Origin of the sequence: Xenorhabdus bovienii (assembly GCF_024721015.1) — a bacterium.
In the GTDB taxonomy this organism is placed as follows: Bacteria; Pseudomonadota; Gammaproteobacteria; order Enterobacterales; family Enterobacteriaceae; genus Xenorhabdus; species Xenorhabdus bovienii.
In genome coordinates, this window is the sequence record NZ_JANAIF010000021.1 from 1 (window position 1) to 57,671 (window position 57,671).

A 57,671-nucleotide genomic window follows, 5' to 3' on the forward strand; every position below is an offset into this window, starting at 1 on the left:
TTTTCCGGATACCAAAACATTCCGTGAAACGCTGCGTCACTTTTTTCATGTCACATTGCCAGAAAAAGCGAAAGAGCTCACCACTCGGTTGACTGATAACTTCCAGATTTTAAAACCCGCCTCTTCAAGTTAATTGCGTATAGTTGTAAGTCCAAAACCTTTTTCTACTTTATTCACTATTGGTTTTTTCATTGCTGCAATAAATAAGATGGTCGAGCACACTGCCATAGGAAGAAATACATAACTTGGGTTCCCGGATATATCCCATGACAACCCACTAATCACGGGTGTGATAACTGCGCAGGTATAACCCACTGTCAGCATCAATGATGTCGTTCGATGTACTTCATGTGGTTCACTGATCATGCTGGGTAATCCCAGCATCAGTATTAAAACGATTGAAGAGAAAAATCCGATAAATGCTGATAAAACAACTATATACTCAGTGCCAAAATACATAATGCCACTTAAAGAAGCAACCAAACCTATTCCTGATAGTAAGTATGGGTATCGTGCTTTCGCGACTGTCGTTCCTGCCATCATAAGAATAATAGAGGCTGGGATCTGACCTAAATTCAACGCGATTAACGAAGAAGAGGTGAGATCTTCAAAATTAGTCTCATGCAGGTAGCGTGGAATAAAAAAGTTGGTTGCAAAATACGTTGCATTTACACACCCCATCATTAGACCCAACTTCCATAAAAGAGGATTATTCCAGTCAGGCATCCATTTGGCACTTTTGTTGATCAATGGGGCTATTTTGTTTTTAGTTTGAGGCGCTGCGATATACACAAGAATTGCGATGATGATTGACACCACAGCCCAAAACACATACGTCAGACGCCAAGAGCCCAACATAGGCAGCAAAATTGACTTTGTCACAGAGACCGGGATAACTTCGCCCCCAAGGAGAAGACCATTGATGTAGATAGCCGTTGCAAACACAACGTGTTTTGGAAACCAATCCTTCACGATAGAAGGTAGGGCTGGCTGCATAAAAGCAACGCCCAATCCTGTTAGAATGGTTGTCGCGTACATCGCAATCACATCATCTGCTGCGCCGCGAAGTGCAGATCCTAAACCGGTAATCAGCAAGCCAATGATAAGTGTTTTCACTGCACCCGTTCGTGCAATTAGTAATGCTCCCAGAATTGCAGCCCCAGCAAACAAAACTGCGGGTAACCCAGAAATAACACCAACCTGAGTTTCCGTTAACTCTAGTTCCTTATGTATGTCAGAAATGATTGGAGGGGTGGCTAGGATGGTCAAACGCATCCCAGCTCCTGCTAACCATAGTAAAAAGAGGTTCACAAGAGTTCTGGCTGACCAAAATCCTTGTGCTTCTGTGTGCTTTGCATACATTGTCTTACCATTACGTTATGAGTTAATAGAAGCGGCTTTTTCTCACTGTTTTTAGATCACTTGCATCTCACGAAATGACGCAATTTCGTCGTCATTAAAACCAAGGTAATTTTTTAATAGATTACCTGTGTGTTGGCCGTGTTCGGGAGCTGGAGTGCGAACAGCATCAAAGTCAGGGAAAGCACTTAAGTGCATGGGTTGACCTACCAATGTCAAATTACCTAAGTATGGGTGATTAATAGGACACTTCATGTTCAAGTAGTTCATTTGTGGATCGGACATCGCTTGTGCAATGTCATAAACATAACCGCTTGGTATTCCACCCGCATTTAACATTTGTATCAGTTGCTTACTCTCATACTTGATCGTCGCGGCTTCAATTTCGCTCATGAGCTGTTTTCTGTGTATTGAGCGACTGTGGATATCTGAGTATTGAGAATTTGAATAAATAATCGGTATATCAATAAGATGGCATAGTATTTTAAACTTATCATCTTCTGCGGCTGCGATATTTATCTCACCATCTTTAGTTTTTACGATCCCAGTAGGCATTAACGTAGGGTGGTCGTTTCCCATCAATTCAGGTGTTTTTCCATCCGCAAGCCAGCGAGCGACTTGAAAGTCCATAATCGCCAATGTTGATTCAAGAAGAAATGTGTATACCCACTGCCCTTCACCTATTTTTTCTCGGTGATAGAGTGCGAGTAGTACTGCTTGTGCGAGGTTCATTCCAGCACGACATCCGCTTTGCGAACCAAACGCTGGAGAATCTGCTGACCTTGCTCTGTTTTCAGATTGACTGATAAGCTTTTTTTATTTCGGTGAAGGTTTTGATAGTCAAATCCTTCACGGGAACCTCCCATACTGTCACCTTGATCGGTAGGTGCCTCAATTTTGATAATTTCAGCTCCCCAGTTACCCAGTAATCGGGATGTCACTGGACCCGCTCGATGCCATGTTAAATCAATAACAACAATGCCCGACAAGGGTAAAAAATCCATCTTAGTCCTCACTTGATTGTATGGGCCTGATATTTAAATTGGATATACAATTGAGTCAGTAATGATGTCTGGTGTACAAATACAGAGACGTTCCTTAAATAAGGCAACATTATCTTGGTATTCGATGATGTCCTGCGTAGTACCACTGACCAATAACTTATTGTCCTGACCGCAAATATTTTCATGAATGGCAAATATTGTCATTACGTGGGCGAGTATCTTGTTCCCACCACGCTCAACTTTCGTCAGCAATATGTTAGAAACTATTCGCTGCTGTACTCTGTCTCTAAAATAAATAGAACCCGATAAAGCGGATGCCCGGTCTTTTGCCATATTTTTACCTTCACAATAAACAAAACAGAGATCCCATCCGTTAATCTCTCTTCACTAATGTCACATTAGATAATTTCTTCATTTTTTTATTCTCAATAAATACATTTGTGTGTAGTACCGTTTTGCAAGATAGATGACTTTAGATGCATTGTTAATTATTTAATTGTCATTATTATTTTTTTTCTTGGTGTGGTTCACATATTTCACATTAATACGGAATTGACTATTTTGTTTTTCTAATGTAATGAAATTTAATCAATTGATTTATTTTTTATTCTGACATTTTTTATATATTTGTGGGTATATGTCGCGAATTTATTTATTAACATTAAGTAATGGTTTTTATATGTAACTTAATTGATGAGATATTGGTATTGTTTTATATAAAAATAGTTTAATTTGTTTATTTATTTTGATTCATGGAGAGTAAACTTACAGATATAATTAAATAAAATTGGAATTATTGGTCTAATCCAGTAAATGTTATTAATTATAGCGTCTATGGCTATTATAAAAAATAAAATAATATAGAGTTTCTTTGACGATAATGGGAATATTGGTATTTATATATTTATATATTTATATATTTATTATTAATTAGTTAATAATGCAGAGTATACCTATATCCTGGAACAGCTCTATACGTGTAATCTTGGCTTTTATAGAGACATTATGCTGGGTCAGCAGAAGCTGAAGAGGAGAATAGCATATGCAAAAAGTCACCATCATTACGGGTGGCTCCCGTGGTATCGGTAAGGCAACGGCGCTTTGTCTGGCACAACAGGGGCACCATGTCTGTATTGGTTATCGCAGCCGCGAAGATGAGGCTGATGAAGTCGTGGATATTCTGCGTGGCTTCGGTCAGTCGGCTATGGCAGTGCGGGTGGATGTGACTGATGAAAAGCAGATCATGGCGCTGTTCCAACGGACGGAAAAAGAATTGGGTTATATTTCCGGGTTAGTGAACAATGCTGGGGTCTTAAAACCTCAGGCGACCATCGAACAGTTAACGGCAGAACGGTTAAATACAATTTTCGCGACCAATGTAACAGGCTATTTTCTCTGTGCCCGTGAAGCGGTAAAAAGAATGGCTTTTCGTCATGGTGGGCGAGGGGGAACGATTGTGAATGTTTCATCGGCGGCTGCAAGATTGGGTTCTCCTCATGAATATATAGATTATGCGGCATCGAAAGGGGCTGTTGATACGTTGACAATTGGGTTGGCTCAAGAAGTCGCAGCACAAGGAATTAGGGTGAATGCAGTTCGTCCTGGGTTCATCTATACCGGCATGCATGCAGATGGAGGGGAACCTGATCGGATTGAGCGAATCAAAGATTCTTTGCCCATGAAACGGGGCGGACAGCCGGAAGAAGTCGCGCAAGCTATTGCGTGGCTGCTGAGGCATCGTACGTGACGGGAAATTTCATCGATCTGGCGGGTGGAAAGTAGATTGCCTGAATGATTTTGAATGGTGCTAAAGAGCTGTGAGTATGAATAGCCGGAAAGAATATTAAGGATATTTCCGGCTTATTAATGGACATGGGTTCTTAATCTAACGATTCCGTCAATTTGGGTTTAAGAATAATCTTGCCAGGTGCCACTTCAATATTGATGGGCTGCTCCACTAACTGACTGCTCGTCAGCCAATCACCAGCAATATAAAGCTCACCGTTTTCACGAATGTTGTCGATACCTTGATCTGCATGATCTTCCACTTCATGGATCAAACTGACAAGATCAACATCAGGATCAACGAGAGAGATAATTATCTCATTGGAAAATTGTGAGATATGAAATAACGCATCCGCACTAAATCCAGCATCGCTGAGTGTGCTGCCATTAAGCATTAATTCGGGAATATCAGTATGGCGAAATGAAACATGGAGGCTCATTTGTACGTTCCTTGTGTTATTTAGGCATATTGCGATACTTTATCAGTACTTCGCCGATACTGCACTGCGAATTCATACGTGTTTTCAAATTCATGCGTGTTTGATTTGTACCGCATTTGTTGATTAATTCAATATCTACACACTAGCGCTTAGATGAACGATATGCTATCGATAATGTTGGTCTTTGCGAAGCAACTCGCAAAAAATCACTGGATATTTATCCATGCCGACATACTTGGCTGAGTTAAAAAATAAAAATAGAGGAAAAAGCTATTAAAGACCCAATAGGCTGAAATTACCTAGATAATGTCTCAGTGAAATAAAAATAAATAAAATGAATTTTTTCATTAGTTCAATTTTTTATTCTTTTTATTGTGAATTGGTATTTTTTAAATTTTTTAGAAAAATGTATTTTTTCATTGTGATTGAATGTGATGATGGCGTTTTTATTTATTATTTTTTATAAAAGGTATAATTATTATTAATACTATATTTTAAAAACAGGTTTATTTTTATTCAAAATAATTCTTATATGTCATTGTTTTTAAGAGCATTATAGACAGGGGAATGTCATTGTTGTATAAGTACATGTTGTATAGATTAATTAGTTTTAGGTTAATATATGAGTTGTCAGTTGGTGTTATTTAGAAGGTCTTTTCAAGCTTATTCTAATATTCATTATCATATTTTAAATCCTTTTCCTATCTAATCAATTCTCTCTTTTTTTATAGAGATTTTCTTTAAACATTGCACTTTGATGTAACAAGGTTTCTGTAATATTTCTCCGGAAATTGTCAGGACATTGTTCACATTATGCAATATGGCCAACTATTGTCTTATTTTCGAGTAGGAAAATTAAAATGAAAAGAATTCCTGAACCCTTCCGTATTAAAATGGTAGAAAATATCCGCATGACAACCGCAGCCGAACGTGAAGCGGCATTGGAGGAGGCTGGGTATAATCCATTCCTGCTGCCTTCAGATATGGTTTACATTGATCTGCTGACTGATTCTGGTACGGGTTCGATGAGTGATCGCCAGTGGGCAGGTATGATGATGGGGGATGAAGCTTATGCGGGTTCCCGCAACTATTATCATCTGGAGAGTAAAGTCAAGGAGTTGATTGGCTACGAATATACGATCCCCACTCATCAGGGACGCGGGGCTGAGCAGATTTTATTTCCCGCTCTGATCGCCAACAAAAAAGCCAAAGGCGGTGCTGAAAAGCCGATGTTTATTTCTAATTTCCATTTTGATACGACAGCAGCACATGTGGAATTAAATGGTGCATGTGCTATCAATATTGTTACCCCGAAAGCGTTTGATACAACAACCTATTATGACTGGAAAGGTAATTTTGATCTTGATGCGCTCAAGAATACCATCAAGGAACATGGGGCGGATAATATTGTCGCTATCATTACTACTGTCACTTGTAATAGCACGGGAGGGCAGCCAGTTTCTCTCGCTAACATGAAGGCCGTATATGATATTGCGAAACAGCATGATATCCCTGTCGTAATTGATTCAGCTCGTTTTTGTGAGAACGCCTGGTTTATTAAACAGAGGGAGAAAGGTTACGAAAATAAATCCATCAAAGAAATCGTCAAGGAAATGTATCAATATGGCGATATGCTCACTATGTCAGCGAAAAAAGATCCTATGGTAAATATTGGGGGTCTTTGTTGTTTCCGTGATGATGAAGCGTTGTTTAACGAAGTACGTATTCGCTGTGTTCCTATGGAAGGGTTTGTAACTTATGGCGGGCTTGCTGGCCGTGATATGGCGGCGCTGGCGATTGGGCTTGAGGAAGGAATGGATGAAGATTTCCTATCTTACCGTATTAATCAAGTAAAGTATTTGGGCGAAAAATTACGGGAAGCTGGTATTCCTGTACAGTACCCTATTGGTGGTCATGCCGTCTTTGTTGATGCCAAATTGCTCCTGCCTCATATTCCCAGCGATCAATTCCCCGCTCACGCACTGAATAATGAATTATATCTGGAAGCAGGGATCAGAAGCGTGGAAATTGGTTCTCTATTATTGGGTCGAGATCCACAAACCGGGCAACAAAAACCCTCACCGATGGAACTCATGAGACTGGCTATTCCCCGTCGTGTTTATACCAATGATCATATGGATTATATTGTGGAAGCTTTTATCGCCTTAAAACAGCGTGCCACACAAATCAAGGGATTAACGTTTACTTATGAGCCGCCTGTATTGCGTCATTTCGTATCGAGATTAAAACCGATTGATAACGATAAATAATCAGAAAACGATAGCTTTATTTCCCGTACCGGAGAGCCGTTATCGCGTCAGCAATGCTATAAAATTATTAGGAACACAAGTATTAAAGCAGAAATTGCGATTTGCGCGAATCCGCACATGTTGCGTCATTCGTGTGGTTATGCGTTAGCGGATAATGGCGTCGATACACGATTGATTCAGGACTATTTAGGTCATCGCAATATTCGCCATACAGTCAGATATACCGCGAGTAACGCAGGTCGTTTTGATGGAATTTGGAGAGCAAGAGGGAAGAGAAAAGGGGTTACATTTAGTCCCAAACTGTTAACTGCCGATGAATTTTCTGGTTCAGAGCTGTCCTGAAAATTGTCTTTGAATAATCATGTCTATCAGCCATAACTTGATAAAAAGCCCTGCCGATATTACCAAGCAGGGTTTTTTCATCATGGTGTAACTATATTAAATTGTTATACCGTGCTGGATAGCAAGGGCAGACAAGCCACCGGCAAAACCCTGACCTACGGCTTTGAATTTCCATTCTGTATTGTGGCGATACAGTTCACCGAAAATCATAGCTGTTTCTGTTGACGCATCTTCAGACAGGTCGAAACGGGCAATTTCCTGATCGTTGTCGTTGTTGACTACGCGGATAAAGCTGTTGCTTACCATCCCGAAATTCTGTTTATTGTTGTCTGCGTCATAAATAGTGACTGCAAACACCACTTTTTTCACGTCAGCAGGCACTTTTGCCAGATCGATTTTAATCTGCTCGTCATCGCCGGCGCCTTCACCCGTACGGTTATCCCCTTGATGGCTGACTGAGCCACAAGGGCTGACTTTATTGTTGAAGAAGACAAAGTGGCCGTCTGACAGAACTTTGCCATCTTCCCCAACCATGAAAACTGAGGCATCAAGATCGAATGCCGCTCCGTCAGTGGCACGCATATCCCAGCCAAGACCCACCAGCGCAATATTCATCGCAGGGGCTTCTTTTGTCAGTGATACATTGCCGCCTTTAACCAGAGATACACCCATTTTTATTCTCCAAATAGTATTTTAAGGTATCGGGCAGGCGCGCCTGCCCAATCATGAATTAAGTGATGGCTGAATGATCAGGAAGCGTTAATGCCATACTGAGCACAAACAGATGCCAGACCACCCGCATAACCTTGACCAACAGCACGGAATTTCCACTCTGTATTGTGGCGATACAGCTCACCAAACAGCATGGCTGTTTCCGTTGAAGCATCTTCAGTCAGGTCGTAGCGGGCAACTTCAACCTGAGTATCATCGTTAACCAATCGGATGAAGGCACCGGAAACTTGCCCGAAGCTCTGATGACGGGTTTGTGCGTCATGGATAGTCACAACAAACACAACTTTTTCCACATCGGCCGGTACCTGATCCAGTTTGATTTTCAGTGATTCATCATCGCCATCTCCCTCACCGGTACGGTTGTCGCCAGTGTGCATGATGGAACCATCAGCAGATTTCAGGTTGTTGTAGAAAATGAAATCGGCATCACCGCGTACTTTGCCGTTTGCTGACAGCAGAAATGCAGAAGCATCAAGGTCAAAATCTTGTCCATCGGTGGCACGGGCATCCCAGCCAAGACCGATCAGAACATTTTTCATCGTTGGCGCTTCCTTGCTCAGAGAAACGTTACCGCCTTTAGAAAGAGATACACCCATTATTATTTCCTCACTTATTAAGTCGCATACCCTTCATCTTTTAAGTTGCTGCTTTGTGGGCTGCAACTTGAAATCTATTGGGTATATTGATTAATCGTATTAATTTTACTTACCGGATTTAACTTTCATTTTCTTCTTTTTGGGGAAACAGCAGGCTGGTAATAATGCCGACAGTCAGTACCCCAATCACCACGAACAAGCTGGTTGTCGCCGAAATTGAATAACCGTGGTGGAACATATGTTCAGATGCGTTCAGGCCGAGTTTGATGGCAATAAAGAACAGCAGGACGATAACCGCTTTTTCCAAGTGAACCAGATACTTTTTCAGTGCTTCAAGCACGAAGTAAAGCGTACGCAGGCCTAAGATAGCAAACATCATGGCACTGTAAACGATTAAAGGCTCCCGGCTGACAGCAATAACCGCAGGTACAGAGTCAAAGGCAAACATCACATCTGACAGCTCCACCACCGCCAGACATAGCATCAGTGGTGTGGCATAAAGCGCTGCTTTGCCCGTACGACCCACTTTCACATCTGCGTTTTCCGGTTTGGCAAGTTCGGCATTCACTTCCTTTTGATTCAACATGAAAGCGTGGCCGAGCAGTTTTGGCCAAATAGGGAAAAAGCGCTTCACCAGACGGTAGGCAAGGTGCTGTGAATAATCCTCGATTCCATCGCTATCATCACCGCTTTTCAGCATCATGACCGCAGTCCAGCCCACGATGATGGCAAAAACCATTTCGACCCAAGGGCCGAGCATCAGCAGGCTCGTTCCGATGGCGACAAAGATGCCACGGAAGACGATTGCACCGATAATGCCCCAGTAAAGGACACGATGGCGGTAGCGATCAGGAACGGCGAACCAGGAGAAAATCGCCATGATGACAAACAGGTTATCGACAGACAGCACTTTTTCCAGTGCATAACCGGTAACAAACAGGCTCGCGGTTTCAGCCCCGTGATGAACAAACAGGAATCCGGCGAAAACAAAGGCAATAGCGATCCAGAAGACGGACCAGAGAGCAGCGCTGCGCAGCGAAATCGGCTTATCATGACGATGCATAAAGAGGTCGAGAAAGAGCGCACCAACCGACAGAATAATGAATACAGCAACGGTTTCCATCGGAAAACCTATGTGCGTGGATACCATGAAGTGAGCCTCTTAAAGTTATCTGCGATTACAGTTCGAAATCTGCGGGTGTAAAGCCCAGAGTTGTACAAATTTCACGGGCAGCCGTTTTTTCGTCGTTATCAAAATCGCCATCACTTTTGGCGACGGCAATACCTACGCGCAAGGCAAGCTGTGCCGCTTCCGGCTGCGGTTTCAGCACCATGATGAATTTCATGGCTTCACCTTTGCCAATGTCAGCATCAAATTCATAGCTGCTGACCAGCTTGTTGAAGAATTCGATAATTTCAGTGGTATCGAAGACTTTCAGTTCAGGGGAGTTTTTGATGAACCCCACCATTTTCTGTTTTTCTTCTGAGCTGACGCCGTTGCTTGCCATCGCAATGTGCGCACACACGGCTACGGTGCCTTCCATGAACTTGCGATTCTTGAAGCGGCCGACTTGATTGGTCAGCTCTTCACGGCCCGCGCTGAAAGCCGTCTTGATTTTGTTTAAAAAGGACATAGTTCTCTCCGATTGTCTAAAATGTGAAGGGTTATTTACTGCCTGCGACCCAGCGAAAGCCCCAACCGAATGCTCGGTCCATCTCCTTATGCCCGCTGAAATACTGATTGATGCGTTCTACTTTGATTGCACCGTTTTCATTGACAAGGCGACCGACCGCACACATACGTTTCTGGTTGTTGCCTTCTGTCATGCGGGTTTCGATAGGGGCTTGGCCACTGATATGGATTGTGACCACGCCGTCTGTATTGTCCCAACTGGGAACGCCTTCGTAGATCAAGGCATAAACCAACACTTCATTGATGTTTTTCCATTCGAGGCCATTAATGTGGAGCCATTCACCATCACGGACGGCACCGGTTCGATCATCACCCTGCAATTTTACGTAGGGTTCCCGATGATAATCCCCAAAGCTTTTGCCTATCGCCTGAACGACATAACGTTCTCCGTCATGCAGCCGAATGAATGCGCCGAGATCCAGATCCACGCCTTTGTTGGCGCTGAATATACCCTGCAATACCCCTTTTTTTGCCGGGGACGCTGCCTGATTCCAGTTCAGATTGACGCGAATTTCACCGAAATTGTCACGTTTGCTCAGGCTAATCGCCGGTTTTTCTTTGGTGAGAGAAACCTTGCTTAAATTAACGCTATTTGGTGCGGGAGCTGGAGCAGGAACTGGAGGTGGCGCAGGCGTTTTGGCTGGCGCATCATCAACGATATTCACACCAAAATGTTCCGCCAGTGGTTTAAGGCCACCATTAAAACCCTGGGCAATAAAGCGGAATTTCCATTCACTGTTGCGGCGATACAATTCACCGAGGATCAGAGCGGATTCTGTCCGACCCTGAACGTCAACACTGCCCTGTAGAACTGTGCTTCCGTTTAGTTCTACCTGAATAGAAAGAGTCCGCAGGCTGGAAATGGTCTGGTTGCCGTCGCAGGTCGCCGTAAACGCCACTTTTTGGACATCTTGACGCAGGGCTGGCAAGTTAACAAAGAACGAAGTATTAACGTTGCCCCCTGCCAGACGGATGGTGTTGTCATCATTGACCGGCTGGCCGTAAAACACCATGTCGGGATCGCCCTGAACTTTGCCATCGGCATACAGGCAGAAGGCGGATACATCTACTGCCGTGCCTGAAAGGACTCTCACAGTGAGAGTCTGGTTGGATACGGGGGCATTTCCCCCCGGTGTCAGGTTCATTAGCGCACCACCGTTTCAACGATTTGAGGATACATATCCTCAATGGTACGCCCACGGCAAGCGGCACCATGTGCCGTGAAATCCCATTGACCCTTATTGCGGCGCAGGGAAGAGATGATAACGCCGGTATGGGCACCCTGCTCGTTTAGCTGGTAGCGAGCCAGCTCTTTGCCGCTTTGGTCAACGACACGGCAGAAGGCATTTTCAACATCATTGAAGGTTTGGCCGCGGAAACTGTTAACGGTAAAAACCAAGTATTCGATATTGGCAGGAAGATTGACGAGATCGACGCTGATGACTTCATCATCCCCGTCACCTTCACCCGTCCTGTTATCGCCACTGTGTGCCACGGAACCACATAGTGAGTCCAGTTGGCCGAACCACACCGTGTCGATAGTCTTGCCAGCGTTATCGAGCAGTATGCAGCTTGCATCCAGATCAATTTCGTCACTGCCACCGCCGAACATACGAGCCATAAAGCCTTTGTTCTTGGAAACTGGATCCCACCCTAGGCCAAAATCAACTTTAGCCAGTGAAGAGCTCTGCTTGGCGAGCGAAACTGACTGATTTTTGTTTAACGAAACCATTAATAACACCTCTTTTTTTGTCGGTGAATCGTGGTAATTCCACTTATGGAAAAAATCATAATATGACAGAAATGTGGCGAAATCCTGTCATATTATGATTCCTATAAACAGCATGTCTTGTGGTTAAGTCCATGATAGAAAACAATCTGATTTCTTTTTTTATGATTTCTTTTCCAAGCCCAAAAGTCAAACAAATTTTGTGCTAAAAAATCATATTATGATTGACACGTACTTGCCCCCGGTTCTAGACTGCGGCGCATATTTCGCCTGAGCTGGAAAGGATGTTGAAAGTGACCATTTTGACTAGCGGCAATTTAGCAATGGTTTCCGCGTGAATGATAAAATTTGGTTTATGAACGGATTGTTATCGTCTTCCATCAGTCATCCCAGGCTGGTTGAAATTTTTTAAAAGGCTCCCTATGACAGCATTTAATGATACTCAGAGTTATCAAGGCCAGGTTTCCAAATGGAAGTTGAACAGCGGGACGTTGACTGTAACGGCAGCCCGTGGCACAGCGTCTCTGGAAACTCTGTTTGATATTGCTGAGCGCCGTAACCCCAAAAGGGCATTTTTATTTGTCAGCAAGGTATTGGGACGCCACATTCCGGTCAGCCCATCGATCATGCGCTCGGTTTACCGGCAGTTATCTGAACAGTTTCCGACCCATCTTCCCGGCCCTGTGCTGTATATCGGTATGGCTGAAACGGCAGTTGGGCTGGCAGCAGGGGTTTTTCAAGAAACCCGGGAAAAGGTTGAAGCTCCGGTATTTCTGACGTCGACACGCCACCCCGTTGAGGGGGACTTGCTGTGTGAATTTAAGGAAAATCACAGTCATGCCACGGATCACCTGATTTACTGGCCGGAAGAAAACAGATTGCGCCAACGGGTGGTTGATGCCCGTACCCTTGTTTTGATCGATGATGAAGCGACCACGGGAAATACTTTCCTCAATCTACTCAATGCACTGAGTCAGGCCGGCCTTAATCAGATTGAACATATCGTTACTGTGACGTTAACGGATTGGAGTGGTAAATCTGTTATAGAACGTTGTCCGCTGCCAGTCTCTACGGTGTCTTTGATCGAGGGAAACTGGCATTGGGATGCGGATATTTCCGCCCCGATCCCCGTCATGCCGCAAGTCAATGTCACGGCGCGGGGAGATGTCAGCATTATTGGTAAGCAGAGTTGGGGACGGCTCGGATTGGATGACATTCAGTGTGATATCGGCACGGAAATTCATGCTATAGCGGGTGAAAAAGTGCTGGTGCTGGGTTCCAGTGAGTTTGTCTGGCAGCCATTCTTGCTGGCTGAACGGTTGGAGCAGGAAGGTGCACAGGTGAAATTTGGTTCCACAACCCGCTCCCCCATTTCCTGCGGTCATGCTATTCAGTCAGTGATGTCTTTTACGGATAATTACGGATTGGGCATCCCGAATTTTCTCTACAATGTGGCGCACCAGCAATTTGATCGCATACTGCTCTGCCTTGAAACGCCTAAAACCGCCGTCGATCCGGCACTGATGACGCAACTTGCCCGTGTTTCCCCGATTGTCGAGATTGTCTCCTATGATTAAGCCCGTTTTTTTGACTGATCTTGATGACACGTTATTTCAAACGCGTCGGAAGATAAAGAAAGCACCGGGTATTGAGTCTTGTCGTGTGGGCGCATTGGATCGAGAATATTCTCCTTGCAGCTACATGACCGAAGAGCAGTCAATGTTGATTGACTGGTTGCTGGCTTATGCGGAGGTTATCCCTGTGACGGCCAGAAATACAGAGCAACTTAGCCGGGTGAAAATCCCTTTTAATTCATGGCGGATTGCGACACATGGCGCAGTGATCTTGACACCAGAAAGCACGGTGGATCAGGAATGGCAGGCACATATTCTGGCAGCACTGACGCCTTACCGTGATCAGTTTCGGGAACTGGAGCACTTGAGTCATCGCTTGATCGCTGCTCATGGTATGGAAGCATGGGCGCGTATTGATTATGAATATGGCGATGTTCCCGTCTATCTGGTTATTAAGCACAGAGACTGTAATCGGCTGGAAGAGCTTGATGTGCTTGCTGAAAATATTACCCAAGAAATGGCTGATATTTTTGATTCTGGTGGTTTTTATCTTCATCAAAATAATAACAACCTGACTTTGTTGCCAAAGTGCGTTGACAAGGGATTGGCAACCCGTCACCTTTTGACAAAGCTTCGTACTGAGAGAGGCGTTTTTCCTATTATTGGTCTGGGGGATAGCCTGAGTGACCACCGTTTCATGAAACTGTGCAATTGGTTCGGTATGCCCCAGCACAGCCAGTTTGCTAACACCTTGATGACCTCTTTATTCGGAACTGTAAATAATGAATAGCTTTCCCCTTTTTTCTGGTTCATATGATCCCGATGATGTCCAGTTTCTGCTAAAACCCGTTCAGATTGAGATGACACCCGTTGATATCAAAGAGCAGCTTATTCAGTCTGGCGTTCGTCACTATTCAGAGATGTTGAGTCAAGAGCCAGAGCCAACGCCTTATCATCTTGATTTATTTGACAGGGCGCTTGAACAGGGCGCAGTTCGCTTGGCGACTGAAGTGGTGATGCTCGCTAATGCGTTGATATCACGCTTTGGTGATACGCCGGTAGTGTTGGTGAGCCTGGTCAGGGCAGGGGTTCCTCTGGGGGTGATGTTGCACCAGACACTCAGAAAAATGGGTAAGCAATCTTATCACTATGGCATCAGCATCATACGGGATCGCGGTATCGACAGTACGGCGCTGTCGTATATTGAGCAGCAACATGGTACGGATGGGCTGGTGTTTGTGGATGGCTGGACAGGTAAAGGCGCAATTACGGCTGAGTTATCCCGTTCTCTGGCGGGTCGGTCTGGCTATTCAGGCATTCCCCGTCTGGTGGTGCTGGCTGATCCTTGTGGATGTTCATGGCTGGCGGCCAGTGACGATGATTGGCTCATTCCCTTTGGCATCATGGGCGCACCGGTATCGGGTCTGATATCACGTTCGATCTGGCGTGAAGAAGGGATGCACGGCTGTGTGCAATGTGATCACCTGAGTGAGTTTGAATGCAGTCGTCTGCTGGTGGATACCGTTGCTGATTGTCGCGATCGCTTGGAGCTGAATGCGATACCGGTGGTGGATTGGCAGCCGCAGGAAAAAATATCCTTGCTGGAATTGAGCAAAACTGTGATCTCAACCCTTGCCGAAACGTACCAGATCGACAGTATTAATCGCATCAAGCCGGGCATTGCAGAAGCAACCCGTGCGGTATTGCGGCGCGTTCCAGAACATGTACTGGTTCGATCTCAAGATGATCCTGATGTTGCTCTGCTGGTTCATCTGGCACGTCAGAAAAACGTCGTTATTACTGAAGTCGGCGATCTGATAGGACAATATCGCGCCGTGACTATCATTAAGAAGGTAGCTTGATGAAACCGATCCCTTCCCCGCATCAACTTGGTGCAACGCTGTACATCCCGGCCACTCGTCAAGGTATTGCAGAAATTGTGCTGCATAATAAAATTCCCGGTCTGCGTTCTCTGGTGATCTGCCTGGAGGATGCCGTCAGTGATCAGGATATTCCCGACGCTATTGAAAATCTTGGTTGTGTACTGCAAGCACTGGCGGGAGCTGATATCTCTTCTTCCCATACAGAGCGTCATTACCCCCTGATTTTTATCCGCCCCCGCAATGAAGAGATGGGGCGTTATCTGGTAGACAACGTTAACCTCAGCGCCGTTGATGGGCTGGTTCTACCGAAATTTACCTGTGCTTCACTGGCTGGCTGGTGGGATATTGTGGGTTCGACCCATCTCAGCATGATGCCAACACTGGAGACCGAAGAGGTCTTTGATGCCCGGCAGATGAATCAGCTTGCGGACAGTCTTAAAACCCATCCTTGTTATGAGCGTATTATCGCCCTGCGCATTGGCGGTAATGATCTGATGAATGTGATATCCCTGCGGCGTTCGCGTGACTTCACCTTATATGAGGGGCCGATGGGATATGTGATAAAAATGCTGGTGACTGTGTTTGCTGCGCGGGGTTTCTCCCTGACGGCACCTGTTTGCGAGCATATCGATGATTTGCGGCTGCTTGAGAAAGAACTGGTATTGGATATTGCACATGGCCTTGTGGGGAAAACGGCCATCCACCCGGGGCAGATTGAATATATTCAGCGGGCGTTGATGGTCAATGGGCATGATTATGCGGATGCTCTGCGTATCCTCAATTCCAGTCAGGCTGTATTCAAGTCTCAGGGGACGATGTGTGAGCCTGCTACGCATCGACGTTGGGCTGTGAATATCCTCGACCGGGCGAAATACTATGGCATTGCGCCTGAATTCAATGAAGAAACCTGTAAAACTTTTAATTTGTTTTGATATTGATTTACTTGTGGTAGGAGCTATGCTGGACGCTATGCCTATGATTAACATTAGGGATTTTTTGTTTAGTTATCCCTGACTTGGTAATTTAAACGATGTTACTTAGCCCCAAGCAATTTAGAAATTTCAGGTTGACCTTATTACTGTCGCATGAGAAACCCGTTAGCAAAGTGAGAATGATTCGAGAGCTGAATTGTTCAGAACCGACACTGACCCGCGCATTGAGGGAACTACGCGATCTCTATTGTGCTGATATCCGGTTCAGCAAAATGGGGAATACCTATCAATTGGTCGATAAAGGCACACTGACTAAAAAGGATGTACGTAGAATTGAAGAATTGCTCATCCAAAATAATAGTCTCAAGGCCGAAGAAGCTATCAGCCATGTTTTCCTTGATAAGGAGAAGAAGAAGCCTGTTTCTCTCTCCTTGAGGATGTCCGTCATTCGAAAAATTGACGGGCTGGCCAATCGGCTTGAGACAACCCGAAGTGATGTGGTCGAAATGGTGGTGGACAGGTTTATGGAGACGCTACAGAAAGAGGCCATGGACGTGGGTTCGCAGAAGAGATGAATCATCGTTATGCCAGTTGACTGTGATCAACTGGCATCAGGGGAATAAGATGAGGTATCTGATTGAAGGGGCGTTTAGTGCTTGTGGCGGGTAAGCTTATCGAGATAGCCCATCACAAATGCGGACATCACAAAAGTCAGATGGATAATGACATACCACATCAGTTTATTGTCCGGAATATTTTTGGCATCCATAAAGATACGCAGCAAGTGAATGGATGAGATAGCAACAATTGAGGCCGCTACTTTATTTTTGAGAGAAGTGGCATCCATTTTCCCCAGCCAGCTCAATTTCTCTTTGTGTTCGTAGATATCCAGAGTTGAAACAAAGTTTTCATAACCAGAAAACATGACCATCACCAGCAGCCCGCCAACCAACGCCATATCAATCAGAGAAAGTAGTGTCAGGATCAGGTCGGATTCAGCAATGGAAAAGATATGCGGCAGGATATGAATAATTTCCTGAAAGAACTTAACGGCAAGGGCAAGCAGTGCCAGTGACAAACCAAAATAAACGGGGGCAAGTAGCCAGCGAGAGGCATACATTATGTTTTCGAGAAAGCGTTCCATGGTGTTTTTGTCTGTTAAAAAAGGGGCGATAGTATAGATCAAGAATATGACAGCTACGAAATACATATCGCGGTTATCTGGATTCCACCTGTTGTACAGGTGGTTTTTTTATTATTTAACTAGTTATGAAGAGAGTACTTTACCGCGAAGAAGGAACAGATGGCATTAGCAACCCGCAGTTACGTTACTGTTATGACCATATCCCAGGCAGTAGGGCGCTGGAAACGGTTTAGACTTTATCTGGCAATCTTCTGTTTTTTCGACCTCGCAGGGGGCGTTTTGGGGAGGTGTTTATCCAGACCCAGTTTTGTCAAATCAATATCACCGATTTTTTCACTGGTAAGCAGCCCGTTTTGCCAGAAGCGCTCAAATACTCCCGTTGCCAGCCATTCCTGAAAACGACGATGGGCACTACTTGAAGAACAGAGACCTGTCACATTCAGGGCATTCCACGGACATCCCGTTCGTAACACATGAAAGATGGCATTCATGGCTGCCCAGTTATCCACTCGATGGCGGTGACATCCTAAGGGATGGTGGGTTTTAGGCACGGGTAGTAAGGGTTCCATTTTTTGCCACAGTTCATCAGAAATGAGCCATTGTGTTGTTGTCTTCTTGTTCATTAATTTATCACCATCATAAAAGCATAGACCTTAATATTTATTAATAAAACCTATCGAGATAGGTTTAAATATCAACTCATTTTTAGTAAACGTTGACAGTTTTTTTACCTAATACGCAAATCATAAAAGCCATTGATATTAAAATTGTTTTTATGAAACTAGCGTGATAAAAAACGCAGTATTATTAACCTTGAGAAGCTTATAGTTTCGCCAATTATTAACTTATTTATGATTTGGAATGCATTCTTATAGGCCGTTAGAGCTAACAAAAGCAAGTACAGCATGGAGCTAGATCAGGTATTAAGGCCCTTACTTAAGGGCGGTAGCGTTTTTAGAGGAAAAGTTTAGGAGATTGAACAGACATCCAGAAAAGGGTTGAGTGTGGGTTCGAACGTTAACAATCTCGTTCTCTAACATAAAGCGATAGAACAAAATCTGCTCATTGATCTAGCGATTACTACTGTTTTGATGGTGAAGAAAGTACCCCACTTTCTTTTACACGTATTAAGAGGCTTCATCCATTCCATCCTTCATCTGATGTACATTCTGCTTCGTTACCCTAATGACTCCGGTATTAACAAGCGAACTAAAACCGTTAATATAGCGATTAAAACACTTACTTTTTCCCCAATCAAAAAACTTAGCCATTGGTGCTCCTCCCCGTAGTCGCGTGACGTGATGGGAAAAGAGGTATTTTCGTCATTTATCTATGGCTTGACTGAAGTTGTCAGATTCGAATGAATATTGGAAGAAGCAGTTAGGATACTTAATAATTTAATTTTTTCTAAATCCTGATTTAAATAATTTTAAAAGGAGATATAAATTGAAAATATCAATTATTGGCGCAGGCGTGATGGGATTAGATACTGCGATGGTATGCGCAGCCTATGATCATGATGTATTACTGATAGATAAAGATCCTCATGTATTAGAAAACATTGCATCGCGAATTTCTAGTGAATTCCGTTTATACCGTATGCTCGAACCTACATTAAAATCTGTTGACATCTCAAAGCTAAAGGAACGAATTCGCATTACTCAGTGCTATGAAGAGATAGAAGGCAGTGATTGGGTCATCGAGAATGTTAAAGAGGACTGGTCTGCTAAGAAAAGCGTTTATGAAAAATTAACCCCTTATTTAAACGCAAACACTTATGTGGCAGCGAACACTAGCTGTATATCAATTACTAAAATCGCTGCAAGTCTTCCATTTCCTCAACAAGTTATTGGTTTGCATTTCATGAACCCAGTGCTGATAAAGAAATGTGTAGAAGTCATCAAAGGCTTCCACACATCTGAACAGACACTCGATTCTGCAAAACAGTTTTTAGCTAGCCTCAAAAAGAATGCTGTGGTGGTTGAGGATTTCCCTGGGTTTGTCTCCAACCGGCTATCTCATTTATTCATGAATGAAGCGGCTTTTCTCGTGCAGGATGGTGTAGCGACTCCCCAAGACATCGATCGAATTTTTAAAGATGGCTATGGTCATTCAATGGGGCCATTGGAAACCGCAGATTTGATCGGGCTAGACACCGTCGTTAATTCATTACATGTACTTTATGAAAGTTACCAAGATCCAAAATACCGCTGCTGCCCTCTTTTAAAGAAAATGGTTGAAGCCGGCAATCTCGGCAGAAAAAACGGTAAAGGTTTCTTCAATTACAAAAATTAGAACTGCGAGTTATTTATGGACGATTTAATAGAAAAAATAGAACTCAATAAAAAGCCAGTCAAATGTGTCATCTGGGATTTAGATAATACAATATGGACGGGTATCCTATCAGAACAAGATGATCTGAAGTTAAAAAATGGGATAGAAAAGTTAATCGACCAATTAGATAAAATGGGAATTTTACAATCTATTGCGAGTAGGAATGATGCCAGTGACGCACTAGATATGTTGAAAAAATTCAATTTAGAACAGTATTTCGTTTACCCTCAAATTAACTGGGGCCCTAAATCTTCATCAATTGAAAAAATTCAGAAGAGTCTGAATATTTCTGCCGATACATTTATTTTCGTTGATGATCAGATTTTAGAAAGAGATGAGGTTAATTCAAAGTTTCCTGAAGTTACCTGCATTGACGCTTTAGAATACGAATCAATATTAAGTTTACCGCGTATTGCTAATATGGAGGTATCAGACGATGCCAAATTAAGAAGGCAACGTTATCAAGACGATATACTTCGTAAAGAAGAAGAAGAGACATTTGTCGGTGCTTCTGAAGAATTTCTCAGCCAACTTGATATGAAATTCTATATTTCCAAAGCCGAGCCCGAAGATCTGCTCAGAGCAGAGGAACTCACTCAGCGTACAAATCAACTTAATTCTACCGGTATAACTTATAGCCGCGAGCAATTGAGTCAACTCATGAACTCGGAAGAATATGCGCTTTTCGTGTTTGAACTGGTCGATAAATATGGTTCTTATGGAAAAATAGGTTTGGCTTTAGTCCACTATAAAGATAATACCGACTATATCAAACTCCTGTTGATGTCTTGTAGAACACTTTCGCGAGGGGTGGGTAGTATCGCGTTAACTTTTATTATGCAACAGGCGAAAGAACACGGCCGTAAATTGCATGCTGAGTTTAAACGGACTCCGCGCAACCGCCAGATGTTTGTCACTTACCAATTTTCAGGATTTAAAGAAATAGAGAAGCATCCTGACGATACTATTATATTTTATAATGATCTAGAGCAAGTTCCTGATTTACCACACTATGTTGATGTCATTATAAAGTAATTGGAGATAACAATGAAAGATTCAGACGTAATATCTAAAGAGATCCGTGAATTTATTGAAAATAATATGACAGTGTTTGATGATGATATTGAATTGTTAGATGACACGAATATATTTGAAAATGGTTTGGTAAACTCGCTTTTTTCCATGCGTTTACTTTGTTTTATTGAAGATAAATTTTCCATCTCAATTCCAGATGAATATATAGAACGGGAAAATTTTGTTTCTATAAATAAAATGCTGGAATTAGTTAATAAAGTAAGAGGATGAGATTTACGATATGGAATATGATATTCACCCTTTAGTCGGAATAGCCAAGAAATTTTCAGATGAAGTACTGCGACCATCAGCAGGTTTATTTGATGAGCAAGGCGAAGTACCGCGGGAAATCATGCGTGAGATGGCCGATCTTGGTTTGCTCGGTTCTATCCTCCCTAAAGAATACGGTGGACAAGGAATAGATCCTCTCTCTTATGGTTATTTAACAGAAGAGATAGGTAAAGGCTGTAACTCGACTCGTGCTCTATTGACCGTTCACACCAGTCTGGTCGGGGAAACGCTGGTAAAGCTTGGGACACAAGAGCAAAAAGAGAAATACTTACCCGCAATGGCAAAAGGTGAAAAAATCGCTTGTTTTGCTTTATCGGAGCCAGAAGCGGGCACAGATGCCAATGCAATTAGCACCATGTACGAGCCAACTGAAAATGGGTTTGTCATTAATGGTCATAAAAAATGGATCACCTATTCAGGCGTTGCTGATTTATTCCTGGTATTTGCGAAGCACGATGAAAAAGTCAGTGCTTTTATCGTTGAGATGGGAACTCAAGGATTAACGCGTAAGCCAATGCGTGGTTTGATGGCAAGCCGGGGAGCCCATTTGTCCGAGCTGCATTTTGATAACGTAGAAGTGCCAAAGGACAGTTTGATTGGCCGTGAGGGCACGGGATTTAGCTTCGTAGCGAACGCTGCACTGTTTTATGGCCGCTATAGCATTGCTTGGGCTGGTGTGGCTATCGCACATGCGGCGCTGGAAGAAATGGTCACTTATGCCCGAAAAAGAGAGCAATTTGGCAAAAAAATTGGCCAGCATCAATTAATTCAAGGGCTGATCGCCGACTCAACAACGGCATTTTATGCAGCCAAATCGGCTTGCGAAAAAATTGGTTATCTGAGGAATCAAGGTGATCATAATTCGCTTATGGAAATTAACATAGCGAAATACTATAGCTCATCGGTTGCGATGTTGGTTGCAAATAACGCGGTTCAGGTTCTTGGCGGAAATGGAATATCTAATCGCTTCCCGGTTGAAAGATTATATCGCGAAGCCAAAGTATTAGAAATTATCGAAGGAACCAACCAAATTCAACAAATACTCATATCACAACATGCTCTGAGAAAATTTTTCCGCAAAGACTCTATCGTTGCATAAAAATAAGAGAACAGCGCGGATACTGAGAGATTTATGTACCGTTCTGTAAGAGGCTATGGGGAAGGTTCCCATGGCCTACTCACCATAAACTTCACTGTAAAATACAAGGCACTTGGTAATTACGCTATAGGGATTATTAATTTTAATATTTCGCTACCTACTGACTATAATTAAAGGTTAAATATGGGAAATAATTTTACTGGGCTTGAGGTTGCCATAATTGGAATGGCAGGTCAGTTTCCTGGTGCTGACAATATTCGTGACTATTGGGAAATGCTCCGAGATGGAAAAGAGGGTGTTAGCAGATTCACAAATGAAATACTAAAAAGCAATGGCGTATCAGAAGAATATTATTTAAACAAAAATTACATTCCAGCTAAAGGCGTCATTAATAAGCCATTTCATTTCGCCGCAGATTATTTCGGTATAAATCATTCGGACGCCAAGAAAACGGATCCACAAATCCGTTTAATGATAGAGAGCTGCTGGCAAGCGCTAAAACACGCAAATATTGATACTGAGACTTACCCCGGACAAATTGGCGTGTATGCCGGAGCAAGTAGTCAGTGGTCATGGTTTAAAGCATTAAACACGGAATTTAATTCTTCCGCAGAGCAGTTTCACGTTGCAACGCTAAATGATCTTTCTTTTTGTACTCGGATTTCCTATCTGCTTAATTTACGCGGGCCGTCTATAACGATCCAAACGGCGTGTTCTACCTCTTTAGTTGCGGTACATACAGCATGCCAGGCACTTCAAGCGGGTGAATGCGATGTTGCATTAGCCGGTGGTGTCAGCATAACCCATCCCCATCAAAGTGGTTATTTGTACCAAGAGGGGATGATTAATAGCCCGGATGGTAAAACAAGAGTATTCGATGCAAATGCATGTGGCACCGTCTTCAGCAATGGTGTGGGTGTTGTCGTGCTTAAAAGGCTGAGTGATGCCATTGAAGATAACGACAAAATTTACGCCGTTATTAAAGGCAGTGCTGTCAACAACGATGGTAGTGATAAAATAAGCTTTACTGCACCAAGCGTTTTAGGACAACAAAATGTTATTCGATCCGCACTCGATTTTGCTGAGGTTACGCCTGATCAAATAAGCTATATAGAAGCACATGGCACGGGAACTTTACTGGGCGATCCCATTGAAATTTCCGCGCTTAACGCGGTTTTCAAAAATAGCCAATCTTGTGCTATCGGCTCTGTAAAATCGAATGTGGGTCACTGTGATGCAGCGGCAGGGATTTTATCACTGATAAAATCAGCGCTTTGCGTTTACTTTAAAACCTTGGTGCCTTCGATTCATTTTGAAAAGGCGAATCCAAAATTAGAACTGGAAAACACGCCATTTTATGTCAACACAGAGACTAAACCTTGGCACAGCAGTGATAACGAACTGATATGCGCCGGTGTCAGTGCATTTGGCGTCGGAGGAACTAATGCGCACGTTGTTTTGCAAGAGTTTCCAATGCGCACTGAAACGGTTTCGGTCGAAGACTTAGAATACGAAGAACTCCCCAATAGAATTGAATTTAAACCTGCAATAGCCGCTGAAACCACGGACGTTTTACATGCAGAAGTAGAAAGTGACAGTGTGTTTGTTGATGATGAAATTGATATTGAAGGTTTACCACAGCATTTATTAAAGATTTTTCAGGAATATTTCTCCAATCAAAAGATCTCACAAAATGATAACTTTTTCGACATTGGCGCAAGTTCTTTAGATATTGTCCAACTACACGAAAAAATTAATAACACTTATTCGGTAAATTTATCTATCAGCGATTTTTATCGTTACACCAATTGCCAGAAGATGACTGAAAAGTTACTCGGCATGATCGGTAATAAATCTCAAGGGCAGCCAAAAAAATCGAAAGTAACTAAAAAGCGCAAGGTACTGAATAACAAAAACAGAACTTATCAAGATTATCCAGAGCATGCCATCGCGGTAGTCGGTATGAGTGGACGCTTTCCGGGAAGTAAAAATATACAAGAATATTGGAATAACCTGCTACAGGGTAAAGAAGGTATTTCCTTTTTTACTGACGATGAATTGATTGATGCCGGAATCTCTGCTCACACGTTAAAAGCGAAAAACTATATTAAGGCAAAGGGAATTGTTGCAGATTCACTGAGTTTTGATCCGACAGCGTTCGGCTATACTGCACGTGAGTCACAATATATGGACCCTCAGTTTCGCTTGCTCCATGAAGTGACATGGCAAGTGCTGGATGATGCTGGATACGGAAACCCAAAATATCGCCCGGTTACTGGCCTGTTTGCCTCTTCAGGTTCAAATCATGCATGGTTAGATTTACTAAAAGAAGAGATACAAGACACCACAGAGCAATTTGGCGTTGCACTCTTAAATGATCGCGAATTCCTCACCACGAGAATCGCCTATAAGTTAAATCTCACGGGGCCGGCTGTCACGGTACAAAGTGCCTGTTCGAGTTCGGCACTTGCCATCACTCTTGCCTGTCAAAGTTTACAGATCAATCAATGTGATTTAGCCTTGGCTGGCGGTGTTTCTGTCGTGACACCGATAAAAAGTGGTTATACCTATGCTAAGGGCATGGTGAATAGTGCAGACGGCCATTGCCGACCTTTCACCCAAGATGCCAGTGGAACCGTTTTCAGCGATGGTATCGGCATGGTCGCATTAAAAAGGCTGGATGATGCAATTAGAGATAATGATCATATCTATGGCGTCATTGCGGGTTATGGCGTCAATAATGATGGCCATGAAAAAGCTGGATTTACAGCACCTAACGCAGACGGGCAGGCGGCCTGTGTTAAACAATCACTAAAAATGGCAGCAATTCAGGCGAGTGATGTTGAATACCTGGAGGCACACGGTACAGCAACACGGGTTGGCGATGAAGTCGAGCTGGAAGGCATCAAAGACGCCTTAGGTGTCACGGAAATAAATGCCAGAGATTGTTTTATCGGCAGCGTGAAATCCAATATTGGTCATACGAATACGGCATCGGGTGTCGCGAGTTTTATTAAAACACTGCTCGCGTTGAAACATCAAAAGATACCGCCATCGTGTCATGGCACAGAAAACAAACATACGTCTCTCGAAAACACGCGATTCCGTTTAACCGATGTTGCTGCCGATTGGGTAAGTCATGGCCGTGTCAGAACGGCGGGCGTTAGCTCGTTTGGTATAGGTGGAACAAATGTTCACATCACTGTGCAGTCAATTGAAGAGCAACCCGCCAGCAGTCAGTGTCAAGCTGAACTGATTACATTGTCGAGTAAGAGCCGCGAAGGTTTGGTTAAGACCATGGCGAGACTAGGCGACTTCTTAGACGAAGAGCAGCACTCGTATTCTCTGAGTGATATTGCCTACACACTTCAGGTTGGCAGAGGTGACTATGACTACCGGACTTCACTTGTCGCAGAGAATGTCGAAGCACTCAAAGAAGCGCTGCATAGCCTCAAAGATTCGAACACGTTGCCGGAAGCTCTGCCAGATCAAACGTCGGGTATCGTATTCATGTTCCCCGGCCAAGGTTCTCAATATGTCAATATGGCAAAAGATTTATACCAAGAGCTAGAGATCTTTAAGACCCTCCTTGATGAATGTCACGAACGACTAAGCAGTCAATTTAGTATCGATCTCATTGGGTTACTTTATTCTGGGGACAGTGAAGAGGATTCTGAAAAACTCCAGAATACGCAGATTACCCAACCCGTCATTTTCGCTATTTCCTATTCATTAGCCAAGACTCTCGAATTATTGGGGATCGAAGCTAAGGCAATGATTGGCCACAGCATCGGTGAATATGTGGCGGCGACAATGGCCGGCGTCATGACGTTAGATGAGGGGCTTAAGCTTGTCGCTACCCGCGGCATTATCATGCAGGAATGTGAGCCTGGCGTGATGCTAAGTGTTGCTGCGGGCAGAGATGATCTCGAACCGTTTTTGACGGATAAAGTGGCGTTAGCGACGGTGAATTCACCGAACTCCTGTGTTATAGCGGGTTCACAAGCTGATATTGAGAAGGTACAACAGCGTTTAGTTGACAAAAACTTCCGTACTCGCCTTTTGAAGACGTCCCACGCATTCCATACTCCGATGATGAAGCCAGGGGCGGAAAAATTCAAAGCCGCTTTGGCTGAGGTCAATTGGCAGAAACCGACTAAAGCCTATATATCTAACGTAACGGGCCAGTGGATTACGCCAAGTCAGGCTAACTCAGTGGATTACTGGGTTGAACACTTGTGTCAGGCCGTCGAGTTTCACGCAGGCATCATGACTTGTCTGGAAAAGCCGGGGCTCAATGTATTTTTAGAAGTCGGTCCGGGAAGAACGCTGTCAACGTTTGTCAAACAGATTGCGGCAAGCGATGCCAATATCTTGACATTCAATATGATGCGACATCCTTTGGAAGCAGAAAATGATAGAAATTATTTGCTGAAATTGGTTGGTCAACTTTGGATGAGAGGCATTTCCGTTAATTGGCCATTACTCTATCAAAACACCCACCCGAAACGGATCAGCTTACCCGGATATCAATTTGCTGGTGAGAACATGGTGATGGGCGCCTCTGTTTTAGCTGCAAAGGGTAGTGAAAAAGCGTCAGAAACGAAAATCCAGAAGAATCAAATCTCGGAGTGGCTATATACGGAAGCATGGGAAGATATTTCCTTGCCGGATGAAGCGACTCGGTCGGATATCAGAGTCGCGTTGTGTTTTGTGCCCGATATAACGTGGTGTCAACCGCTTTGTAACAGTCTGAAACTAGACGAAAAATCAATAAAATTTGTGTTACCCGCTGATGCTTATACATCTGCTGAGAATGTCATCACGCTTGTTCCGGGAGATAAAAGACATTTCGGCAAACTGATTGATGAATTGAAGCAAGACGCACTGCTGCCTGATTCAGTTATATTTGCCTGGCCTCTGTCTGGACAGCGTGATCTAGAAACATCGTGGTTTTCTGTTATCACGCTCATACAATCCTGGACAACTTCAGGAAGTATGACGGATTTCCGCTTATTGCTGGCAAACACGAAACAACCTGAACATACTATGCTCAATGGGCTTGTTAAGGTCATCACGCAAGAAGTCAGCAAATGCCATCCTCGGTTAGTCCAAATCTCTCCTTTAGAATCCATTGAAAGACAATGTGAAATACTCACTGAAGAGCTGTTAGCGACTGATGAACGTTTTATTGTCAATCGAACGCAAACGGGTCGCTCAACGCTGGCATATCACAAACTGAGAGCTGGTTTATTAAAAGAGAACACGCTGCTCAAAAATGAGGGTGTATATCTGATCACCGGTGGACTGGGTGATTTAGGTTTACTGTTTGCGGAATATCTGATTAAGGAATACGGCGCGAAGGTTATATTATCTGGTCGACGGGTACTTCCGGGTAAACATGAATGGAAGCAATTAGCCTCTATCGATCATCCTGAAGCGGAAATTCTGCAACGCCTTGATGAACTCTCAGAGCTAGGTAAAGGGGAGGTGGCCTACTATTCTTCAAATGTTAGCGATAAGCATGAAATGCAGGTTTTATTAGATGCGATTGAAGAACAGTATGGTTGTTTGCACGGCATTATCTGTGCAGCCGGGGTGACCCGTGGCAACTCTTTCCAAGGGATCAACAAACTAACGCTAGAAGATTGCACTCCTCAGATTGAGACTAAAGTTGAGGCTTATAAGATTTTAGCTGAACTGACAGAAAACAAACCCTTAGATTTTTGTCTACTCTGCTCCTCAATTGCCTCAGTACTCGGAGGATTGAGCTTCTCAGCCTATAGCTCGGTCAGTTCGTTTGCCGACACTTTTGCAAAGCAACAAAATAGTCAGGGCAAGCCTTGGATCAGCGTCAACTGGGACGGGTGGGTGTTCGAACGCAATAACTCAGGAGATCCAATCGGTTCATCTCTTGACCAGCTTTTAATCGAGCCTGATGAAGGTCTGAAAATCCTGGAGTGTGCTTTACAGTCTCCCCTGAGAGGCCAGCTTATTATTTCTACAGGGGATTTAGATAAACGATTTGAGCAATGGGTTGGCGGGCATTTAAAACCGTTCAAACTCAATGAATTTAATCATTCTCAAAGAGCCGTCGTCTCAAAAGCGCAAATAGTCGGTACCATCGTCTCTGTTTGGCAGGACTTTTTAAAGGTCACAAATATTAGCCGTGACGATAACTTCTTTGAGCTAGGTGCAAACTCTCTGGATATGGTTCAGGTCAACAAGCGACTGACAGATGCTCTGGATATGGATTTTTCAGTTGTCGATATGTTTAGCTATCCGACCTCTGAATTGCTTGCTGACTTTATCGTGAACCAGTATGGGATCACCCATGATACTGGCGAGCAGGCAGAACATTCAGACACCTTAAATCAGCACCGCGACCCGTCAGCACAACTTAATCAGTCCAGTACCCCGATTGACAGACAAATTGCTATCGTAGGTTTAGCCGGCACTTTTCCGGGTGCAGAGAACATTCATGAGTTTTGGGAGAATTTGACGTTTGGCAAGGAGTCAGTCACCACTTTCAGTAAGGAAGAATTAAGTGAGGAAGGGATTGATTCAGGCTTGCTGGAAAATCCTAACTATATCCGTGCTAAAGGCGTCTTCCCAAATGCAGGCGAATTTGATGCTGAATTCTTTGGCTATACCCCTTATGAAGCCCGCCAGATGGACCCACAAGTCAGAGCCTTACATACTTGTTGCTGGCAAGCATTGCAGGATGCCAGGATAGCAACGAAAGACAACCGCGCAAAAATTGGACTGTATGCCTCAGCATCGGGGAATTTGCAATGGTTGGCACAAGCGATGGCTACAGCGGAAGGGAGTGCGGGTCAATACAGCGCGATGACCGTCGCGGACAAAGATTATATGTCAACCATCGTGTCATATAAACTGAATCTCACTGGGCCAAGCATGGTGCTTTCAACGGCATGCTCATCCTCGCTGGTGGCGGTCAATGAAGCGGTTAAGTCATTGCGTGCAGGTGAATGCGATATTGCGTTAGCTGGCGGTGTTTCTATCACTTTGCCAATCAAGGCGGGATATGTCTTTGAAGAAGGTATGATTCATTCAAAAGATGGAAAATGTCGCGCCTTTGATATTCAGGCCAGTGGCACGGTATTTGGTGATGGCGTCGGTATCGTAGTCCTGAAACCTTTAAAACAGGCGTTAGCCGACAACGACAACATTTACGCCACGATAATCGGAACGGCGATTAATAACGATGGCGGAATGAAAGTGGGTTATACCGCACCGAGCACCAAGGGGCAGGTCGAAGTCATTCAATCCGCGCTACGTGACGCGAGTGTTATGGCAGAAAGCATTCATTTTGTCGAAGCACATGGTACGGGAACAACGTTAGGTGATCCCATCGAGTTTAACGCCCTGAAACAGGCTTTTTCGACAGACAAAAAGAACTATTGCAGAATCGGCAGTGTGAAGTCGAACATTGGGCACCTTAATTCTGCGGCGGGGATCGCAGGTCTGATTAAAGCCACATTGGCTGTCAAAAACAGAATCTTACCCCCCACGCTACATTATGCCCGGCCTAATAAAGAAATTGATGTCACAAACAGCCCGTTTATCGTCAACAATCAATATACTGAACTTAACGACACGAGAAACCCGATCCGGGCAGGTGTTAGCTCCTTTGGGATTGGCGGCACGAATGTCCACGTTGTGCTTGAAGAAGCCCAAGTCAGCAAAGATAAGTCATTCAATAAAAAGGTCGATAACCGACTGCCCATCGTGCTATCGGCTCCAGATGACAAATCCTTGCAATGTTACAAGCAACAACTAAAAACCTTTGTCGAGAACAACCAACAGCAAATGAGTGTGAGTGATATCGCTTACAGTCTGATGCAAAGAGAGCCTATGGCATCTCAGTTTGTGGCTTCTGCATGTGACTATGACGCATTGATCAAGACGCTATCTTCTGGCGAGAAAGATAACGTTAAGGTGAAACTCGGTACGACGAAAAGAAAAGTCGTATTTTTGTTCCCGGGACAAGGGGCACAATACGTCACGATGGGGCATGAGCTATACCACAGCAATGGGTTGTTCAAGGAATGGTGTGATAAAGGATTTACCCTTGCTGATAAATACTGCTCAATCGATTTGAAATCTCTGTTTCATAGCCGGGATGAAGATCGAAACCTGTACAATACCGAGTTTGCTCAACCATTACTCTTTATTATCGAGTATGCGCTGGCACAGGTACTCAAATCCTACGGTGTTACACCGGACGCAATGATAGGCCATAGCCTGGGTGAATACGTTGCTGCCGCTCTTGCAAAAGTGTTCTCTTTCGAAGACGCCATCAAAATGATCTGTGCGCGTGGCAAACTCATGCAATCTACCGAAGATGCAGTCATGCTTTCTGTCATGTCTTCTTCAGAGAGTGTTAAAGAAATACTGACAGGCAGCCTTGAAATTGCTCTGGATAACAGCAGTGATCTCTGTGTCGTCGCGGGATCTGATAGTGATATATCGAGTTTTGAAAGCGATTGTGAAGCGAAGTCTATCAAGACAAAACGCCTGAGAGTCAATAAAGCCTTCCATACTCGCTATATGGAACCTGTCTTAGGCGATTATGCCGGCATTATCAGAGAAATAGCCTTTAACAAACCGCAAATTGCTTTCATTTCAAACGTGACGGGCAAATGGGCAGAGACAGACAAAGTGGTCGAATATGACTATTGGGTGAACCATATTCGCCAACCTGTTCGTTTCAAAGAATCGATTACTGAAGTGCTAAAAGAAGGCAATTGTTTGTTTATCGAGGTTGGCCCTGGGCATGGACTTTCTACCTTGGCTGAAAACCACTCAGACTATCATGCTAATCATATCTGCATTTCCTGTTTCGATCGCAAAAATGAAGAAATCAACAAACACAGTGAACTGGTACAAAAATTAGGGAAAATGGCTCTGCTCAAAATTGATGTAAACTGGCATGCCGAAATGGCAGATTTGCAACCCCGCTTAGTTCATCTCCCGCCAACCCCCCTACGGGGCACAAAATATCCGACGGATATTAAAAGGTTACAGGCGCTATTCTCAGGTAATAAAAATCTTGGATATCAAGCCGATAAGCCCGAAGAGCCGGTTAGCCAGTCTAAAGCAGGCAGCAATCCACATCCAAAGGCAAAGCGTAGCGTGATTGATGAGTTAAGCGCGATTTGGAAACTTATCCTTGGGGTAGACACCATTAAAGAGGATGATGATTTTATTTCTATCGGCGGCTCCTCACTTTCAGCGGTACAAGTGATTGCTAAGGCAAAATCTGTCAACCTGCCGGTCAACATGAGCATGTTGCTATCAGGGCAAACGCTGGTTCAGATCAGCGCATCGTTACAAAGTGACGATGAAACTACGCATAAGGGCTGGCAGTTCAATGAACATTTTTCACCTGAAATGTACCCTGGCTCTGCCAGTTGCCTCTATTCGGCTGTCCGGGAAAAGCTGAAACATGAACATGGCCTGACCTCTGATGATGCCATCATGCAGGTTGTAGACGGAAGCCCGCTGCTCGGTATCGGGGTACAACAGTTCGAAAATGCCACTAAAATAGTCAGCAAGCCTGTCAACTACGACACTCTGTCAGGTTGGCCTTCGCTACAAGAATGCTATTCCTTCTCTTACGATAAACAGTTTTTCGAAGATTATGAGGCATATCGCCACTATTGCGAAAGTGAGCTGGCACTGGGTCATTTAGTGATTGTGACTGGAAGCGATTATTACTTACCCTTTTCACCATCATATGGCTTGCCGGAATCAGAATACATCAAGAGACCTTTGTTCGAGAATATTGAATTGGGTGACGATGATATTATCCCGCACGCTTTCGTGCTTGTTGGAAAGACACCGTCTGGATATCAGATATACGATGGCAGCTTTCAATATTTTGGTGAAATCACGGAGCAGGAATTTGAGAAAACCGTCATAGGATTTAAAGGACTCGACTTCATGCAGTCACATGAAGTTTATAACAAGTCTCGATCCTTCATGGTGATTACAGTGACCTGTGATGGAAAATTCCATAAAGATAATGATCTAAAAGAGCAGACTTTAAATCGGCTGGTGACTGATTTCCAAACAAAGCAGGCAATAGAAAGTAATGAAAGTCACTTATCTTACTACGTAGGATTAACGGCGTTAGATAAACTCATTGAAAACCCCGGGCTGATAGCAAGTAGCTCGAATTTTGACTTAGCAGAGATCTTCTCTCGTTGGTATCAGCAGATGCTCTTATTGAGAAAATTTTTAAAAATTTCTAAGCCAGAAGTTTCAACTGAATGTGATCATGCATTTTCTATAATCAGCGAAGAGTTGGAAAAATTGGTTGCCTGTTGCAAAAACAGCAGTGACGATAAAACGATAATAGACAGTCTATTATTAGTTAAATCTAATCTCAGCGACATCATTAAAAACCTATCTTAATTAAATCACCCCATGCTAATAACGGTCAGGTATATGACCGTTATTAGCATATTTCAATTCGAGTTAAAACTCCGCAAATATTATTTATGAATAGTTTGTACACCAATACCAAAATTTAAACTGGGTTTGATTGATAACCAAGAGTGTAAAAAGGAATTGTCATTGAAAAATAACAACGAAATGGTAAACAAATCCATCTTTACCGTTTACATGAAATTATCCTTCCCGATCATATTCGGTATGTCAATTCAAGGGCTTTATGGTCTTTTTGATGCGATTTTTATTACTCGTTATATTGGCACATATGCAATGGCAGGATTCTCGATATTCTTTCCCGTCTTACTCATTATCAGCGCAATAGGCGTGATGTTTGGTACAGGTACAGCCGTCCTGGTTTCACGCCATTTAGGTGCCAGTAATAATGGTGATGCTAATCAAGTCGCAATAATCAGCCTGATATCAGGATTAATAATATCTCTATTTTTAACTTTAGTCGGGTTGATAAATTTAGACAGTATTCTTTATGCATTAGGCGCAACCGAAGATATCATTAGTTATGCATATGATTATGCTTATCCTCTGATACTTTGTATGCCAATTTTAATTATTACCATTATAGCGGGTGATCTCCTCAGAGCTGAAGGGAAAACCAAACAAATGTTTGCAATAATGCTGACTGCATCAGTGGCAAACATTGTATTTGACGCATTATTTATCGTTGTACTTAAAATGGGAATAGGAGGCGCTGCAATAGCGACTATCGTTGCAAACCTCATCGCTTTGATATGGGCATTCCTGCTATTTAGATCTCATCACACGGCTATCAATCTTTCATTGATAAACTTTAATTTTAAAATAAGTATAGTCATTTCAGTATTGATCTTGGGTATACCTACATTAATCAGCAATCTCTCTTATGGCGCAATCATATTCTTAGTAAATTCTCTTATTAAAGAAAGTGGCTTAGATAATGCGGGAAGCTTACTCAGTGCATATGGTATTATATTTAGAATACTCAGCTTTTTAATACTTCCATTAATTGCAATGATGGCAGCATTACAGACTTTATCAAGTTATAATTTTGGTGCCGGAAAGTACTTGAGATCTTTAAGTGCTTTGAAAGTTGCTTGCCTAATATCCTGTATATATTCGATTATTTTAACTCTCTCAATGTTTTTATCTTTCGACCTGGTGTTTAAAATTTTTACCGATGATCCTTCCTTGATCAAAGAAACAACAGACATTGCATCATCTATTTTCATTGGACTGGCATTTTTGGGGCTTACCCTAATCTTTATCGGCTTCTTTCAAAGCATCGGTGAAGTGAAATATGCTACATTTATCGTTCTCTCTAAGCTTTTTGTTCAGCTGGCCCTGCTTTGGTTTATATATAAAATGTTTGGTGTTGAAAATATGGCGTTATCTTTCGTTATAACAGATATTTCAGTATTTGTTTTATCCCTTATCTATCTAAGAAATAAAATAAATAAATGGAGGAGAAATACTGATATTTTTCTCGAAAATGAAAACAGAAACGTCGCATTATAATAGTATTGTCAATCTCGATTATAAGAGTATATATAAGATGAAATTTAAGTATCTATTTATATTTTTCAGTTTTATATTCATAAATATTTCCTATGCAGCAACTGAATCGACCGGGAATGATGCCTTAGAAAAGCAGCTCGTTGAGTATATGAACGTTGGCAAGATCCCAGGGTTGTCAATAGTTATTTTAGATAGCAAAAAAGACGCAAAATTTATTTTCCTGGGCAAAGAAAGGATGAACGCTGATAAAAACATTGATGGAACAACCCTGTTTGAATTAGCGTCAACCAGTAAGGCGTTTACTGGGTTTATAGCAGCAAGGTTAATTGAGGAGGGAAAAATAAAGGGTGATACTAAGGTTTCATCAATTTTACCTGCTCTGTCATTCTACTATGATAGTAAACCGGTCGAAGTTACATTTTTGCAGTTATTACATCATACATCCGATATTCCATTTTCAAGTATCGATTTTGTCTACGGCGGTCAAGATAATACGTCTCTGGCAGATATGCTCAATAAGATCGACAAGATTGAACTCCAGAGTGTGCCTGGAAATAGTCACTCCTACTCAACCATTAATTATGGCATCGCAGCCAGAATGATGGAAATCGTGACGCAAATGTCTTACCAACAACTATTACAGACCTATGTTTTAGCGCCGTTCAACATGAACCAGACCTCTGTAGAGGCTTTTGTTGAAAACAAATCTACAGGCCATCAAATAAGTTACCTTGCACCCAGACCGTATAATGCGCCTTTTGTTGTAGCCAATGTTCCTGCCGGATATATTCAAACTAATGCTATAGATATGGAAAAGTGGCTGCGTTTTCTGAGTGGTGATGATTATCCAGCATTAGAGCACGCTAAAAAACGGATGTTTACGCCAGATAAAGCGGTGGTGACAAACGAAGGGAATAACAGTCACTATGCAATGGGATGGTATGTTAATGGAGAGAAGATATTCCATACTGGCATGAACCCAAGCTTTTCTAGTTTTGTTGGTGTTAATGTGGGTTCCGGCGCCGCAGTTGCTGTCATGGCCAATGTAAATAGCAATGTGACTTTTGCTATTGGCGAGCAGATATTAGATCAACTTTCTTCAAATCAACAAATATTAAAATTAACTTCTCCCGATGACGTTAAGTTATTTGATTCATTTGATCGTGTTTTTTTAATTATAAGCCTGATTGTTTTACCCTTTATTCTATTGATTGGTTTTAGAATTTATCGAAATATTTTCGTGAAAGAAAGAGAGAGTTTTTCCAAGAAAAATCGTTTTATTCTAATTTCATTAATTATTTTTTGTATGTTTTGTACCGTACTGAGTCTCATTTTGCCGATGGCAATATTAAATATTTCCTGGAAAACATTTGTTATCTGGATGCCTGGTAGCTTTTTATTGATGTATACACTTTTAATTTTCAGCTTACTGGCAAGTATATTTAATTGCTCAATTATACTCGTTCGCCGCATTCAGTTTGCTAAGGAATAATCCAGAAATAACCCTTTAATACGTTCAGAAACAATCTAAAAAATCAATATGATCATATTATAAAAGCCAGGTGATATCTAAAATTTAAAAATCGGTCATTTTAAAAATAACGCTTCATAAATCACATATGAAATTTTAAATTTAAACAAACAAATAGGTTATAAAAATGTCTTGCGGTAATAAATTATATAGTATGACAAGGATCCAGAGAGGTATATGGGCTACAGAAGAAAAATACCAAGGGACGGGTATGTTCAATATTGGTGGCACCTGTAGCGTCGAAAAGAATCTGGATTTAGTTAAGTTACGCGATGCAATCATACAGGTTATTAGAGAAAATCAGTGCTTAAATTTTGTTCTGAATAATGAAGTTCCCCCAAAGCTTGTGATTTCAGAACGAACCGAATTTATGATAGGAAAATTCGATTTTAGCGCGAATGACAAGCCCGATGACGCATTTGATCAGTGGCGTCATCAAGTATTGTCTGCTCAAATGCAAACGGATTCATCACTATATGACTTCTCCGTCTACAAGGTCACTGAAAGAAAATATGGTTTTTTGATTAAGTTGCATCATATTATTGCTGATGCGACAACCATGCAAAATATGATCAGCAGAATTTGTGAATGCTATGAAAATAGCGTTAATAACAAAGAAGATGCAAAAATTGTTGAAGACGACCAACAGTACTTTCTGGACAGAGAAGAAAAGTATCTTTCAAGCCACTCTCACTCTAAAGATAGCGAATACTGGCAATCAGCGCTTTCTAATCTGGATGGGGGTACTCACTTTATTCTGGGAAATAAAAGCTTAGCCACCGCTGCAAAGAGGAAAGTCTATAATATTCCCAATCGAGTATCCGATCATGTGAAGGCGCTTGCCTCCCTATGCGGTTGTTCGGAAAGTTCGATATATCTTGCTGCATTGTACCTGTTACTGGGAAGGTTTTCGGGGCAGGAAACGTTGACCGTTGGCATGCCTTTGCATGGTAGAAAAAAGACTGACTCTCATCGAAACTCAATGACGGTATCTACAATTGCCTTGCAATGTGAGGTAGATGAGGAGCAATCATTTGAGGATTTGTTACACCAAGTAAGTAAAAACACCCGAGAAGCTTACCGGCATCAGCGATTCGATTATTCAGATCTGCTTAAAACTGTCAGTAATAATAATGAAAGAAGCGAAGAGATTTTTGACGTAAGTTATAACTACTCAAATACAAAATATGAAATAACGCTGGAAAACTTACCTTTGATTGTCGAGGATATATTTCCCGGTGAACAGCAATATTCTATACAGTTTCTCGTCAAAGAGCTGTTTAATGAAAAGATCACAAAAATATATTGTGACTTCAAAACAAACGAATATTCTGAACAGCAAGTAGATTCTATCATCGACCAATTCATAGTAACCTGCGAACAGGTCTGCCAATTCCCGTCGCGTAAACTGGTCGAATTCGATTTAGTGAGTCAGAGTCAATTAAAAGAAATTGAATCGGCTAAATATAATGCTGCGCGTACTCATCTGACTGTCATCGAGCTATTTAATCAAACGGCGTGTACTAACCCAGAACGTGTCGCGGTGATAGAGGGTGACACTGAAGTTACTTATGCAGACTTGCAGTATAAAGTGAATGCAATCAGCAGTAAGCTTAAAGAATATGGCATTTCGACAGATTCTCGTGTCGCCGTATTATTACCAAAAAGTTCGCTGCAAATTGCAGCACTGCTGGCCATTATGCATATTGGCGCGACTTATGTTCCGCTGGAACGGGATTTACCGGACGAAAGAATCGCGTACATACTCAATGATAGTCTGTGTAGTTTAATTTTATGTCCGACAGAATGGGCATCATCTTTACCTGAGTATTTTCCTCATTATGACCTGACCTCACTACAGACGAGCGACGGGATTTACCCGGAAACGGTGCCCTGTGAATGCCAGAGTGAAACAGCGGCTTATTTGATATATACATCAGGTTCAACGGGCTTGCCTAAAGGTACCGTTATTCGTCAGGCTGAATTAGTTAATTATTGTCAGTGGGCGGCTAAGACTTATTACCCTGAAAAATCAGATGTCGCCGCTTACTACACACCGCTGACGTTCGATCTGACAGTCACCTCTATCTTCCCGCCATTGCTGGCCGGTGCAGCAATTAAAATCTATCGGGAAAGTACTAACTTTGTACTGAGCGAGATTATTCATGATAGCAAAGCGACAGTCATCAAATGTACGCCTTCGCATTTGCAGGCCATCAAGCATGAAAATATAGAGCGACACTGTTCTGTGCGCCGGTTTGTTGTCGGTGGAGAAAGCTTAAAAGTGGAAGTAGCGAGCCACACTGATACGCAGTTTCATGGAAAAGTCGAAATATTAAATGAATATGGGCCTACCGAGACAGTGGTTGGTTGTATGATCTATAAATATAACCCCTGCCATGACAAGGCCATCTCTGTTCCAATTGGTATTCCGATAGACAATACTCAAATTTATATTTTAGACAAACATGGCAGACATTGTACACCGTATATCAAAGGTGAGATTGTTATCGCAGGTAATGGCATATCGGCGGGATACTGGAATAAAGAAGAACTGACCAGAGAGAAATTCGTAACAGATAAATTTCATCCTAGTCAACGGTCTTATTTATCAGGCGATTTAGCCTACCGAGATGCGACAGGAAACATCATCTATATCGGAAGAATAGATAAGCAGATAAAGATTAGAGGACATCGTATTGAGCTGGATGAAATAGAGAGTCGGTTGTTAAAGCACGAACTCGTCAAAGATGCTGTGGTTCTGGTCGATGAAATCGAAAGTGGCTCTGCGTTATTGAAGGCTTTCATCGTGGCTGATGATAAGAAAACGGCCAGCAAGCCTCTGCTTTCTGACTATTTATCATCCTACCTTCCTGCTTATATGGTTCCTCAATATTTCAAATTTATCGATGAAATACCTTTAACATTTAATGGTAAAGTGAATACCGATGTTTTATCTCAGATTAAATTTGAGGTTGAAGAAATTGATGATGAGATAGAGAACAGTGATATTGAAAAAAGTGTACTCGATGAATTTAAGCATATTCTGCGTTGCGAAGAGCTAACCGTAAACAGTAATTTCTATCAATACGGTGGTGATTCGATTAAGGCCATTCAATTAGTCACACTTTTACAAAGAAAAGGCTTAGTGGTAAAAGTGAAAGATATTTTTCAGTCACCGACACCAAGAGCATTATGCCGACTCATTAATGATAGAACCCCTGTATCTTGTGAAGAGGAAGACATTGAAGTTAATGAGTTTGCTTTAACACCCATTATGAAATGGTTTACTGGTTTAGGTTTAGATAGAAAAGATATCTACCATCAAATGTTGACTCTGAAAATATCCAGTCAACTGGATAATTCAGATCTTGAAAAAATATTCAATAGACTTATCTCTTCTCATCCGATATTGAATACGTATTTTGATGAAAGTAGTCGTAAGTTATTGGTTAAAGACAACGACAGCTTAGTAAAAATTGATGTGCTGGATGTGATTTGTTTCGAAGAGAAAGAGAGTATTGTACGAAATAGATTGAATGAAACAGAATGGCCTCAAACACCTTTATTTCAAGCGGTTCTGTTACGGAAAGAGGGCGAACAGGAGCTGATGGTTTTTGCCCATCATTTGGTTGTGGATGGTGTGTCATGGAGGGTTTTACTTGATGATCTCAACCTATTAGCCAGCCAACGGGTTCAGGGAAAAACGCTCTCTCTGCCAAAACCAAACAACCGTTTTGCCAAGTGGGTTAGTCTGGTTGAAGATCATTATCGTGATCTTGATGCTGATGAACAGTCTTACTGGCAAGCACAGAGCCGTTCGACAGCGCTTGCAGACATCGCTAAATACTTTTCAGAAAAGCCGGAAATAAAGTATTTTAATGCCAACCTGACGACCAGGGATCAGGGGCAATTTTTGCAGTTATGTTCCTCAATGAAAATCAAGCCGAATGAATTATTCTTTGCAATTTTTACTTATGCGTTATTTAAACAGTTCGACAAAAATAATTTTACGGTTGAATTAGAAGGTATTGGTCGAAGCTTACATTCCAGCGATCTCGATCTAAATAGAACGGTAGGCTGGTTTACCTCAATTTATCCTCTGGTTATTGATTGCAACAAAGATATTATCAGCCATATCAAGCAAGCTAAGGAAAGATTACGTGCAGTGAAGGATAATGGTATGGGATATCAATCTATTCGCTACAGCCCTACAGGAAGTCAATACGAATATGAACATAAGTTACCCAGATTTAATTATCTTGGGGACTTTGATCAAAGCGAGACAACCGATCTGATCCAAATAAAATCGATTCATCCCAATATCATCTCACATGAAGATAATCTATATACAGACCTGTTGGACTGTAATATCTACTGGGAAGGTTCTTGCAAAGTCAGCATGAGCTACCTGAATACGCATGTGAATGAAAGTGATATCACCAATATCACTAATACCCTGCGAGATACGCTTGAATCTCTACTTAATCTGGAAGACCAATTATATCAGCGTGTATATACATTGACTGACTTCCCGACTATTTCCTTATCATCCACAGAGCTTGAAGACTTAGTCTCTCAATTATCTATATAAAATTTGGTTATTAATTTATGACAGATTCATTTGATATTGCCATTGTTGGCATGGCTTGTAATTTTCCTGATGCAAAAACCCCCGAAGAGTTTTGGCAAAATCTGATTTCAGGCAAGGAAAGTATTAAAAAATTCCCCCATGAAGAGTTAATAAAAAGCGGTTACAAAGAGGAGGAGATAAACGATCCCAACTTTGTCGCCGCTAAAGCGGTCCTCGATGATTATAAGTCTTTCGATAACAATGTATTCGGCTATCTTAAAGATGAAGTGGATAAGATGGATCCCCAATGCCGGTTACTGCACGAGTGCTGTTGGCATGCATTAGAGGATGCGGCCTATGCTCCGAGTCATAGCCGTGAAAGGATAGGGCTGTTTGCCGGTGCGGCATCTAACATCCCCTGGATTTCAAACTTGCTTAAACAAAAGCTTACGCCTGCCGAAACGTTTGATATCGTAAACTGGAACCTGCCTGAATCAATCATTACCAGGACGGCCTACCGATTAGGCCTGAATGGTCCCGTAATGGCGATTCATACGGCGTGTTCAACGTCGCTAGTTGCCATTCATACGGCATGTCAGTCTATTCTAAGTGGTGATTGTGATTTAGCGTTGGCAGGGGGGGTATCAATTACCCTGCCTCAAGAGTCTGGCTATCTGTATCAGCAGGGAATGGTTCGTTCTGCCGACGGTCATTGCCGTCCTTTTGACATCGATTCGAATGGTACGGTGGGGGGGAGTGGAGCCGGTATTCTCCTGTTAAAACCGTTAGACAGGGCTTTGGAAGACAATGATCACATACACGCGATCATAAAGGGTTCGGCAATCAATAATGATGGTCAGCGCAAAGTCGGCTTCACCGCACCCAGCGTAGAAGGGCAGGCAGAAGTTATTTCGAGTGCTCAAATGCTGGCGGGAGTAGAAGCCGAAGACGTTAGCTACATTGAATGCCACGGAACAGCAACCGAAATTGGCGATCCTATTGAAGTTTCTGCCTTGTCACGAGTGTTCCGAAATTCCGGCAATGTCTGCTGGTTGGGGGCAGTGAAAAGTAATATTGGCCATTTAGATGAGGCAGCGGGTGTTGCTGGCGTGATTAAGACGGTCATGTCACTGAAGCATAAGCAGCTAGCACCGACGCTTCACTATCACCAGCCAAACGATAAGCTTCACATAGAAGAAACGCCGTTTAAAGTCGTAGATAAACTCATGGACTGGTCTGTGCCGGCTAACGAAAAGCGCATTGCCGGCGTGAGTTCTTTCGGGATTGGAGGGACTAACGCCCATATCGTGCTCGCTGAAGCCGATAAGCAAGAAGCGCTTCATGAAGATGAATACCCTAACGTCTTCTTGATATCCGCTGAGACACCTGCCGCGCTTAATCATAATCAACAAAATATCCTTACTGCGCTTCGATCCTCACAAAAACACAGATTGTGTGATATTGCCTATGTGCTACAAGAGGGGAGAACCCACCACCGTTACCGTAAGGCTTTTGTGGGTTCAAATATTCAAGAGATAGGTGAAGCACTGGAAAAGGTCACCGTGAACCCAACGAAAGCAAAAGATTCGGAACGTCATATTGTATTTATGTTGCCAGGACAAGGTGCACAATATACAAATATGGCGTTGTCATTGTATGAAAAACATGCGGTATTCCGCTCGCAAGTTGATCGCTGCTTGACGATAGTTTCAAGGTATCTTGGTCAGTCATTGAAAGAAAAATGGTTTCACAATGATAAGGTCAATTATCTCAGTGAAACGCAATATGCACAGCCGGCAATTTTCATTGTTGAATATGCACTGGCTAATTGCTTAATTGAAGCGGGTATCAAGCCCTCGGCCTTATTAGGTTATAGTTTTGGGGAGCTGGTTGCAGCCACAATTGCAGAAGTATTCACATTAGAAGATGCACTAAAATTTGTCGTTAAACGGGGGCAGCTGATGCAGAGCCTGCCTACCGGTGCCATGCTGAGTATTCCGCTTCCGGCGTCAGAGGTATTAGCACTTTGCTCTGGCGGTATCGTTGTCGCTGTAGATAATAAAGATTCCTGCATTGTTTCATCTGATGAAAAATCAATTGAGGAATTTTCCCAGATATTAAAGAAAAAACGTATCTTAACAACCCCGATCAAGTCTAAGCACGCCGCTCATTCTCAGGCTATGGCGGCGATAAATAAACAACTGTTGCGGGTACTTTCGGGTTTCACATTAGGTGAACCTAAAACTCCTATTATTTCATCAGTTACCGGTGAGGAACTGACCGCCGCCGAGTCAACATCAATTCAATATTGGGCTGACCAGGCGGAAAAAACAGTCTGTTTTATTCGCGGTCTGGAAAATATTCTCAATAATAAGTCTTGTGTATTCATTGAAGTCGGAGTGGGAAGAGATCTCGTTAATCTCGTCCGCCGATATGTCCCCCAAGATGCTTCACAGTCGATCATACAATTGCTGCCTGAGGATAATAAAGCGCAAACTCAGCCGTATTTATTCTGGTCTGGGTTAGGCAAAATATGGCAACAGGGAATTCAGATACAATGGCGAAAAGTTAGCATCGCACAAGATTGTAGGCGTATATCACTACCGGGTTATGCTTTTGAAAAAAGTGTTTTCTGGCCCAAAAACGCCAATTTCTTGAGCTTATTTTCTGGCATTCAACACGTAGAGAAAGATCAATTTTGTATTAAAAAGAATGACAATATGTCAGATTGGCTTTATCAAGCCGCTTGGCAGCAACATATTTTGCGATCTACAAAGCCAGTGGAATGCACAAAATCGGTGCTAATCTTCAAGCTTGGCTCTTCTAATGATCAAAGTACAACCTTTGAAAAAGCATTATTAAATCATTATCAAAAAGCGGTTCGAGTTAAGGTTGGCTCCGAATGCGAGCTAGAAATTGAAGCACTGAGCACCCTTCGCTGTCTAAACTATGACGACTACAAAAATCTCTTTGATTTGCTCAATAATAACGAAATCTCGATAGAAGAAATGGTCATCGATTGTATCAATGTTGACTTGTCTCTCAATGAGCAACTGGCCGCTGTACTCTATTTATTAAAATCGCACCGTGCATTTTCCAGTCACCCTAATTTAATGAATGTCACATTGCTGATTCAGAATGGCGTTGTGGTATGCAATGAACCGGACATTAATCCATTTGCTGCTGCTATGATGTCTATCAGCACGGTTATTCGGCAAGAATTCCATGAGTTGTGCTGTAAGGTTATTGATGTCGGTGCGTTGAATGATTGTTCTGCTGACAAGCTGATCCGCGAAATAGCCGAGCGTGACAATAAAAATGTCGTTTACCGCAATAACCGAAGATGGGCTGAGGTGTTTTTACCTTACTCACCGATCATGAATGATGAGACTTCTCGATTGAAAAAAGAGGGTGTGTATCTCCTGATTGGCGGACGAGGCTTTATCGGACACACTTTCGCGCAATATCTTGCCACTGAATATAACGCAAACCTCATCATTACCTCACGATCCCGGCAAAATATCGATGACAAATGGCAAAAAGTGTCCAATGATGCCGCTAATTTAGAATTCGCTCAAGTCGATGCGAGTGATCGGGTCGCGATGGGCGCATTTATTCAGGATACCACTGCCAAATATGGTCGCATTGATGGTGTATTTTACTTAGCGGGTTTGACCGGTGAGGCCTCTCTGAGATCAATCAATGAAACTGAGAGTGATTATATTGATAGTCATCTTACCTCTAAGCAAAAAGGAATAGAGGTTTTAGAGCAGGTATTGGAACCCGTTAATTACGATTTTTGTTTAATCCTTTCTTCCCTGGCACCTATTTTGGGTGGCTTAGGCTTTTTTGCCTATGCAGCAGCCAGCTCTTATCTAGACGCTTTTGTATTACGGCACAACCGGCAAAATGACAAAAAATGGACATTGATTAATTGGGATGGCTGGGAACTGGCTAAAAAAACAGAACTTAATGCGAAAATCGGTAGCAGCCTGTCACACCTTCTGGTGACGAAAGAAGAGGGGATTTCATTATTAGAAGAGGTACTTAAGTATCAGGAAAAGGATGCGGTTGTCATTTCAACCGCAGATATCAATGCCAGAATTGCACAATGGTCAAATCCTTCTTTAAGTAAAAATGAGGAGGGGTCTGATGATAGCGGTTATTCAGCAAGACCTGATTTGGACTCTGAGTATGTCGCACCGAACAGTGAGATTGAGAAAAAACTCGTTTCAATTTGGCAAGAATTTTTAAGAATTGAATCGATAGGCATGAAGGACGATTTCTTTGATCTGGGTGGAAACTCTCTGAAGGCGATAACGCTATTATCAAGAATCCATAAAAGCTGTCAGATCGACGTGTCGTTAACGCATTTCTTTAAAAACCCGACGATTAAAGACATTGTTGCTTTAACCGATTCTCAATTTGGCAAATCGGAGTATCAGGCGATACTGCCGGCAGAAGAGCAAGAGAACTACCCCCTCTCACCAGGCCAGAGAAGACTCTATTTGCAACAAATATTAGATAAAAATTCGGTGGCCTATAATGAGACAGCCGCTTTTAGCATCTCAGGTAAATTAGACAAAGACAAATTCAACAAAACACTACAGTCACTGGTTAAACGGCACGACTCATTGAGAACGTCATTTGTACTCATTAACGGAGAGCCAAGGCAGAAATGTCATCAAGATCTTGAGATCAATTTAGAACATGTAAAGTTGAACTCATCAAGTTTGAGCAATGAGGAAATAAAAAATCAGGTTCAAAGTCTCATTAAACCCTTTAACCTAAATGAACTTCCGTTAATGAGGCCGATCTTAATTGAGGTGAAAGAAGATCAATACATTTTCTTCTTAGATTTGCACCACATTATTTCTGATGGCCTTTCTCAGGATATTTTTGTAAGAGATTTTTTAGAGATATACCAAGATAAGCGCCTGAAACCTTTAGATGTTCAATATAAGGACTACACGGTTTGGCAACATAATATGGCGAATAGTTGTCGGATACAGAAACAGCAAGAATTCTGGATTTCAAATTTAAAGCAGGTATCAGAACTGCAATTACCGACTGATTATCCCAGAACTGACAGCCATAGTCATAAAGGTCAACGTATCTATTTCACAATTAACAAAAAATTGAGCGATGGACTGGATGAATTTGCCAATAGAGAAAATATAACGAGATTTATGCTGTTTATCTCATCATATGCTCTATTCCTTAAAGATATTTCTGGCCAAGATGCGTTTGCAGTTGGCACACCTATATTAGGTCGTCCGCAAAGCGAGTTACAAGATATAATAGGTATGTTTGTCAACCTATTACCTATCACATTTAAACTTGACGACGATTTATCTTTTAAATGTTTTGTTAATAATGTGGCTGAAAATACCATTGCAGCATTTGAAAATTCAGATTTTCAATTTGAAGATATGGTCAAAGCGCTCAATATTAAGCCAAGGTTAAATAGAACCCCCATCTTTGATACCGTGTTTTCGTATATGAACATTGGAATGGCGGACTTTACATTACCGGATGTTAAATTCAGCCGCTATGATATAAGCCAGGAAAGTTCACGATTTGACTTGGCGTTCTTTGTCAAAGAAACAGAAACAGGGTATGAGTTTAGCTTCGAATACAAAAGCGAGCTATTTAGAGATGAAAGTATTGAACGCTTCAAAGATAAATATATTGCACTCTTAGAAGGCATTGCCTCTAAACCCGATGACAGTATCAGGCTGTTATTAGGCAAAGGTGAATGGGATAAAAATAACACGTTGCAAACAGAAGAGTTGTTGGACTTTAATTTTTAATTCTATTTAGTCATCAATAAATATCGAACAGTGGCAGGTATAACTTGTCACTGATTTCCTTCTGGACTGAATAATCGCTGAGCATCAATAAACAGTCAGAATTAACATCACTGTAATACAGAGTTTTTATGCCAAATCTAATTAAATTAAATACCCCTAAAAATGCAAAATTGAAATTATACCTTTTGCATCATGCTGGTGGCTCACACATGTTATATAGAGCATGGCAACGAGAATTACCGGACTGGATTGAATTTAACGCTTTAGAACTTCCTGGCAGAGGAATGAGTTTCGGGGAGCGCAGCTTGGAATCAATCGAAGACATGATTGAACTATTCCTTTCCAAGATTGAAACTGATAAGCCATTTGCATTTTTTGGCCATAGTATGGGCGCCTTGCTTGCTTATGAATTAACGCTCAGATTACAAATGCAGTCTTTATACCCTATATGGCTTGGCCTTTCTGCTTATAAACCGCCGCATTTGAGAAATACGGAAGCTGCCCGTCGCGGCACAATGACAGACCCTGAGCTTTTAGAATATTTAAAAACATTAGGGGATGTCAGTGAGTTAATCGCAAATGAGCAAGTACTGAAAATCATGCTTAATATTATCAGGAATGATTTCAAGGCCATTGAAAACTGGAAAATGAGTGAGTCTATTATCCACCCTGAAATATTAGTTAGCCTATATTCCGGCCAAGAGGATACCGCAGTCACACCTGAAATTATGAAAGACTGGGGTAGATATATTTCAGGTCAAAGTCAGATAAGCGCGTTTCCGGGAGGCCATTTTTACCTGCAAAAATACACATTGGATGTCATCAACAGCTTATCTCGTGATATCGCTAACATTATATAGGTGCAACAATGAAATATGTCATTATCTGGACTTTAGTTTTTAACGAAAAATGGAATGCACTTAATCGTTCAGAGCGTCAACAACTCCAGAACGAATCTCTGCCGGAAATACTCAGTAAATACAAAAATTCGATTAATATGCGAACCATAGACACCGAAGGATTCACGGCTGAGTTTCAAGATTTTGCCATTATAGAAACGGAAAAACTGGATGACTACTACTGTATGTTACAGGATATGAGAAATACCAGAGTACTATCGGAGGGGTATTTGAAAATATCCAAAGTATTTATGGGCATAGAAAATGCTCATGAAATTTATGAATCCAATTAACTAAATTTAACGACATGATCGATTAGGTATGCCTGTGAATTACAACATTGTTGCCTTAAGCCCTTTGCAAGAAGGGATGCTATATCACTCCATTAAAGAAGAAAGCAAAAGTATTTACGTCACCAATTTCACTCTAGTCCTTAATGGCGATATTAATGATAAGCGATTAGAGAAAGCCTGGAATAAAGTGGTATCTGAGCATGATTCTCTACGTACGATATTAAGGTGGCGTGGTTTAAGCCAACCCGTACAAATTATATTTAAACATAAGTATAATCCATTATCAGTTATACATGTAAACCCAGATCTTGTTCATGATATCAATAGTTACAATGATAGAATTAAGTTTTGTGAGACTGAAATTGATTTAGAGACCAACCCAGTAAAGTTAACACTGCATAAACTAAGTACGCATAAATCACTACTCCATCTACAGTATCATCATATATCTCTAGATGGCTGGAGCCTTGGGATCCTGATCAATCAACTTTGGAGTTATTATGATAACGAACACCTAAGTGATGAAGACTGCAACCTTAATTATGAACATTATATTCAACATTTGAATAAGGTACGCGATTGTAAGGGCACCAGAGACTTCTGGGTTAACAAAATAGATGTTGACGCAGCAATAAGTCTGCCTTCAATCAATGACTCTGAAACGTATAGCATAAAGTGCCTGACTCACTCCCTGGATAAAGTCCTATTACAATCGGTTGACAAATTCTGCAAAAGTAATGAAGTTACGATAGCAACCGTATTTTATACGGCCTGGAGCTTGATCTTATCCAAATATAATGATTCTAACTCTGTTTGTTTTGGAACCACCGTGTCAGGAAGAGATAACTTGTTGGCCGGTATTGAAGATAGTATTGGGCTTTATATTCAAACGCCTCCACTCGTTGTGGATAATCTGAATGGCTCTCTCAGTTTAATAAGTCTGGTAAAAAAACTGCATAATCAAATTCTCGAAAGAGATGGCTATACTGAGTATCCGATATCAGAAATACAACATGTTAACCAAGTCCGGCAAAACCTCTTCGATAGTATCGTTGTCATTGAAAATTATCCACTCGCCAAGCGATTAAGTGCGCTGTCAACTCACGTTAGTGTCGAGTCATATGATATTTTTGAAACAACAAATTTTGACCTTACTTTGGAAATTAATTTACTTGATGATGCCCTATTAAAATTTAGCTTTAACAGTGCCAAATTTGATAAAGAGATAATGGATAAAGTTTTGATCCATTTCAGCAAGATCATTGGGTATATCGCTACACAACCCCATTTGACCTTAAGTGAATTGAATTTACTGGATGATAAAGAGTACAAGAATATTGTCTTTGATTTTAATGATAATGATATCGTTTCAGATAAACCTCTTCACTCAGTAGACGCTTGGAATAAATCTGTAGAAAACCATAGTAATGAAGTTGCTATTCGTTCAGCTAATGAAATATTTACCTACAATGAACTCGATAGTTTAGTTAATAAAATTTCTCAGGGATTAATTTCAAAAGGGATTACGTCTAAAGATTTAGTCGCTGTTAAATGTAAGCCGAGTGCTCATACTATTGCTTTATTTATTGCCATTAACAAAATAGGTGCGGTATATGTTCCTTTGGACATATCAACCCCAGAAGAACGCGTCAGTAATATTATTACTCAAGGTGTTAAATGGTTAATTGAGGATACAGAACTCAGAAGTTTTGTTGCATTACCGACGGTAGAAGCAAAAATTCCGGAGCATGATCATCAAGAAAATGATTTGATGTACACCATATTTACTTCGGGTTCAACGGGTGAACCCAAGGGAGTCATGGTCGAGCATCAAACAGTGATGAACTATGTATACTGGGCTATAGAGAAATATCATTACGACAGTAAAAAAACAGTCTATCCTTTATTTACGAGTCTGGCATTTGATTTAACCGTGACCTCTATATGGTGTCCACTGATATCCGGCGGCACCATTGAAATTGTAGGGAAAAATTCACTGGAATCAATACAGGAGGTCAGTAAGCTGGCGGCTACGACGCATATTAAACTCACCCCCTCTCAACTCAATCTATTGAGTCAAACAACCGATTTCTGCCATAGCAATTTATCAACCTTCATAGTCGGTGGTGAGCAACTTGAAACCTCATTGTGCCGTCAGGTAGCAAATTCGTTAGTTAACCCATCTGGGATTTTTAACGAATACGGCCCGACAGAGGCAACGGTCGGGTGCATGTATTATCAATATGATCCGCAGGCAGACAAGAAAAAGTTGTCAGTACCGATCGGCCGCCCGATTAATAACGCGCGTATCTATGTGTTAGATCGGTTCTTACAGCCACAACCTGAGGGAGTACCCGGCGAACTTTATATCGGGGGGAAAATACTGGCACGTGGATACCTCAATAAGGATGAGTTAACCTCAGAGCGCTTTATTTCAAACCCGTTTATCCCTAATGAAAGAATGTATAAAACGGGAGATTTAGCGGTTATCAGAGCCGGAGGGATTATCGAATATATTGGTCGCAATGATAATCAAGTTAAAGTAAGAGGCTATAGAATAGAACTAGATGAAATAGCCTCTGTTATTAGGTCGTATAAAGATTGCCATAATGCGGCAGTATTGGTGAAAGATATTCATGGCGAGAGTCAGATTGTGGCATATTATGTTGCTGACGTTCATATTCCTGAAAGCGATTTAAGGGCCTATATCAACGCCAGATTACCCGATTACATGACGCCAAACATTTTTATTAAACTGGATCGTATAGTATTAACTAGCAATGGTAAAATTGACCAACGCACCTTACCCGAAGTGACCCCAGAAAGACAGAGTAAATTTGTCTTTAATGACAAATCAGAACACAAACAAAAAGTTATTAAGGTTTTTGAGAATGTTTTAGCTGTATCTGATATAGATCAAAACCAAAGTTTCTTCGAGCTAGGGGCAAACTCAATTAAAATCCTTCGTATAGCCAATATATTAAATGAATTTTTGCCACGAAAAATTAAAATTGTAGATTTTTTTACTTACACCAATATAAATAAGTTAGTATCATATATTGAGCATAATACATCGGATGATAGTGTAATAAATATTAAGTCCGCGAGTGAGACAGTTTCTAGACGCGCAAAATTAGCTAACCGTAGAAAGACTCTTATAGAGAAAGCGAGTTTAGAGCACTGACATGTTAATATTTAAAAGATGATATAGATTTTACTACATGAAAAATGTGTTAAAGTACACGATAATTTATTGTCAAAGTCATATTTAACAGGAGAAGAAAATGAGTAATAAATATTCTGGTGATATAAAATTGAGACCGATTGAGATTGACAGTGATGTACAAGCAGTAGTCGATGTTTGGTTTAATACTTCAATTGAGTGCCATGAATTTGTATCAAAAGACTTTTGGTATTCATGTAAAAAAGATATGAAAGAAATTTATATTCCAAATTCCGAGACGGTTGTCGCGACGATAAACAAGGAAATCGTCGGTTTTATTAGTCTTCTTGATAATATTTTGGCTTCAATTTTTGTACTTCCTGAGTATCAAAACCGAGGGATCGGGTTGCAATTATTAAATCATGCATTTGAAGTCCGTAATTCTTTAACGCTTAATGTCTATGAAAAGAATACCAAAGCCAGACAGTTTTATGAAAGTCAGGGCTTTGAAGAAAAAGAGCAGGGTATCGATGAACATACCGGCGAGCCTGAAATTACGATGGTATGGAGCCGCTCATAGGTTCCCGCTGAGTTTTTCAGATGATAAAATAATTAACACTGAAATAACTTAAACATTATAATTTAATTAATTTGGTATATGTTTCGGAAAATTATTTCTACATATACCATTGTAAATTTAATCTTATTTAACAGCCAATCAAGCGCAAAATAAATAGAAATAGTCGTTCTAATACAATATTAAATACTCTTTTTCTATAAATGTGTTTGCTAAAAATTAAATAGAAATAATATAGCAGAGTGTCATTATGATTAATGAAGTAGAAGAGCTAAACAAAATTCAAAAAAAGGAACATTTCTGGAGGGGGTTTATCAATAACTGTAAACACCCGGAGTTTTCTAACTACTTTACTAAAAGTAACGATAATTCAGGTGTAGATAAGATTTACCTTTCAAGTGAAATATCTAAAAACTTGTTATCGATAGCCAACGGTTCTGATAAAAGATTAAGTGCATTACTTATCTCTTTAATCGGATTTATCCAGTCGACAATGCTTCGTACTAATGAATCGGTCATTTTAACCACGAGCTATCATTGCGAGGACGAAAGCGCTGGCATGTTGTGTGTTCCAGTAAAGCTTATCTACGAGCAAACATTGATAGATTTAATAAAATCGACATCAAAAAGCATACAGGATGTTTTACCGTACGGGGTTAACTCTTTTACCTCTATTTTTGAAGGGGATGTTCAGTTCACTTCAGCAGTAATACTCAAAAACTGTCAGGGCGTTAATAAAGAAATAGAGGACTTTTCCTGTTCACAGTTTATTTTTGAGCATGACGGCGAAAATATTTTTTGTGAGATTCATTCACTCTATGATGCCAACTATTATAACGAAATTATAAAGATGGTTGAGTTGTTGGTTCGGCAGATACGATCTGAAAACCCGCTTTCTTCACTCAAACTATCAGAACCCTCTCACATAGACGTTGATAAAACAGTACCTGAAATAGAAAGCGGCTCTACGATCCCCGCTTTGTTTATGAAAAGAGTCAAGATGCATCCCACACGGATTGCTGTAACGGATGCGCACGCTTCTTTCAGCTATGCAGAGTTAGATGAACTGAGTAATCTTTTTGCATTTGAAATGTTAAAACAAGGCGTTGCAAAAAATGATACCGTCGGTATACATATGAAACGCTCATGTTCGGCCATTATTGTCATGCTGGCTGTTTTGAAAATTGGCGCCAAGTATTGCCCATTTGATGTAAATTGGCCGGTCAAACGGAAGATCTATGTTAAAGATACGGCCGCCATTAAATATCTGATTGTCTCTCATGACACGGCCTGTGAGCTCAGTGATTGTAATAGCATTATTTACGGATCGACTGACAGTACCACGAATACAAACCTAGACGCTGAATTTAACGACGCAGAGGCCGGTGATTCTGCTTACGTTATCTTCACTTCTGGCTCAACAGGCAATCCTAAGGGAGTGGAAGTTTCCCACGGAGCCGTCATCAACCTGGTGCAAGGGCTATACGAACGCGTCTATAAAAATTATTCAGGCTCTCTGAACGTATCGATGATCTCGGCATTGAGCTTTGACGCATCAGTACAACAGCTTTATCCATCGCTGTTACTGGGACATACCCTGCATATCGTGCCTGATGACATGAGGAGAGATGGGCGTAAAGTCGTTGAATTCTGGAATGAAAATAATATTCACATTGCTGATTGTACGCCAACTCATCTCAGAATGATTCATACACAATTTAACGAGCAGGCCATTTGCTGTTCTGTGAATCACCTTATGATAGGTGGTGAATTACTGGAAAAACATAACTGGTATAACTTTGCAAAATGCTGGCAATCTGTTCCTAACGCATCTAATGCGTATGGCCCTACCGAGTGTTGTGTACAATCCACTTCGTTTGAATTTAATGACAGCCGTCAAATTCATACAACCACCATTCCCATTGGCTTTCCGATGCCAGGTGAAAAAGTCGTTTTGATTGATGATTTCTTGAGAATATTACCTGAGGGCGCCATTGGGGAAATTGCTATTGCAGGACAGGGTCTCGCTAAAGGTTATATCAATAACCCAGAATTAACCGCTCAAAAGTTTGTCATGATTGACGGAGAAAGGTATTACAGAACAGGTGACCTGGCTCAATATGTTGGAGACGTGGGTTTAGTCTATCTCGGTCGTTTAGACAACCAGGTAAAAATTAACGGTTATCGCATTGAATTAGGTGAAATAGAAATAGCTATTCAACAAGTGATGACTGAACTCAGTAGCACAAATCAATTTGATGCAAAGCCAATCTGCGATGTCTTTGTAACCGTTAACTCTCAAGACTCAGATAATAAATTCCTCGTGGCTTACCTATATAGCAATATTGAATTTATTAGTGATGATATTAAATCAGCACTTGCTGAACGGCTGCCAGATTATATGGTTCCGGCCTATTTTATTCAGCTTGAAGAGTTCCCGCAAAATAGCAGCGGTAAAATTGATATAGCCAGATTACCAGACCCCAGTAACTTTATCGTCAACAAGAGAGTAATTCCTTGCAGTAATGAAACAGAAGAGAAAATACTGGGGCTGTGGTCTGAAATATTAAATACAAAAAAAGAAAATATAAGCTCATGTGACAATTTCTTTGACTTGGGCGGTTCTTCATTTAAGTTAGTTCAACTTAGTCTAAGTTTAGGTGAACTCTTTAATAAAGAAATTGAAGTTGTTGATTTATTCCAATACACAACCATAAAACAGCAGGCAAAATTAATCGATAACAACGGAGAAAATGACAATATTGTCATCTCGGAAGATCACTCAGTTGAACAATTTGATGAAGCTTTGAAAATGTTTGGTAATTAACTTCTTTAAACATTTATTAAAAATAGAAATTTAACAACTTCGCCAGCCGTTTATCAGCTTAGTGTTGTTCAGGCATATAAACGGTTGTTATCGCATTAACAGAGATTAACAAATCATGAGTCAACGAGAAAATCTGAATAATAAGTCACATCAGGATCTGACAGGTCTTGAAATAGCCATTGTTGGTGTTTCATGCCGGTTTCCAAATAGCCCAACGATTGAAAGCTTTTGGAAAAACTGTCTCGAGGGCAATGATTGTATCACCCGGTTTTCCGACGAAATTCTTGCAAAAAATGGGGTTCCCAAGAAGGATTATTCCAGCAATAACTATGTCAATGCCAAGGGGGTGATCGATAAACCCATGGCATTCGACGCGGATTTTTTTAATTACAACAAACGAGAAGCTGAGTTTCTTGAGCCTCAGATACGTAAATTGCACGAATGTGGCTTTGAAGCATTAGGTTCTGCCGGCTTGGTTCCTGCGGTTTACGCCGGTAAAGTGGGTTGTTATTTAACCGCGAGTGCCCAGTTGCAATGGCAGATGGCCGCTTATGAGGAATGCGAACAAGATGGCGCCAGTCTGTTTTCGGCATTTAATTTAGTTGAGAAAGATTTTGCAGCAACGCGTTTAGCCTACAAGTTAGGCTTAACCGGGCCAGCGGTTTCATTACAAACTGCGTGTTCTTCTTCATTAACCGCCATACATATGGCGGCCCGCGCCTTGTTACTCGGTGAATGTCAAATGGTTTTGGTTGCGGCTGCGGCACTGGTAACACCAAATCAACAGGGGTATTTATATCAGGATGGCATGATCACGTCGCCAGAAGGCGTTTGCCGGCCATTTGATGAAAAGGCTAACGGCACTGTGGGCGGGGAGGGGATTGGTGCGGTTGTTCTGCAACCGTTGAAACAGGCTCTTGCAGATAAGCGCCCCATACTGGCTTTGATTAAAGGTACTGCGATAAACAATGATGGTGCGAGAAAAGTCGGTTATACCGCCCCGAGTATTGAAGGACAGGCCGATGTCATTAGCAGTGCAATTAAAATGTCCAAGATTGACCCGGAGTCGATTTCATATATTGAGGCGCATGGCACGGCAACTAAGCTAGGTGATCCGATTGAAATTTCAGCGTTAAAGAAGGCATTTCCTGGCTGTCCAGCGAAAAGCATTGCCATAGGTTCAGTAAAATCTATTGTCGGGCATTTAGATAGCGCAGCGGGTATGGCAGGTTTAATAAAAACGGCTTTAATGTTGAAAAATAAAATGCTGTGTGCAAATCAGTATTTTACCAACCCTAATCCTCAGATAAAGCTTGAGTCATCCCCCTTTTATATCAATCAAAATAGCCAGGAATGGGTGAGTCAATCAATTAGAAGAGCGGGAGTGAGTTCTTTTGGTATTGGGGGGACTAATGCCCATATCGTGCTGGAAGAATCATTATTTCAGCCTTCAGGATCGGAACCCGCGGAACGTCTGACGCTCTTACCTCTATCGGCAAAAAATGAATCAAGCTTGGCGATGATGGAAAAAGCGCTGCTTGATAGGCTGGCAGATAAAAAAGACACATTGTCTGATATCGCTTATACCCTGCAAAATGGCAGGGAATACTTTAGCCACAGGTCAGTATTAATTTGTTCAGAAAGTCAGGGATCCTATTGTGAATCTGACTTTATCCGCGGAAAAGTGGAATACACCGGCAAGAAAATCATTTTCTTATATCCGGGGCAGGGCACACAATATCAGGGTATGGCTTATGGTCTGTATCAGCATGAAAAAACATTTAAAGATAGCATCCATCAGTGCCTGCATTTGTTACCAGAAGACCAACAAAAAGAGTTAACTGACTTTTTTATCGGCGCTTCGGAACAAAATGACGCCTCTTCCGAAATCACTCAGCTTGCGATATTCGTTGTTGAGTATGCAACAACAAGACTGCTTGAGAGTAAAGGTTTTAAACCTTATGCCTTACTCGGACATAGTTTGGGTGAGTATGTCGCAGCAACTGTATCTGGCGTATTTTCATTAGATGATGCTCTGCATTTGGTCAGCCAGCGAGCAAGGTTAATGCAAAGAATGTCACCGGGAACGATGCTCAGCGTGCCATTGGGAATGGAGAAACTGCAAGATTACTTAGATGACACACTTGAAGTCGCGGCAATCAATGGAAGAGAATCCATCGTGGTATCAGGCGCTCTCGCAGATATTGAAAGACTGGAGTCGCTGCTGCAAAACGCGGGGATTATTTGCCGAAGATTAAAGACATCGCATGCTTTCCATTCCAGGACGATTGATGAGATCCAAACGGAATACGCTGAGACATTAAGTACAATCAACTTCAGTAAACCCTACATCCCCGTCCTTTCGAACTTAACAGGGACTTGGCATAGTGAAGAAGAGATTATGCAGCCCGATTACTGGCTGTCGCATCAACGGCAGAAGGTGGATTTCTTAGGGTGCTTAGAAACACTGTCTGAGTCTAATGATCTCATTTTTATTGAGGTCGGCCCTGGAAACACCTTATCCAGTTTCACTCAAAAATACTTTCAAAGTAAAAACGAAAATAAACCTCTCGTCGTTAACGCACTTAGGCACCCTAAGTTGCCAGAAGATGACCAAGAATATTTTTACGGTCAACTGGCAAAAATAGGCTGCGCCAGCAATGAAATATATTGGCAAAATATCAATCAGCAAAAAGGCAACCTTATTCATTTGCCTGTATATCAATTCTCACAGACAGAATACAGTAAGATAAGAGACAGGCTTATTTCAGGCCCGAATAAAAAACGTCATTCTGTCGATCCTGACCAAAGCTCTACCTATCTGCCGGGCTGGCAACGTGAAGTTAATTTTCAAACGGAAGAAGTTAAGCAAAGCCAAAGCGTTTTCTTACTTTGTCCTCGAACGGCCGAACCTAATCGTCGTACATTAGCTAAAGTATTATGGCCTGATAGCGACGTGTTTTTTATTGATGAATTAGATAAATTAGCCTCACTCAAGGTGACGGCTGAATGCACTTTCGTGCTTATTCCAGATCAAAGAGAATTCAGCACCGATCCTATTGAACATTATTTGCAATGGGTGGATAGCCTTAGAACTCTATTATCTTCGATACCTTTGCAATCCATGCGGTTTATTCTCTTTACACCCGAAATTGAAAATGTATTGGGATATGAACAAGCTTTACCCGCCATTTCATTATTAAAAGGCTTGGTATGGTCTATTCCGCTTGAATACCAAAAACATCAAGCGATGCAGATAGATTTCGCTATGCAGGATTTGGCTGACAATAACAAATTGAAGGCACTAATACGGACAATTGCAAGTTCAGATAAATACCGTCAGGCTGCAATACGGCACGGTCAGTTGTGGATACCGGAATTTAAACCATTACCAGCCCATCAATTAGTTCATGTTAATAAATGCCATGAATTAAATGTGGGTGGCTTGGTATTCATTAGCGGCGGGTTAGGTGGAATAGGTTTAAAGATGGCAGAATCTTTGGCCGACCAATATAAAGCACGCCTGATTTTAGCCTCTCGCTCTGAGTTCCCTGACAGATCCAAATGGGAAGCCATTAAAAATGACCCGACAAAAGTGGAAACGGCTAGCAAGATCGCGAGCATTGAGAGGATAGAACAACTTGGGGGTGAGGTTCACATCCATCAAGTTGATGTTTCCTGTAAAACAGCCCTTCATGTGTTGCTCACCGCTATTGAGAGCGA

Annotated in this window: 34 protein-coding genes and 4 pseudogenes (1 of these 38 running past the window's edge); 25 read left to right on the forward strand and 13 right to left on the reverse strand. The window is 41.8% G+C overall.

The features are described from left to right. Positions 1 to 133: pseudogene (locus tag NXS07_RS07675) on the forward strand (IS630 family transposase); the annotation flags it as partial. Here NXS07_RS07675 and NXS07_RS07680 read toward each other — a convergent pair. Genes NXS07_RS07680 through NXS07_RS07695 form a run of 4 tightly spaced genes read right to left on the reverse strand, consistent with a single transcriptional unit; the run spans position 130 to position 2,696 of the window. Continuing rightward, positions 130 to 1,362: an MFS transporter gene (locus NXS07_RS07680; RefSeq protein WP_258086485.1), complete on the reverse strand. Its 1,233-nt coding sequence runs from the start codon at positions 1,360 to 1,362 to the stop codon at positions 130 to 132. The pseudogene NXS07_RS07675 and the gene NXS07_RS07680 overlap by 4 nt on opposite strands. A gap of 51 nt (positions 1,363 to 1,413) precedes the next feature. Further along, entirely contained in the window at positions 1,414 to 2,091 is a 678-nt protein-coding gene (locus tag NXS07_RS07685) for a CoA transferase (RefSeq protein WP_038221778.1), read from the reverse strand. Next, the gene (locus tag NXS07_RS07690) at positions 2,088 to 2,363 is read right to left on the reverse strand and encodes a CoA transferase (RefSeq protein WP_038196647.1); all 276 of its coding nucleotides are present in this window, start codon (positions 2,361 to 2,363) and stop codon (positions 2,088 to 2,090) included. The genes NXS07_RS07685 and NXS07_RS07690 overlap by 4 nt, the downstream gene beginning before the upstream one ends. Before the next feature lie 33 nt (positions 2,364 to 2,396). Continuing rightward, the gene (locus NXS07_RS07695; protein ID WP_038221781.1) at positions 2,397 to 2,696 is read right to left on the reverse strand and encodes a hypothetical protein; all 300 of its coding nucleotides are present in this window, start codon (positions 2,694 to 2,696) and stop codon (positions 2,397 to 2,399) included. 709 nt (positions 2,697 to 3,405) lie between these two features. Between NXS07_RS07695 and NXS07_RS07700 the strand changes: the two are divergent. Beyond that, a pseudogene (locus NXS07_RS07700) lies at positions 3,406 to 4,145 on the forward strand (SDR family oxidoreductase). A 98-nt stretch (positions 4,146 to 4,243) separates the two neighbouring features. Here the strand turns inward: NXS07_RS07700 and NXS07_RS07705 are convergent. After that, positions 4,244 to 4,588, reverse strand: coding sequence for a SymE family type I addiction module toxin (locus NXS07_RS07705; RefSeq protein ID WP_038213479.1), 345 nt, complete (start codon positions 4,586 to 4,588; stop codon positions 4,244 to 4,246). Positions 4,589 to 5,448: 860 nt separating this feature from the next. Here NXS07_RS07705 and tnaA point away from each other — a divergent pair. Both tnaA and NXS07_RS07715 read left to right on the forward strand, forming a co-directional pair. After that, entirely contained in the window at positions 5,449 to 6,858 is a 1,410-nt protein-coding gene (gene tnaA, locus NXS07_RS07710) for a tryptophanase (protein WP_258086486.1), read from the forward strand. 15 nt (positions 6,859 to 6,873) lie between these two features. Next, a pseudogene (locus NXS07_RS07715) lies at positions 6,874 to 7,200 on the forward strand (tyrosine-type recombinase/integrase); the annotation flags it as partial. Between the two features lie 96 nt (positions 7,201 to 7,296). On the opposite strand, the gene NXS07_RS07720 reads toward NXS07_RS07715, so the two are convergent. The 6 genes from NXS07_RS07720 to NXS07_RS07745 form a co-directional block, all read right to left on the reverse strand. After that, positions 7,297 to 7,872, reverse strand: a complete 576-nt coding sequence (locus NXS07_RS07720; protein ID WP_038186255.1) for a TerD family protein — start codon at positions 7,870 to 7,872, stop codon at positions 7,297 to 7,299. Between the two features lie 77 nt (positions 7,873 to 7,949). Next, the gene (locus NXS07_RS07725) at positions 7,950 to 8,528 is read right to left on the reverse strand and encodes a TerD family protein (protein WP_012988278.1); all 579 of its coding nucleotides are present in this window, start codon (positions 8,526 to 8,528) and stop codon (positions 7,950 to 7,952) included. Between the two features lie 118 nt (positions 8,529 to 8,646). Then, positions 8,647 to 9,678, reverse strand: a complete 1,032-nt coding sequence (locus NXS07_RS07730) for a TerC/Alx family metal homeostasis membrane protein (RefSeq protein ID WP_258086487.1) — start codon at positions 9,676 to 9,678, stop codon at positions 8,647 to 8,649. A 28-nt stretch (positions 9,679 to 9,706) separates the two neighbouring features. Then, complete coding sequence (locus NXS07_RS07735; RefSeq protein ID WP_038186251.1) at positions 9,707 to 10,162, reverse strand: tellurite resistance TerB family protein; 456 nt, start codon at positions 10,160 to 10,162, stop codon at positions 9,707 to 9,709. A 31-nt stretch (positions 10,163 to 10,193) separates the two neighbouring features. After that, positions 10,194 to 11,366: a TerD family protein gene (locus tag NXS07_RS07740; protein ID WP_258086488.1), complete on the reverse strand. Its 1,173-nt coding sequence runs from the start codon at positions 11,364 to 11,366 to the stop codon at positions 10,194 to 10,196. Further along, the gene (locus NXS07_RS07745) at positions 11,366 to 11,953 is read right to left on the reverse strand and encodes a TerD family protein (protein ID WP_038197598.1); all 588 of its coding nucleotides are present in this window, start codon (positions 11,951 to 11,953) and stop codon (positions 11,366 to 11,368) included. Before NXS07_RS07745 ends, NXS07_RS07740 begins: the two co-directional genes overlap by 1 nt. 419 nt (positions 11,954 to 12,372) lie before the next feature. On the opposite strand from NXS07_RS07745, the gene NXS07_RS07750 reads away from it, so the two are divergent. From NXS07_RS07750 to NXS07_RS07770, 5 genes are all read left to right on the forward strand, one after another. Continuing rightward, a complete protein-coding gene (locus NXS07_RS07750; RefSeq protein WP_258086489.1) occupies positions 12,373 to 13,527 on the forward strand; it encodes a phosphoribosyltransferase domain-containing protein in 1,155 nt (384 codons plus the stop codon). Further along, on the forward strand, positions 13,520 to 14,314 hold the full coding sequence (locus tag NXS07_RS07755) for a hypothetical protein (RefSeq protein WP_038209679.1): 795 nt from the start codon (positions 13,520 to 13,522) through the stop codon (positions 14,312 to 14,314). The genes NXS07_RS07750 and NXS07_RS07755 overlap by 8 nt, the downstream gene beginning before the upstream one ends. Further along, positions 14,307 to 15,386, forward strand: a complete 1,080-nt coding sequence (locus tag NXS07_RS07760) for a cysteine protease StiP family protein (RefSeq protein WP_038197601.1) — start codon at positions 14,307 to 14,309, stop codon at positions 15,384 to 15,386. The genes NXS07_RS07755 and NXS07_RS07760 overlap by 8 nt, the downstream gene beginning before the upstream one ends. After that, on the forward strand, positions 15,386 to 16,339 hold the full coding sequence (locus NXS07_RS07765) for an HpcH/HpaI aldolase/citrate lyase family protein (RefSeq protein WP_038197602.1): 954 nt from the start codon (positions 15,386 to 15,388) through the stop codon (positions 16,337 to 16,339). Before NXS07_RS07760 ends, NXS07_RS07765 begins: the two co-directional genes overlap by 1 nt. Before the next feature lie 98 nt (positions 16,340 to 16,437). After that, on the forward strand, positions 16,438 to 16,914 hold the full coding sequence (locus NXS07_RS07770; RefSeq protein WP_038197603.1) for a hypothetical protein: 477 nt from the start codon (positions 16,438 to 16,440) through the stop codon (positions 16,912 to 16,914). Between the two features lie 74 nt (positions 16,915 to 16,988). Here the strand turns inward: NXS07_RS07770 and NXS07_RS07775 are convergent, their stop codons facing one another. Both NXS07_RS07775 and NXS07_RS07780 read right to left on the reverse strand, forming a co-directional pair. Next, complete coding sequence (locus NXS07_RS07775; protein ID WP_012988267.1) at positions 16,989 to 17,483, reverse strand: TIGR00645 family protein; 495 nt, start codon at positions 17,481 to 17,483, stop codon at positions 16,989 to 16,991. A gap of 254 nt (positions 17,484 to 17,737) precedes the next feature. Continuing rightward, a pseudogene (locus NXS07_RS07780) lies at positions 17,738 to 18,106 on the reverse strand (transposase); the annotation flags it as partial. A 468-nt stretch (positions 18,107 to 18,574) separates the two neighbouring features. Between NXS07_RS07780 and NXS07_RS21815 the strand changes: the two are divergent. The 16 genes from NXS07_RS21815 to NXS07_RS07860 all read left to right on the forward strand — a co-directional run. Next, positions 18,575 to 18,772: a hypothetical protein gene (locus tag NXS07_RS21815; RefSeq protein ID WP_368859247.1), complete on the forward strand. Its 198-nt coding sequence runs from the start codon at positions 18,575 to 18,577 to the stop codon at positions 18,770 to 18,772. A gap of 157 nt (positions 18,773 to 18,929) precedes the next feature. Then, positions 18,930 to 19,778 carry a 3-hydroxyacyl-CoA dehydrogenase family protein gene (locus tag NXS07_RS07790; protein ID WP_258086491.1) on the forward strand — a complete coding sequence of 283 codons (849 nt, stop codon included), beginning with the start codon at positions 18,930 to 18,932 and terminating at the stop codon, positions 19,776 to 19,778. Positions 19,779 to 19,793: 15 nt separating this feature from the next. Continuing rightward, positions 19,794 to 20,852 carry an HAD-IIIC family phosphatase gene (locus tag NXS07_RS07795; RefSeq protein WP_258086492.1) on the forward strand — a complete coding sequence of 353 codons (1,059 nt, stop codon included), beginning with the start codon at positions 19,794 to 19,796 and terminating at the stop codon, positions 20,850 to 20,852. A 12-nt stretch (positions 20,853 to 20,864) separates the two neighbouring features. Continuing rightward, a complete protein-coding gene (locus NXS07_RS07800) occupies positions 20,865 to 21,122 on the forward strand; it encodes an acyl carrier protein (protein WP_038186223.1) in 258 nt (85 codons plus the stop codon). Positions 21,123 to 21,132: 10 nt separating this feature from the next. Beyond that, positions 21,133 to 22,281, forward strand: coding sequence for an acyl-CoA dehydrogenase family protein (locus NXS07_RS07805; RefSeq protein ID WP_038197609.1), 1,149 nt, complete (start codon positions 21,133 to 21,135; stop codon positions 22,279 to 22,281). 183 nt (positions 22,282 to 22,464) lie between these two features. Beyond that, on the forward strand, positions 22,465 to 32,724 hold the full coding sequence (locus tag NXS07_RS07810; protein WP_258086493.1) for a type I polyketide synthase: 10,260 nt from the start codon (positions 22,465 to 22,467) through the stop codon (positions 32,722 to 32,724). A gap of 162 nt (positions 32,725 to 32,886) precedes the next feature. Next, on the forward strand, positions 32,887 to 34,272 hold the full coding sequence (locus tag NXS07_RS07815) for an MATE family efflux transporter (RefSeq protein WP_258086494.1): 1,386 nt from the start codon (positions 32,887 to 32,889) through the stop codon (positions 34,270 to 34,272). 37 nt (positions 34,273 to 34,309) lie between these two features. Beyond that, the gene (locus tag NXS07_RS07820; RefSeq protein ID WP_258086495.1) at positions 34,310 to 35,764 is read left to right on the forward strand and encodes a serine hydrolase domain-containing protein; all 1,455 of its coding nucleotides are present in this window, start codon (positions 34,310 to 34,312) and stop codon (positions 35,762 to 35,764) included. A gap of 193 nt (positions 35,765 to 35,957) precedes the next feature. Further along, entirely contained in the window at positions 35,958 to 40,397 is a 4,440-nt protein-coding gene (locus tag NXS07_RS07825; protein ID WP_258086503.1) for a non-ribosomal peptide synthetase, read from the forward strand. A gap of 17 nt (positions 40,398 to 40,414) precedes the next feature. Beyond that, entirely contained in the window at positions 40,415 to 46,189 is a 5,775-nt protein-coding gene (locus NXS07_RS07830; RefSeq protein WP_258086496.1) for a type I polyketide synthase, read from the forward strand. Positions 46,190 to 46,317: 128 nt separating this feature from the next. Next, positions 46,318 to 47,049: a thioesterase II family protein gene (locus tag NXS07_RS07835; protein ID WP_258086497.1), complete on the forward strand. Its 732-nt coding sequence runs from the start codon at positions 46,318 to 46,320 to the stop codon at positions 47,047 to 47,049. Positions 47,050 to 47,057: 8 nt separating this feature from the next. Beyond that, on the forward strand, positions 47,058 to 47,381 hold the full coding sequence (locus NXS07_RS07840; protein WP_258086498.1) for a darcynin family protein: 324 nt from the start codon (positions 47,058 to 47,060) through the stop codon (positions 47,379 to 47,381). 34 nt (positions 47,382 to 47,415) lie between these two features. Continuing rightward, positions 47,416 to 50,565, forward strand: a complete 3,150-nt coding sequence (locus NXS07_RS07845) for a non-ribosomal peptide synthetase (protein WP_258086499.1) — start codon at positions 47,416 to 47,418, stop codon at positions 50,563 to 50,565. A gap of 100 nt (positions 50,566 to 50,665) precedes the next feature. After that, positions 50,666 to 51,124, forward strand: a complete 459-nt coding sequence (locus tag NXS07_RS07850; protein ID WP_046335894.1) for a GNAT family N-acetyltransferase — start codon at positions 50,666 to 50,668, stop codon at positions 51,122 to 51,124. Positions 51,125 to 51,371: 247 nt separating this feature from the next. Further along, positions 51,372 to 53,948 (forward strand): non-ribosomal peptide synthetase, encoded by a 2,577-nt coding sequence (locus tag NXS07_RS07855; RefSeq protein WP_230580090.1) that lies wholly within the window; start codon positions 51,372 to 51,374, stop codon positions 53,946 to 53,948. Positions 53,949 to 54,063: 115 nt separating this feature from the next. After that, positions 54,064 to 57,671 carry the 5' portion of a type I polyketide synthase gene (locus tag NXS07_RS07860; RefSeq protein WP_258086500.1) on the forward strand. The gene runs 856 nt beyond the window's last position, so only the first 3,608 of its 4,464 coding nucleotides appear in the window; its start codon is at positions 54,064 to 54,066; its stop codon lies off the right edge, out of view.

Excerpts from the sequence above, each read along its gene's own strand:
- NXS07_RS07680 (WP_258086485.1), bottom strand. The coding sequence starts at position 1,362 with ATGTATGCAAAGCACACAGAAGCACAAGGATTTTGGTCAGCCAGAACT.
- NXS07_RS07685 (WP_038221778.1), bottom strand. The coding sequence starts at position 2,091 with ATGAACCTCGCACAAGCAGTACTACTCGCACTCTATCACCGAGAAAAA.
- NXS07_RS07690 (WP_038196647.1), bottom strand. The coding sequence starts at position 2,363 with ATGGATTTTTTACCCTTGTCGGGCATTGTTGTTATTGATTTAACATGG.
- NXS07_RS07695 (WP_038221781.1), bottom strand. The coding sequence starts at position 2,696 with ATGGCAAAAGACCGGGCATCCGCTTTATCGGGTTCTATTTATTTTAGA.
- NXS07_RS07705 (WP_038213479.1), bottom strand. The coding sequence starts at position 4,588 with ATGAGCCTCCATGTTTCATTTCGCCATACTGATATTCCCGAATTAATG.
- tnaA (WP_258086486.1), top strand. The coding sequence starts at position 5,449 with ATGAAAAGAATTCCTGAACCCTTCCGTATTAAAATGGTAGAAAATATC.
- NXS07_RS07720 (WP_038186255.1), bottom strand. The coding sequence starts at position 7,872 with ATGGGTGTATCTCTGGTTAAAGGCGGCAATGTATCACTGACAAAAGAA.
- NXS07_RS07725 (WP_012988278.1), bottom strand. The coding sequence starts at position 8,528 with ATGGGTGTATCTCTTTCTAAAGGCGGTAACGTTTCTCTGAGCAAGGAA.
- NXS07_RS07730 (WP_258086487.1), bottom strand. The coding sequence starts at position 9,678 with ATGGTATCCACGCACATAGGTTTTCCGATGGAAACCGTTGCTGTATTC.
- NXS07_RS07735 (WP_038186251.1), bottom strand. The coding sequence starts at position 10,162 with ATGTCCTTTTTAAACAAAATCAAGACGGCTTTCAGCGCGGGCCGTGAA.
- NXS07_RS07740 (WP_258086488.1), bottom strand. The coding sequence starts at position 11,366 with ATGAACCTGACACCGGGGGGAAATGCCCCCGTATCCAACCAGACTCTC.
- NXS07_RS07745 (WP_038197598.1), bottom strand. The coding sequence starts at position 11,953 with ATGGTTTCGTTAAACAAAAATCAGTCAGTTTCGCTCGCCAAGCAGAGC.
- NXS07_RS07750 (WP_258086489.1), top strand. The coding sequence starts at position 12,373 with ATGACAGCATTTAATGATACTCAGAGTTATCAAGGCCAGGTTTCCAAA.
- NXS07_RS07755 (WP_038209679.1), top strand. The coding sequence starts at position 13,520 with ATGATTAAGCCCGTTTTTTTGACTGATCTTGATGACACGTTATTTCAA.
- NXS07_RS07760 (WP_038197601.1), top strand. The coding sequence starts at position 14,307 with ATGAATAGCTTTCCCCTTTTTTCTGGTTCATATGATCCCGATGATGTC.
- NXS07_RS07765 (WP_038197602.1), top strand. The coding sequence starts at position 15,386 with ATGAAACCGATCCCTTCCCCGCATCAACTTGGTGCAACGCTGTACATC.
- NXS07_RS07770 (WP_038197603.1), top strand. The coding sequence starts at position 16,438 with ATGTTACTTAGCCCCAAGCAATTTAGAAATTTCAGGTTGACCTTATTA.
- NXS07_RS07775 (WP_012988267.1), bottom strand. The coding sequence starts at position 17,483 with ATGGAACGCTTTCTCGAAAACATAATGTATGCCTCTCGCTGGCTACTT.
- NXS07_RS21815 (WP_368859247.1), top strand. The coding sequence starts at position 18,575 with ATGGTGAAGAAAGTACCCCACTTTCTTTTACACGTATTAAGAGGCTTC.
- NXS07_RS07795 (WP_258086492.1), top strand. The coding sequence starts at position 19,794 with ATGGACGATTTAATAGAAAAAATAGAACTCAATAAAAAGCCAGTCAAA.
- NXS07_RS07800 (WP_038186223.1), top strand. The coding sequence starts at position 20,865 with ATGAAAGATTCAGACGTAATATCTAAAGAGATCCGTGAATTTATTGAA.
- NXS07_RS07805 (WP_038197609.1), top strand. The coding sequence starts at position 21,133 with ATGGAATATGATATTCACCCTTTAGTCGGAATAGCCAAGAAATTTTCA.
- NXS07_RS07810 (WP_258086493.1), top strand. The coding sequence starts at position 22,465 with ATGGGAAATAATTTTACTGGGCTTGAGGTTGCCATAATTGGAATGGCA.
- NXS07_RS07820 (WP_258086495.1), top strand. The coding sequence starts at position 34,310 with ATGAAATTTAAGTATCTATTTATATTTTTCAGTTTTATATTCATAAAT.
- NXS07_RS07825 (WP_258086503.1), top strand. The coding sequence starts at position 35,958 with ATGACAAGGATCCAGAGAGGTATATGGGCTACAGAAGAAAAATACCAA.
- NXS07_RS07830 (WP_258086496.1), top strand. The coding sequence starts at position 40,415 with ATGACAGATTCATTTGATATTGCCATTGTTGGCATGGCTTGTAATTTT.
- NXS07_RS07835 (WP_258086497.1), top strand. The coding sequence starts at position 46,318 with ATGCCAAATCTAATTAAATTAAATACCCCTAAAAATGCAAAATTGAAA.
- NXS07_RS07840 (WP_258086498.1), top strand. The coding sequence starts at position 47,058 with ATGAAATATGTCATTATCTGGACTTTAGTTTTTAACGAAAAATGGAAT.
- NXS07_RS07850 (WP_046335894.1), top strand. The coding sequence starts at position 50,666 with ATGAGTAATAAATATTCTGGTGATATAAAATTGAGACCGATTGAGATT.
- NXS07_RS07855 (WP_230580090.1), top strand. The coding sequence starts at position 51,372 with ATGATTAATGAAGTAGAAGAGCTAAACAAAATTCAAAAAAAGGAACAT.